The organism is Mycobacteroides sp. H001, assembly GCF_001440005.1.
GTDB classification, from domain to species: domain Bacteria; phylum Actinomycetota; class Actinomycetes; order Mycobacteriales; family Mycobacteriaceae; genus Mycobacterium; species Mycobacterium gwanakae.
The window spans coordinates 171,755-222,529 of the sequence record NZ_LJYH01000038.1 but is presented as its reverse complement, the minus strand read 5'-3'; the positions used below and the strand labels follow the sequence as shown (position 1 = coordinate 222,529).

Genomic DNA, 50,775 nt, shown 5'->3' with positions numbered 1-50,775 from the left:
AGGGAGCCCGCCGCGGCTCCACCCGCGCCCCCGGCGCCCGCACCGGCCCCAGCAGCACCGGCGGCACCCGCAGCGCCAACACCGGCGCCTGCCGCACCCGCACCGGCCGCTCCCCCCGCACCCGCAGCCCCGGCGGCACCGGCACCCGCTGCTGCCGCCGACGCGGGCGACAACCCGTACGTCACCCCGCTGGTCCGCAAGCTCGCGGCCGAGAACAACGTGGATCTGTCCGCGCTCACCGGCAGCGGTGTGGGTGGACGCATTCGCAAGCAGGACGTCCTGGCTGCCGCTGAGGCCGCCAAGGCCCCCGCACCTGCAGCAGCGGCAGCTCCCGCGGCTGCGGCGCCATCGGCTCCGGCGGCTCCTGCTGCGCTGGCCCATCTGCGCGGAACCACACAGAAGGCCAACCGGATTCGTCAGCTCACCGCCAAGAAGACACGCGAATCGCTGCAGCAGACCGCGCAGTTGACCCAGACTCACGAGGTCGACGTCACCAAGATCGCGGCGCTACGGGCTCGCGCCAAGGCGACGTTCGCCGAGCGTGAAGGCGTCAACCTGACGTTCCTGCCCTTCTTCGCCAAGGCCGCAGTGGAGGCGCTCAAGTCGCACCCGAACGTCAACGCGAGCTACAACGAGGACAGCAAGGAGATCACCTACTTCGATGCCGAGCATCTGGGCATCGCGGTAGACACCGATCAAGGTCTGCTGTCTCCTGTGATCCACAACGCCGGTGATCTGTCGCTGGCCGGGCTGGCCCGTGCCATCGCCGATATTGCCGCCCGCGCGCGCTCGGGGAACCTCAAGCCCGACGAACTCGCCGGTGGCACCTTCACCATCACCAACATCGGCAGCCAAGGAGCGTTGTTCGACACCCCGATCCTGGTACCGCCGCAGGCCGCCATGCTCGGCACCGGTGCAATCGTGAAGCGTCCCAGGGTGATCCGTGACGAAGCGGGTAACGAATCGATCGGCATCCGGTCGGTGTGCTACCTGCCACTGACCTACGATCACCGCCTGATCGACGGAGCCGACGCGGGGCGGTTCCTCACCACCATCAAACATCGCCTGGAAGAGGGGGCTTTCGAGGCGGACCTGGGTCTGTAACCCATGCGTGTCGTCATCGCCGGCTCCTCGGGGATGATCGGGTCGGCGCTCGTCGCGTCGCTGCGTGCCGCAGACCACACCGTGGTCCGGCTGGTTCGCCGCGACCCGATGGGCCCTGACGAACGGCGCTGGGATCCGGCGAGCGGGCAGATAGAGCCCGGCGCTCTCGAGGGTGCCGATGCCGTGGTCAACATGTGCGGTGTCGGTGTCGGCGACAAGCGCTGGTCGGGCGCCTACAAGCAGGAGATCTACGACAGCCGCATCATCCCCACGGAGGTGCTGGCCGGTGCCGTCGCCGATGCCGGCGTGCCGGTATTGATCAACGCCTCCGCAGTCGGCTACTACGGCGACAGCGGCGACCGCGTCATCGACGAAACCGCATCCAGCGGTACCGGTTTCCTCGCACGTGTGTGCATCGACTGGGAAGCCGCCACCGCAGAGGCCGTGCAGGCCGGAACCAGGGTGGTGATCGTGCGCACCGGCCTGGTGCTCTCCCCTGCCGGAGGGCTCTTCGGCAGATCACGCCCGCTTTTCGCCGCGGGTCTGGGAGCACGGCTGGGCAACGGACGCTGGTACATGCCGTGGATCAGCCTTGAGGACCAGATCCGGGCCCTTGAGTTCACACTGACCGAATCGACGCTCTCGGGACCGGTCAATCTCACCGGCCCGGCACCCGTGACCAACGCCGAGTTCACCGCGGCCCTCGGCAGGACTCTGCATCGCCCGACCCTGCTGGTAGCGCCACAGTTCGCGCTCCGGGCCGTCCTCGGCGAGTTCGCCGACGCCGAAATGACACGCAGTATGCGCGTCATCCCGGCGGTCCTGGAACAGCACGGATTCGAGTTCGAGCACCACACCATCGGCGAGGCGCTCGCCTACGCCAACAACAGCCGACCGATGAAGTGAGATAATGGAACCCGTGCACCGCTCTCATGGATCCATCCGATCCAGCGCAGATCCCGTCGTCGTACGGGACCTGGGCATGATCGACTATGAGGCGGCCTGGGAGCTGCAGCGTGACATCGTCGAGGCCCGCGTGGCCGGAGGACCTGACACGCTGCTGACCTTGCAGCATCCGGCGGTGTACACCGCGGGTCGGCGCACCGAAGCGCAGGAACGGCCGATCAACGGTGCACCCGTCATCGACACCGATCGCGGCGGCAAGATCACCTGGCATGGACCCGGCCAGCTGGTTGGCTACCCGATCGTGCGATTGGCCGAGCCTATCGACGTCGTGAACTACGTTCGGCGTCTTGAAGAATCGATCATCGCGGTATGCGCACAGCTGGGTGTACAGACCAAACGTGTCGACGGCCGCTCTGGTGTGTGGCTGGCCGCGGGCGGCGGGAAGCCGGAGCGCAAGATCGCCGCGATCGGGGTCCGTGTGCAGCGCGGGGTCACCATGCACGGGTTCTCGCTGAACTGCAATAACAGCCTGGACGCCTACCTGCCGATCGTGGCCTGCGGCATCACCGACGCCGGTGTGACCACCCTGTCCGCCGAACTGGGCCGGGATGTCACCATCGACGAGGTGCATGACCAGGTCGTTTCCTCGGTGATCGACGCACTCGAGGGCCGGCTGGCCGTCGGGGCGGCGGGCGGGAGTAGCGCAGGAGCGGTGGGCGCATGACCGAACCCCGCAAGCTGCTGCGACTGGAAGTTCGCAACGCCCAAACCCCCATCGAGCGCAAGCCCGACTGGATTCGCACCCGCGCCAAGATGGGCCCCGAATACAAGGAACTCAAGTCGCTGGTGCGCTCGGGTGGGCTGCACACCGTGTGCGAGGAAGCCGGATGCCCCAACATCTTCGAATGCTGGGAGGACCGCGAGGCCACCTTCCTCATCGGTGGTGAGCAGTGCACCCGCCGCTGCGATTTCTGCCAGATCGACACCGGCAAGCCCGCCGACCTGGACCGCGACGAGCCACGCCGGGTGGCCGAGAGCGTGCACACCATGGGTCTGCGGTACTCGACGGTCACCGGCGTGGCCCGTGACGACCTGCCCGACGGTGGCGCCTGGCTGTACGCCGAAACCGTGCGGTACATCAAGCAACTCAACCCGGCCACGGGTGTCGAGCTGCTCATCCCGGACTTCAACGCCGTCCCGGAGCAGCTGGAAGAGGTGTTCGCATCCCGCCCCGAGGTGCTGGCGCACAACCTGGAGACAGTGCCGCGGGTGTTCCGCCGCATCCGGCCCGCATTCAGCTATGAGCGAAGCCTGTCGGTGATCACCGCCGCCCGCGAAGCGGAGCTGGTGACCAAGAGCAACCTGATTCTCGGGATGGGTGAAACCAACGACGAGATCCGGGAAGCTCTGGTCGCGCTGCACGAAGCGGGCTGCGACATCATCACCATCACCCAGTATCTGCGGCCCTCACCGCGCCATCATCCGGTTGATCGCTGGGTCAAACCGCAGGAATTCGTGGAGCTTTCCGAGTTCGCAGAGGGTCTGGGCTTCGCAGGTGTGATGGCCGGGCCGCTGGTGCGTTCCTCGTACCGGGCCGGTCGGTTGTACGCACAGGCGATGGCCCACCATGGACGGCCCCTGCCCGCCGAGCTGGAGCACCTGACGGAGGCGGGTTCGGCCCGGCAAGAGGCCATCAACCTCATCGGATGACAGGCACGTTGCCGCCGGGCGATATTCTCTAGCCATGCCTAAATCACTGAGTCCCGCCGAGGCCAAGGCCGCCAAGGCCGAGGCAAAGGCGCGTCGCAAGGTCGAATCGAAGGCGCGCCGCGCCCAGATGTGGCAGGCCTTTCAGATTCAGCGCAAGGAAGACAAGCGGCTTCTGCCGTACATGATCGGCGCGTTCGTACTGATCGTCGCGGCATTCGCGGTCGCCGGATACTTCTCGGGCGGCATCAGCGTGTTCATGTTCCCGATTCTGGGCGTGGTGCTCGGCGTGCTGGTCGCGTTCATCATCTTCGGCCGGCGCGTGCAGAAATCGGTCTTCACCAAGGCCGAGGGCCAGAAGGGCGCCGCAGGCTGGGCGCTGGACAACATGCGCGGTAAATGGCGGGTCACCACCGGGGTCGCCGGAACCACACAGCTCGATGTCGTGCACCGCGTCATCGGCCGGCCCGGCATCATCTTCGTCGCCGAAGGTGCTCCCGGACGGCTGGGCCCACTCTTGGCGCAGGAGAAGAAGCGCACCGCACGTGTCGTCGGCGATACGCCGATCTACGACGTCATCGTCGGCAACGAGGATGGCCAGGTGCCGCTGTCCAAACTGGAGCGCCACCTCACCAAGCTTCCCGCCAACATCACCGCCAAGCAGATGGACTCCCTGGAGTCACGGCTCTCGGCGCTGGGCTCACGCGCCGCGGCCATGCCGAAGGGGCCGATGCCCGGTCAGGCGAAGTCGCGCGGCGGAATGCAGCGCACCATCAGGCGGCGTTAGATCCCAGGCTGAGCTCCAGCTCCAGTTTCTGGTGCCGCCGCACCATGATGCTCGGAACCCACTGCGCACCACCGGGTTTGATCGTGAATTCACGCGTCTGGTCAAGCAGTAGATTGATCGCGGTACGCGCCTCAAGGCGCGCCAGTGCCGCCCCGACGCAGAAGTGCAGGCCCTTGCCGAAAGTGATGTGACTGCGCGGGCTGGGCCGGTCGAGGCGCAGTTCGTCGGGGTTTTCGAAGATCTCCGGATCGCGGTTGGCCGCACCCCAGAGCAGGGTGAGGTGGCTGCCCGCGGGCAGCTGGACCCCGCCGAGCGAAGTGTCCGCCACCACGTGCCGGTGGTGTCCGCGAAACGGTGACTCCAACCGCAGCACCTCTTCTAAGAACGTGGGCAGCAGGGCACGGTCGTCCCGGATGCGCTGCTGCAGTTCGGAATTCTCTCCGAGAATGCGCACCGCGTTGCCCATCAGTCCGGCCGTGGATTCGCCGCCGGCGCCGACCAACTGCACCAGGATCATCACACCGATGTCCAGCGAGATGTCTGCCCGATTGCATGCCTGTGCCAGGTATCCGAGCAGGTCCTCGCCGGGGGCAGCCAGCTCCTTCTCCAGATGCTCACGCAGGTAGAGGACGAGGTACATGGTGTCGGTGACGACCTGAGCCTGCCGCTCGGCGGTGTTGAGCCCGCCGAGCATCTCGGTACTGGAGTATCCCCACTGCACCAGTTGCGGCACGTCCTCATCGGGCAGCCCGATAAGCCGGGCCACCATGGTCATCGGCAGCGCATCGCCCATCGCGGCCATCCAGTCGATGCTCTGACCGTCGCATCCGCGTTCCCACAATTGGGCTCCCGTCTCGGCCATCACCGGTTCCAGTGCGGTGATGCGCTTGGCGACCAATGTCGGGAGCACCAGTTTGCGATGCGCATGATGGACCGGATCGTCACCGGTGGCCAGGACGTGGGTGGGATCGGCAGGCGGTCCCATCGCCGCGACCGTCAGTCCCGTCTCGCAGTCCTGAGACTTCATCAGCGCGGCAGTGAGGTTGGAGGAGAAGTCCGCGGTGCGCTCGGTGGCCTCCACCACAAGATCCCAGCGGGAGACGAAGTAGAAGCCGGAATCCCCTGCGGGCCACACCGGCGCCGTCTCACGCAGCCGCCGGTAGAACGGATAGGGATCCTCCAGGATCTGCGGGTCGAACAATTCCACGGTGCTCATCACTCACGAGGCTGACAGACCGGAAAACCGCACGTCAAGGCATTCGGGAAACTGAGAAACACCTGTTCAGAGGCATGATCTGTGGCGTCTCACGGCGGCTGCCCTACCAGCAGAAACACTGAGAATTCTGAGTGGTTATGTCTCATCTTGAGATAGATTGAGGAACTGATGTCACCACGCTCCGACTGGCTGCACCCCGGCGACCGCCATGCCGCGGCCGCCGACCGCATCGTGTCGGTCGCGGCTCGGCAGATCGCACGGCACGGGCTGGACCGGCTGAACCTGGATGCGGTGGTCCGCGAGGCGGGATGCTCACGCGCGACGCTGTATCGGCACATCGGAGGCAAGCCTGCGATTGTCGACGCCGTGCTGGCCCGGAACATCGCAAATGTCACCACCGACATACAGCGGGCGGTCGAGTCCGTGGACGCCCAGCGGCGTACGGTCACCGCCATCACCGCCTCGCTGACCGCTATCCGCAACGATCCGATTGTCAGCGCAATGGTGGCGACGATGTCGCCGGCCTCGCTCGGCTCCTACCTGAGCCCGGCCTCCGAAATTCCACGTTCGGCGTCAATGTTTACCGGACTCGCTGACGACACTGCCGCGCAATGGATTTCGCGCGTAGTGATGGCATTTCTATTCTGGCCCGCAGCAGACCCGGCGCTGGAGGCAGAGATGATCGAACGCTTCGTCTACCCGGTCTTGAAGGACGCCACCGCGTCACGGGTCTCCGCCTCGGCGACCAGCGAATCCACGATCTCGCCAGCCCGCACCGCGACATTGGAGAGCAACGAGGACGACAGCCCGTGACTGTGCTCCACCGATCCGTTGAGGTAGACGTCTCCCGGGGCACCTGCCCGCGCCCGTAGCCGGTAGTCGCGTTCGACCACCGGCCGGCCATCGGCGTCGAATTCGTAACACGAAGCCAGCGGTCCCAGGAATGCCCGCACATCCAACGGCCGGTACCCGGTGGCGTACACCACCAAATCGCAGTCGAGCAGCTCGGTCGAGGAGCTCGGCTGATGTGTCACGGCCAGGCGTACCCGTTCGGGCGCCTCGTCCACGGCAACGATCTTCGAGGCGTTGTGCATCCACAGGCGCCGCTGCCCGCTGACCCGTTCCCGGTATTCGCGGTCGTAGAGATCGGCGATCAGCGGAGAGTCGACTGCCGCGTAGTTGGTGTCGCGGTGATAGTCGACCAGCTGGCGACGGATCTCGGGGGGCGCACCATAGAAGTCGTCCACCGCGGCCGGATCGAAAATCCTGTTCGCGTAAGGGCTGTCATCGGCCGGGCTGTATCCGTAGCGCGCAAAGATCGCGTGCACCTGGGCATCGGGGTAGCGGCTGTGCAGATACGCCACCGCCTCGGCCGCGCTCTGCCCGGCGCCCACCACCGCGACGCGGGCCGGAGCCCCGTCCCACGTACCGAGCCGGTGCAACAGCTCGCTGCTATGCCATTGCCGCGCGGTGGGATTGATGCCGGACGGCATCGCCGGGAACGTTCCGCAGCCGAGGACAAGAGCCCGCGCATGCGTCAGACGGTCCGGCGACAATCCCGACGTGTCCTGCAACCGCACCTCGAACCCGTCGGCGGCGGCGCGAACTCCGACCATCCGCGAGGAATAGACGACATCGGCCCCGAGCGCCTGCTGCGCCCAATCCAGGTAGTCGTGGAATTCCTCGCGGGTCGGGAAGAAACTCTGTTGGTTGATGAAGTCCGGCAGTCGCCCACGCTCTGTCAGATAGTTGACAAAGGTGTAGTGACTCTTGGGGTTTCGCAGGGTCACCAGGTCTTTGAGGAAGGCGACCTGCATCCGTGCACCCGGGATCAGCATGCCGCGATGCCATCCGAATTGCGATTGGGCATCAACGAACTTCGCCGACGCCCGGTGCGGATGTTCGGACAGCGCTATCGCCAGCGCCAGGTTCGATGGCCCGAATCCGATCCCGAGCACATCGTGAGAACTATGGCTATCCGAGAGCAAGGGACCGCTCCAGACGCTCCAGATAGCGTTGCCGCGCAGTGTCCTTGGTGACCAATACCAAGAAGTCCGCCATGTCGAACTCCGGGTCGAAGGACGGCGGTCCACAGATACGTCCGCCGATGCGCAGGCATCCGTGCAGCAGCGGCGGGATCTTCGCCTTCTCCTGAGGCGGGATCTCCTCCAGGGGCACGCCGTCCACAACAACGGGGTTTCTGGGCACGACACGGTATTCGTCGGGGGCGGCAAACCGCTGTGCGAAGTCATGCACCGACCGCACCAACGATCCACGGGGCCCGCCGTCCTCCATCCGCACGGACAGACAGCCGATCGCGTATTGATGCTCGGTCATCTGCTGGTACCGGAAGATCCCGGCCCACAGGATCCCCATCACCGCGCCGTTGCGGTGTTCGGGCGCGACAGTAACCCGGCCGATCTCAACCAGTTTGGGCCGCAGCGGATCGAGTGCCGAGGCATCGAACATGGAGTCGGTGAACGTCTCCCCCGCTGCCTGATACCCCTCGGGCGGCAGTAGCCGACAACAGCCGATGATGGCGCCGGTGTCCTCGTCGCGAGCCAGTAGGTGATCGCAATAGGGATCCAGCTTGTCCAGGTCGATCATCTCGCCTGTGATGGGCCCACGAACGGCATGCGGCAGTGGCGCCCCCATTTCGTCGGCGAACGCCTGATACCGAAGTCGTTGCGCGGCTTCAACTTCAGCCGGATCTGACGACAAGACAATGCTGTACCGCGGCCGCGGGTTCGCGTCCGTCCCCCGATCGGAACCGACACCGGGCGCCGCGATGAGAACCGCCGCGCTCTCCATGATCGAAAGCTACTCCCTCTGTCTACGGCGTACGACCGCTATGCACAAATCCCTGTGGGCATCCGTGCAGGCAGGCGCGATCACCGATGGCTAGATAGCTAGCGACTCCCCGGTGGCCGGATCGTGCGAGCGATTCATCGTAGCGACAGTGAGCAGAATCAGCGAAATGAACGCGGCGCAGGCCGCCCCGGCCGCCCCCAGCAACAGCACGCTGTCGATGCCCGCGGCGCCCGCGGCCCGCGCATCGGCCTTACCGGCCGCGGCATGCCCGAATGCCACGCCCATGCCTGCCACGCCCAAGAGAATGCCGATCTGGCGCCCCGTGCTCACCGACCCGGTCGCCATCCCGGCGTCATCCAATGGCACGAACTGCAGTGCGGCATCGGATGTCATCGCCGAGAGCGCTCCCAGCCCCAACCCGGCCAATGCCGAGCCGAAGATGAAATGGGTCCAGACCGTATCGGCGTGAGCGCCCGACGCAGCCCACAATCCGACGGCCACCAGCGCCACACCGCCCGGGATGGCAATCCTGGTGGGCAGTCGCCTACCCGCCAGGATCCCCAACGGGGCTCCCACGATGGTGGCGAGGGTGAGTGGTCCGGCCCGCAGACCTGTCTCAAATGCGTTGTAACCCAATGTGTTCATGAAGTACAACGCCAGATAGTTGGTGGCCGCGATGAGCGTGCCGGAGGCCGCGGCGGCGGCAACCCAGACCCCGGCGAAACCGGGTGAGGTGGCCAGTCGCAGGCTCAGCATGGGCGCGGGGGCGCGCCCCTCCCACCAGAAGAACAGCACGAGGGCTAGCACCGCGACGATGGCCAGCGCACCGGACGTGCGGCCCCCAATTCCGCCGTCGTGCAGAGAGATCACCGAGAAGACGCCGGTAACCAGCCCGAAGGTGAGCAGCACGGTGCCTACCCAGTCGACCGGCCGCAGCTCGTCGGCCCGGGTCTCGGGCAGGTGCCGCACCGCGATCACCAGCGCCAGCACCCCGACCGGAAGGTTGACCAGGAAGATCGACTGCCATCCGAAGTGTGTGACGAGAAATCCGCCCAGCAGTGGACCGGCGGCGCTGCCCGCACCCATCACCGCGCCATAGATCGCGATGGGGGCACCGCGGCGCTCCTGCGGATACGCCGCGGCGATGATCGGCAGCGATACCGCCAGCAGGATCGCTCCGCCGATGCCCTGCAGGGCCCGCACCCCGATCAGCATGGGCGCGCTGGTCGCGAGCGCACAGCCCAGCGAGGCCGCGGTGAACAGCACGATGCCCAGCAGGTAGAGCCGTCGGCGGCCCAGACGATCACCGAGAGTGGCGGCCGTGAGCAGCAGCCCTGCCATCGGCAGCGCATAGGCGTCGATGACCCATTGCAGATCGGCGAGGTCAGCCCCCAGGGACAGCTGCAGGTCGGCGAGTGCACTCGACACGATCGTCATGTCGAGCAGCAGCATGAACACCGCCATGCAGACGGCGAGCAGGATCATCTAGCGGGAACGAATCACGACGGTGCGGGTCACCCGGTCGTGCAGACCACGGCCGTCAACGTCGGTGATGAGCGGCGGCACGATAAGGGCGATCAGCAGATTCCGGATGAATGCGCGGCCGATGCCCACCGAGTTGGTCCCGTCGGCGGGCGCGACCTGCAAGCCCGCCAGGTATTGGCCCGGAGTGAACCGCCACAGCCGCACCGCGACCGTTCCGATCGCGATCCAGGTCAGCAGCTGGGCCGAGGAAAGCGTGGGCGACAACAGATTTCCCTTGACGAACAGCAGCGCGAGGCCACCGGCGATCAGCCAATCGAGCAGCAGCGCCAGTAGCCGCCGCGCCATCGGTGCCGCCGATCCGGGCCCCGTCGCGGGCAGACCGAGCTGCTCTCCCGGGTACCGAGAGTTGCCCGCGCCCTGCACCGAACCAAGCCCCGACAACCATGAACCCAGGTCTCGCGCCATACTCACAGCGTAAATGCCAACCGAACTGTGGTTACGCGTAACATCCGCGCAACATATGGTTGACCGGCAGGCAACACCGGCTCCATAGGTTCATTCGCGCGTTCATGGATCAGTGGAACAAGAGGCAATTAAGGAGAAGCATGGCGTTCAGTAGCCCCGACGAGGTATTCAAGTTCATTGCCGACGAGAAGGTCGAGTACGTGGACGTCAGGTTCTGTGACCTGCCGGGCGTCGTGCAGCACTTCTCCATCCCTGCATCTGCTTTCGATGCCAGCGTCTTCGAAGACGGCCTTGGCTTCGACGGATCCTCCGTGCGCGGATTCCAGTCGATCCACGAGTCCGACATGCTGCTGCTCCCCGATATCTCGACGGCCAAGATCGACCCGTTCCGCGCCGCCAAGACGCTGAACGTCAACTTCTTCGTCCACGACCCGTTCACCCGCGAGGCTTACTCGCGTGACCCGCGCAACGTGGCCCGCAAGGCGGAGCAGTACCTGACCAGTACCGGCATCGCCGACACCTGTTACTTCGGCGCCGAGGCAGAGTTCTACATCTTCGACTCGGTCAGCTTCGACTCGAAGATCAACGGCACCTTCTACGAGATCGACTCCGAGGCCGGCTGGTGGAACACCGGCGAGCCCTACGAGGAGGACGGCAGCCCGAACCGCGGCTACAAGGTGCGCCCCAAGGGTGGCTACTTCCCCGTCGCCCCGTACGACCACTTCGTCGACCTGCGTGACGAGATGACCACCAACCTGATCAACGCCGGATTCACCCTGGAGCGCGGTCACCACGAGGTGGGCACCGGTGGGCAGGCCGAGATCAACTACAAGTTCAACACGCTGCTGGCCGCGGCCGACGACGTGCTGTTGTTCAAATACATCATCAAGAACACCGCGTGGGCCAACGGCAAGACCGTCACCTTCATGCCCAAGCCCCTGTTCGGTGACAACGGATCGGGCATGCACGCCCACATGTCCCTGTGGAAGGACGGCAAGCCGCTGTTCCACGATGAGGCCGGATACGCCGGGCTCTCGGACGTGGCCCGTCACTACATCGGCGGCATCCTGCACCACGCCCCGTCGCTGCTCGCGTTCACGAACCCGACGGTGAACTCCTACAAGCGGCTGGTGCCGGGCTACGAGGCCCCGATCAACCTGGTCTACAGCCAGCGCAACCGCTCGGCGTGCGTGCGTATCCCGATCACCGGCAACAACCCGAAGGCCAAGCGCCTCGAGTTCCGTTGCCCGGACAGCTCGGGTAACCCGTACCTGGCGTTCGCGGCCATGCTGATGGCAGGCATCGACGGCATCAAGAACAAGATCGAGCCGCTGGCGCCCGTCGACAAGGACCTGTACGAGCTGCCTCCGGAGGAGGCCGCCAACATTCCGCAGGCCCCGACCAACCTGGCCACCGTGATCGACAACCTCGAGAAGGATCACGAATACCTCACCGAGGGTGGCGTTTTCACCTCCGATCTGATCGAGACCTGGATCGCGTTCAAGCGCGAGAACGAGATCGAGCCGATCAACATCCGTCCTCACCCGTACGAGGTAGCCCTCTACTTCGACGTGTAGAGCCGTGTAATCCGCACATCGTCAAGGCCCCCGGGATCTCCTCGGGGGCCTTGTCGTTTTCGCGGCACGGAGTACGGTGGAGCGGCGTACGTTGAAAGTAGATGTCCCGTCTAACTTTTCGAGGAGCGTGGAATCCGTGCCGAACGCAGCCGAGGAACTGAACAGGACCCCAGTCCCCGACCCCGCCGAAGACAATGCCTTCTTTCCGTCCCCGTACTCGCTGAGCCAGTACGTGCCGTCCAAGACAGACTTCGCCGGCGTGCGTTATGAGAACGCCTACACCGGTGGACGCTGGAAGATCCTGATGATCGCCACCGAAGAGCGCTACATGCTCATGCAGAACGGGACGATGTTCTCCACCGGAAACCATCCCGTTGAGATGCTGCTGCCCCTGCACCACCTGAAGGCCGCGGGCTTCGGAATCGATGTCGCCACGGTGTCCGGTAATCCAGCCAAGCTTGAGCTCTGGGCGATGCCCCACCAGGACGAGGCCGTGTTGAAGACCTACGCCGAGCTGTCCGCCCAACTGAAGAAACCGCAGAAGCTCTCCCGGATCATCGCCGAGAGCCTGGGTCCGGACTCGGACTACCTCGCCGTGTTCATTCCCGGCGGTCACGGCGTGCTTCTGGGCATCCCGGACAGCGAGGAAGTCCGGACGGTCTTGGATTGGGCGCTGGAGTACGACAAATACATCATCACCCTCTGTCATGGCCCGGGCGCGCTGCTGGCCGCCGGACTGGACCGCGATGAATCACCCTTTCAGGGCTACAGCCTGTGTGTGTTCCCGGACAGCCTGGACACCGGCGTCAACACCGAAATCGGTTACATCCCAGGGCAAATGCCGTGGCTTGTCGGCGAGAATCTGCATAAGCAGGGCGTCACGATCCTCAACACCGGGATCACCGGGCAGACACACGCCGACCGCAAACTACTCACCGGCGACAGCCCGCTGGCATCCAACAACCTCGGCCTGCTGGCGGCGGAGACCCTGGTCAACGCGGTCACCGACGGCTAGGCAGGAATAAAGCGGACTATGGTCCTATTGTTAGACGCATGGCACTCGCTGATATCGAAACCAAGCTCACCGGCCTGACGCCGGTCGCCCTGTCGGCATTCCGGATCGTGGTGGGGTTCCTGTTCTTCCTACACGGCACCTCTCACCTGTTCGGGTGGCCACTGGCCTCGTACCTGCAGCCCGTCGGCACCCTGCCCTGGTGGGCCGGCATCATCGAGTTCCTTGGCGGAGCGGCGCTCATCCTCGGGCTCGGCACCCGGATCGCCGCGTTCGTGTCATCCGGCGCGATGGCGGTCGCCTACTTCACCTACCACCAGCCCGAGGGGCTGTTGCCGATCCAGAACAACGGCGAGGGCGCCGCTCTCTACAGCTGGATCTTCCTCCTGCTGGTATTCACCGGCGGCGGGTCACTATCGCTCGACCGATTCATTACCCGCGCTAAGCGCTAAGTCCTTACGCCAGAATTGGTTTAGCATCCTGGCCATGGCCTCTTCCAGCACCTCCAGCTCAGTCGCCAAGCTCGACGGCGCCACACCCGTTGTCCTGTCGTTGTTCCGCATCGTCTTCGGATTCCTGTTCACCGTGCACGGCACTGCCATCCTGTTCCGCTGGCCCGACCTGGCCTCGATGCCCCCGGTGGAGTCGTGGTCGCTGGGCTGGTGGGCGGGCGCCATCGAGTTCCTCACCGGTGTCGCGATTCTGTTCGGCGCCGGGACCCGCATCGCGGCGTTCCTGGCCTCCGGCACGATGGCGTTCGCGTATTTCACCCAGCACCAGTCCGCTGGACTGCTTCCCATTGAGAACAACGGCGAACTGGCCGTCCTGTTCTGCTGGGCCTTCTTCCTGCTGGTGTTTACCGGTGGTGGATCGCTGTCGATCGACGCGGCGCTCAAGAAGAGCTAGGCACAACCACCGTGGCGATGAGCGCCCGGTGGTCGGTGCCGTAGATCTCCTGGGTGGTCACCGAGGTGGCGGCAGCCCCGCGGGTCAGTACGTGATCGATCCCGATCAGCCGGGTGTACCAGCGCCCCTCACGCCACGTCGGCAGCCAGCCGGCCCCGGCCTGATCCACGGCATCGGCGAAGCCGCCGGTGAGGATCTGCCGGAACACAAAGTGATCGTAGGTGGCGTTAAAGTCGCCACCGACAATGACTTTCACGTCCGGGCGTAATGCTTGCAACTGACGGCCGATGGTGTCCAGCTCGGTGAGCCAGCCCGGCGAACTCATATCCTTCTCCGGCGGGCGGGTGTGCACGGCGACGAGCATCACCGGCCCCACCCCGGGGATCTCGGCTTCCGCCCAGATCTGCCGCATGGCGAAGCTCTGGTCGTCCTGATGCACCGGGGTTAACGGATACCGACTCCAGATACCGGTGCCGGCAGCCTTCGGCTCGGCAACGGTGTACGAATACGGGAGCACTGAATCAATACCCGCGGCAACGAGTTTCACTCGGGCCTCCGGGGTGAGTTCGTCGACCGTCACCACGCCCACGTCGTGCTCGTGGATCGCGGCCACCACTGCCCCGGCGTCACCGGCACCGAAACGCAGATTGGTCTGCAGCACGGTGACGGTTGTCCCCTGCGGATGGGTGTCTGCCAGGTACAGCGGTGCGATGGCCAGCACCTGCAACGCGATCACCACGGTCGCCGTCAGCACCCCCCACCACTGCCGCACCGAAAGGAACAGCAACAGCCCCAGGATCATCAGCAGACAGGTAACCGGCCAGCCGGCGGTCAGTCCGATCAGGGGCGACCAACTGGATCGCGCCCAGCGCGACACGATCGCCAGGATGGCAACGACGGCCAGCAGCCAACCCAACGCCCCCACGGCGGTCCGTCCACGCACCTCAGGGACGGTACCTTATGGCACTCTCTTACCCATGCCGTCGTTTAGCCGCGCCGAACTCGAGGAAGCGTTCGCGCAACACCAGGCCACCGTCCATCGTTGTATCGAAACCGGCGACTGGAACCCCTACGCCGAGATGTACACCGACGACGCCCTCTACATCGAACACGTCGTGGGCCGCCTGCATGGCAAGGAGGCGATTCGGCAGTACATCACCGCGGTCATGGCGGAGTTCCCCGGCAACCACATGCCGAGCCTGCCTGCCACCTGGACGGTCTTCGACCCCGAAAAGGGTTGGGTAGTTTGCGAAATCGATAACGTGATGAGCGATCCGGGCGACGGTCAGCATTGGGGCGAACCGAACCTGACCGTGCTGCACTACGCCGGGAACGGACTGTGGTCGCAGCAGGAGGACGCCTACAACCCCGCGAACATGGTCAAGATGGTGCGGCGTTGGTGCAGGGCCGCCGAGACGTCGGGGAGACTTCCCGACGAGGCCCGCGACTGGCTCACCAAGTACGGATCGCGCAAGAACTAGTCGCCGGTTCTATTCAGCCAGAATCGTCAGCGTTGCCCGCAGCCCGCCCAGCGGACTTTCCGACAGCACCACATCTCCCCCGTGCAGCGCGGCCTGCTGCGCGACGAGCGCCAGACCCAGCCCGAGCCCGCCGGGCTTGGCACCAGGGCCACGTTCGAACCGCCCCAGCACCCGCTCCCGATCAGCCTCGGGAAGTCCGGTGCCATCGTCGTCGACCTCGATCACCAGTCGGCTATCGACCCGATTCGCGCTCAGCACAACATGTTTGGCATTGCCGTGGTTGATGGCGTTACGCACCAGGTTGTCCACCGCCAGCCGCAGCCCATCTGGCCAGCCCAGCACCACGCCCCCGTCATCAGTGTTGACGGTGATCGCCGGCATGTCGGCACGGTGCATCGACGCATCCGCTTCCACCCGGTCCAGCAGATCGGCGATGTCCACCAGTTCACGATCCTCTGCGCGGGCGAGATCACCCGACGCGAGCTGACCGAGCGCGGTGATGGTGGCTTCGACGCGGCGCTGGGCGCGCTGCAGGTCGCCGATGACCTCGGTGCGTTCCTCATTCGAAAGGTCATGCGCGCGCAGCGTGTCCAGGTCGGCGCGCATCGCGGTGAGCGGCGTGCGTAGCTCATGGGCGGCGCTGGCCGCGAAATCGCGGGCCGCCAGAAGGGATTTGGTGGTCTCTGACTGTGCTGCCGAGACGCGCCCGAGCATGGCGGCCATGGCGTCGGCAAGTTCTTCGGATTCCCGTGCGCCGCGTACCGCCGCGACATGCAGACCGTCGGTGTCGAGTTGCCGGGTCTGATCGGTGAGTTGGTGTAGTGGTCGCACCGCCCGGCCCGCGAACAGCCACGCGAAGCCTCCGGCCAACAGCATCGACAGCACACCCAGCGCGATGAAGACCGGGATTCCCCGGTGGTTGACCAACACCGTGTCCGACCGCGTCCCGAGTGAAATCACGGTCTGCTCTTCCGGATTCTCGATGGTCCGCACCCGGTAGTTCACGTCGCCGACGGTCACATTCCCCGTCCCCAACGGCAGCCTCGGCAGTTCGACGCCGCGGAAGATCACCAGGCCTCCGCTCTTGGAGTCCCGGACTGTCAACACGAAGGTGGTCTCGCCATGACGGGTGGTGGCCTGAACCGCATCCGTCAGCATGTCCAGGCGCCGGTCAAGCTGTCGGGTGTCGTTGCGCACCAGCGCGATACCGGCCACGATGCCGATGAGCGCGACCACCAGGCCCGCGGCCAGGAAGGCCGCGACCGCGACCCGGGTACGCAGAGACAGTGAGCGTTTCACGCCTCTTCCCTCATCACGTATCCCACACCTCTGACGGTATGGATGACCCGTGAGGCTCCCCCGTTTTCCAGCTTGCGGCGCAGATAGCTCACGAAGACGTCGGCCACATTGGTCTCGACGTCAAAGTCGTAGCCCCACACCAGTTCCAGCAACCGAGTGCGGCTCAGCACCACACCGGTGTTCTCGGCCAGCACCACCAGCAGATCGAACTCGCGCTTGCTCAACTCGACGCGCTCTCCGTTACTGAAAACCAGCCGGCGGGCCACGTCGACCGTCACCTGTCCCACGGTGATGGCCGAGGTGGCAAGACCGCCGCCGCCCGCGCCGCGACGGCGCAGCAGGGCGCGCAAGCGGGCCACCAACTCGCCGAGGTCGAAAGGTTTCGTCAGGTAGTCGTCGGCACCGGCCTCCAGGCCGGCGATCCGGTCGTTGACGGTGTCACGTGCGCTCAGCACGCAGATCGGAATGTCATTACCCAGGGCCCGCAGTGCGGTAACCACCGCTACTCCGTCCAGCTCGGGCATTTGCACATCGAGCACCAAGGCGTCGGGCTCATCGGCCGCGAGCTGGGTCAGTGCATCGCGGCCATCGACAGCGACCCGGACGTCGAAACCCGAGTGGCGTAGCCCACGGGCTACCGAGTTCCGGACGTCCGGGTCGTCATCGACCATCAACACCTTGTGACGGGCGGCATTTTCCTGAGTCATCGCTGCTTAAGGCTAAGCCGCCCGTCTGAGAGAGGTGTTAGGCGTCCTGCTGATCGACCACCGCGGTGACGGCGGGCGAGCCCGGCTTGGCCGGGGCGGCCGGCTGGGTGCCGGCGTTCTCCGCGACGTCCTGCGCGGGCTGCTGCTGCGGCGCGAAGGGGTTCCACGGCTGCTGCGGCTGCTCAGCGGGGGCGTTCTCGGTGGCGGGCTGTGCCGGCTGGCCAACCAGTCCGGCCGGGGCGGCCGGGGCCGCGTCATCGGTGTCCGCGCCACAGCTGCTCTTCAGGCTGGTGAGCGGCTGACGGATCTTGTCGAGCTCGGCCTTGGCGGCGGGCTGGCCATCCAGGTAGGTCTTGATGGCTTCGCGACGCTCGCCCTCGGGGGCACCCTTGGCGGCCTTGGTGATGCCGTCGTTGATGGTCGGGTTCTTGTCCAGGTAGCTCGCGACCTGGCTCGACACTGTCGAGTGGGTACGGGCGAACTCGGCGGCAGTGCACTGGCCGGGAGCCGCACCAGCGGCGCCTGCGAATGCCAGGGCGCTGGCGACCGCACCGGTACCGACGACACCGCTGAGGACAGCAGAGGTGAACTTCATGGAGTAACTCCTTGTTCAGCGTTACAGCCGACGAGGTGCCGGCCCGTCCGGGACGCTATCGAGCGTTGGTTGGACGGTCATGGCTCGAACGTTAAGAAACCATGAGAAGCGCGGCAAAAATTACATCCGTGGAGTTCGGCGGGCCCCTACTCCCCCGGCCAGCAGCGGTTCTTGAAGTCCTGCACCGGCTGACGGATCGCATCCAGGTCAGCCTTGGCCGCGGGATTGGCATTGAGATACGCCTGCACCGCCTCGTGCTTGGCGCCGCCGTCGCCGGGCGTGTTCTTGAGCGCATCGCTTATCCCGGTGTTGACGTCGGGATGGCGTTCCAGGTATTCCGCGCGTTTGGTCGCCTCCACCGCATCGAGCCGCGCTTCCTCGGAGACGGTGCAATCACCCGGCTTGGCGTAGGCGGGCGCCGCCACGCCAAGGGCACCGGCGACGACACCGAGACCCACGACAATCGATGTGTACTTCATAGCCGCTCCTTGAGGGATGTGGATCCGCGAAAAGGGACCGTGATCCGCACGAAGCTACTCCCCGAACACCCGCTGTACGACCGCTTTCGCGCGCCTGGTCACGCGCAGATAGTTGTCCAGAAACTCGCCGCCGTCGTTGTCCGGCCAGCCGGCGGCCGCGGCCACCGTGTTGAGTAGCCGGCCGGGTCCGGGCAGCTGGTCGGTGGGCTTACCCCGCGCCAGCACCAATGCGTTGCGCGCGTTGGTGGCGGTCAGCCACGCCTGACGCAGCAGCTCGGCGTCCTCGGCCTCGATGAGCCCGGCCTGCGCTGCGGCCGCCAGCGTCTGCAGCGTCGAGGTGCTGTGCAGAGACGGATGTTCGTGGGCGTGGCGCAGCTGCAGCAGCTGCACTGTCCACTCCACATCGGCCAGCCCGCCACGGCCCAGCTTGGTGTTGGTGTTCGGGTCAGCGCCGCGTGGCAGCCGCTCGGCATCCACCCGCGCCTTGATCCGGCGAATCTCGCGCACCGCATCCAGGGCGATGCCACCGGCGGGGTATCGCGTCTTGTCGATCATGTGCAGGAACCGCAGACCCAGGTCCGCATCTCCTGCGACGCTGTGCGCGCGCAGCAGCGCCTGCACTTCCCACGGCTGCGCCCATTGGGCGTAATAGGTCTCGTAGGCCGCCAGGGTGCGCACCATCGGCCCATTGCGTCCCTCGGGACGCAGACCGGTGTCAACCTGCAGCGGCGGGTCGGTGCTCGGAGCACCGAGCAGCTTGCCCAGCTTCTCGGCGATCGTGGCCGACCAGCGGACGGCCTCGTCGTCGGTGGCACCACCGCGCGCCTCGCACACATACAGGACGTCGGCATCGGAGCCATAGCCCAGCTCGCCGCCGCCCAGACGCCCCATCCCGATGACGGCGATGCTTGCCGGGGCCTCTTCACCGTCGGGAACACTGCCCTTGATCAGCGCATCCAGGGCGGCCTGCAGCACCGCGACCCACACCGAAGTCAGCGCACCGCAGACATCGACCACGTCCAGCAGGCCCAGCAGATCCGCCGAGGCCACCCGGGCCAGCTCCCGGCGCCGCAACGATCGTGCCGCCCCGATCGCACGCTCCGGATCGGTGTGCCGCGCCGAGGACGCGATCAGCGCCCCCGCTACCGAGACTGGCTCCGCCTCAAGGAGTTTGGGCCCATTGGGCCCGTCGGCGTAGAGCTGAATCACCTCGGGCGCACGCATGATGAGGTCCGGCACGTAGGCCGAGGTGCCCAGGATCAGCATGAGCCGCTTGGCCACCGCGCCCTCGTCACGCAGCGTGCGCAGGTACCAGGTCTGGTCGACCAGCGCCTCACTCACCCGGCGATAGGCCAGCAGTCCGGCATCCGGATCGGGGGTATCCGCCAGCCAATCCAAAAGCGTTGGCAGCAAAATTTTTTGGATGCGCCCGCGGCGCCCGCCCTCCTTGGTCAGCGCGGACAGGTGGCTGAGCGCATGCTGCGGCTGCTGGTAGCCCAGGGCCGCGAGCTGACGCACCGCCGCCTCGTTGGACAGCCCCAACGCCTCCTTGTCGAACTCGGTGACCGACTCCAGCAGCGGCTGGTAGAACAACTTGGTGTGCAGGCGCGACACCCGCACCGCCTGTCGCTTGATCTCGGCGCGCAGCACCCCGACCGCGTCGTTCTGCCCGTCGGGACGCACGTGGGCGGCCCGGGCCAGCCAGCGCATGGCCTCGGTGTCTTCCGGCGCGGGCAGGGTATGGGTGCGCTTGAGCCGCTGCAACTGCAACCGGTGCTCCAGTAGGCGCAAGAACTCATACGAGGCAGTCAGATTCGCACCGTCGTCACGCCCGATGTATCCCCCGGTGGACAACGCCGCCAACGCGTCCACCGTCGAGGCGACATGCAGCGACTCATCGGCCCGGCCATGCACCAACTGCAACAGCTGTACCGCGAATTCGACGTCACGCAGCCCACCGGTGCCCAGTTTGATCTCGCGCTCGCGCAGGTCTGCCGGCACCAGCGATTCCACCCGGCGGCGCATGGCCTGTACTTCCGGCACGAAATCATCACGCTCGCAGGCGGCCCACACCATCGGCATGAGGGCGTCCAGGTATGCCTGGCCCAGCTCCGGATCGCCGACGGCGGGCCGCGCCTTCAACAGGGCCTGGAACTCCCAGGTCTTGGCCCAGCGCCGGTAGTAGGCCACATGAGAATCCAGGGTGCGCACCAGCGCGCCCGCCTTGCCCTCCGGGCGCAGCGCCGCGTCTACCTCGAAGAAGGTGCTCGAGCCGATGCGCATCATCTCCCCGGCGACGCGGGTGCTCAGCGAATCGGCCTCCTGCGCCACAAAGATGACGTCGACGTCGCTGACGTAATTGAGTTCGCGCGCACCACATTTGCCCATCGCGATGACCGCGAGCCGGGGCGGGTCCTGTCCCTCCGGAACCACCAGCGATACCGAGACGGACAGTGCCGCCGTCAGCGCGGCATCGGCCAGATCCGCCAGGTGCTGGCCCACCACGGGGAAAGGCAGCACCGGTTCGTTCTCCACGGTCGCGGCCAGATCGAGTGCGGCGAGCACCAGCAGCCGGTCTCGGTACGCGTCGCGCAGCGTCGAGATCGCGGTGCCCTCGGATACCGAGGCACGCCCCCCTACAGCACCAACAGCCGTCAAGAAGCGTTCTTGCAGAGCCTCTTTGGATTCAAGCTCGATATCCCCTACCAACAGCTGCCAACGGGCGGGATGGGCGACCAGGTGATCGCCGAGCGCCAGCGAAGACCCGATCACCGACAGCAGCCGCCCGCGCAGGGCGGTGTCGGCGCTGAGCTCCCGGTCCAGCGCGGCCCAGTCGGCGCCCATCTCCTCGTGCAACCGGATCAGGGTCAGCAGCGCGGCATCCGCGTCGGGTGACCTCGACAACGACCACAACAGCGGGACGTGCGCTTCGGTGGTCCAACCCAGCTCTTCGAGCAGAGACGCAGCCCGCGCATCGACGAGCCCCAGCCGCCCGACACTGGGAACCTTCGAACGCTCGGTGGAGGCTCGAGTCACCTCAGAGACCCAAGTAGGCCCGCAGCTCGAACGGGGTCACATTGCTTCGGTAACGCGCCCACTCGGCCCGCTTGTTACGGAGGAAGAAGTCAAAGACATGCTCCCCCAAGGCTTCTGCCACCAGCTCGGAACGCTCCATGGCAATGAGCGCGTTCTCCAGGGTGCTGGGCAGTTCCTTGTAGCCCATGGCTTGACGCTCGGCCCGGGTCAGGCCCCAGACATCATCCTCGGCCTCGGGCCCCAGCGTGTAGCCCTGCTCCACGCCGCGCAGTCCGGCGGCCAGCAGCACGGCGTAGGTCAGGTACGGGTTGCAGGCCGAGTCGGGGCTGCGCACCTCGATGCGGCGTGAGGACGACTTGTTGGGCGTGTACATCGGAACCCGCACCAGCGCCGAGCGGTTGGCCGCGCCCCAGGATGCCGCCGTGGGGGCCTCTCCGCCCTGCACCAGCCGCTTGTAGGAGTTCACCCACTGATTGGTGACGGCACTGATCTCGTTGGCGTGCTCCAGGATTCCGGCGATGAACGACTTGCCTACGGTGGACAGCTGCAGCGGATCGTCGGGGTTGTGGAAGGCATTGGTATCGCCCTCGAACAGGCTCATGTGGGTGTGCATCGCACTGCCGGGGTGATCACTGAACGGCTTGGGCATGAAGGTGGCATGCACGCCGTCGATGATCGCGACTTCCTTGACCACGTTGCGGAAGGTCATCACGTTGTCGGCCATGGACAGCGCGTCGGCGTAGCGCAGGTCGATCTCCTGCTGGCCGGGCGCGCCCTCGTGGTGGCTGAATTCCACGGAGATGCCCATAGATTCGAGCGCGTCGATGGCGTGGCGGCGGAAGTTCGGTGCCGCCTCGTGCACGGCCTGGTCGAAATATCCGGCGTCATCGGCCGGAATGGGTGCCGACCCGTCATCGGGCATGTTCTTCAGCAGGAAGAACTCGATCTCCGGGTGTACGTAGCAGGAGAAGCCCAAATCGCTTGCCTTGGCGAGCTGACGGCGCAGCACATGCCGCGGGTCCGACCAGGACGGCGATCCGTCCGGCAGCTTGATATCGCAGAACATGCGCGCCGAGTGGTGCTTACCGGCGCTGGTGGTCCAGGGCAGCACCTGGAACGTCGACGGATCGGGGTGCGCAACGGTGTCCGATTCGGACACACGGGCGAAGCCCTCGATGGACGAACCGTCGAAGCCGATGCCCTCCTCGAACGCGCCCTCGAGTTCGGCGGGTGCGATCGACACGCTCTTGAGGTAACCGAGCACATCGGTGAACCACAGCCGGACGAAACGGATATCTCGTTCTTCCAGCGTGCGCAGCACGAATTCCTTCTGACGATCCATGGTCAGAGGCTATTACATCCGGCCTAGACGAGCACGGATGCTCAGCACCGCAAGTCCCTGGGGGGCACGATGTCGTCCACGAAGTAGCGCGTGACCGCTTCGTCGACGCATGCCTCGCCGTTGAACGCGACGGTGTGCTGGGTGCCCTCGTAGCTGATGAGCGATCCGTTCAATTGCTGTGCCAGTGCCACTCCCGCCTCATAGGGGGTGGCGGGGTCGTGAGTCGTGGAGATGACCACCACCGGCGGCAGTCCGGGAGTCGACGGGGTGTGGGGGGATGAGGTCGGGGCTACCGGCCAGAAGGCGCACAAATCACGCGGGGCGTAGCCGGTGAAGGTGCCGTAGCTCGAGAACGGCGCCTGCTCGCGCAGTCGTTTGTCGGCGGCCACCCAGGGTGCGGAATCCCTCGGGGTCGGCCCGTCGACGCACCGAATCGAGTTGAAGGCGTCCTGCAGGTTGTCGTAGCGCCCCTGATCGTCACGCTCCTGGTACTGGTCGGCCAGCCACAGCAGGTCATCGGGTCCGCTGCCGTCGACCAGTCCTGCCAGCCCGGAGGTGAGGTACTTCCAGTACCGCGGCGTGTACATCGCCTGGATGGTGCCGGTGATGGCGTCCTGGTAGCTCAGGCCGCGTGGATCATTGGTCTTCGCGGGCTTGGCCACCAACGGATCGATCAGCTGGTGGAAACGCTTCACGGCCTGCGAGGGGTCGGTCCCCAACGGGCACTTGGGATCCTTGGCACAGTCGGCGGCGTAGTCGTTGAACGCCACCTGGAATCCCGTCATCTGCCGCACGTTGGACTCGACGGGGTCGATGGTCGGGTCGATCGCACCGTCCAGGACCATCGTGCGCACATTCTGCGGGAAGTACTCGGCGTACTGGGTGCCCAGCTCGGTGCCGTAGGAGTAGCCCAGGTAGTTCAGCTTGCTGTCGCCGACTGCCGCCCTGATGATGTCCATATCCCTTGCCGCCGAGGCGGTTCCGGCATTGGCGAGAAAGTCCAGCCCCATCCGCTGCGCGCATTCGTTGACGTATTGGCGGTACACGTCCTCGATGTGGGCGACTCCGGCCTGGCTGTAGTCGGCCAGCGGCTCCTTGCGGAAGGCATCGAATTCGGCATCGGTGCGGCACCGCAGGGTGGGCGTCGAGCCGCCGACACCGCGCGGGTCGAATCCAACGATGTCGAAGCTCTGCCCGATCGCGGCGTCACCGAGCTTGGCGCCCATACCGGCCGCCAGGTCCACACCCGATCCACCAGGGCCGCCCGGGTTGACCAGCAGTGCGCCGATGCGCTTGCCGGAGGCGGGCACCTTGAGCACGGCCAGCTCGGCGACCGCGCCCATCAGCTTGTCGTAGCTGACGGGCACCTTCACCTTGGCGCACCGCGCTGTCGGGATGCGGCTGGTGTCGCTGACAAAGCCGTCGCAGCCGCCCCAGACCACCTTCTGGTCGTAGAACGCCTGCAGCGACGGGCTCGGCGCCGGCAACGGAACGGCGGCTGCCGGGATGACGGGGCCCGCCGAGAACGCAGCCGAGAACACCAAAAGAATCACCGGCAACGCCCGGCGCATCCGCATCATGGGCCACATCGTGCCATGTCGGACGCCAAAAGGGATCAGCAGCGGGCGCCTTCAGCCGGAGTCGTGACCTTGATGAGATATGTCTCCGCCGCTTTGTCGACGCACTGATTCCCGTCAAACACGATGGTGTGCTTGGTCCCCTCGTAGGTCAGCAGGCCTCCGCCAAGCTGTTTGGCCAGCTCAACGCCTGCCTGGTACGGGGTTGCCGGATCGAAGGTGGTGGAGACCACCAGCAGTTTGGGCAGACCGGGCACGTTGATGGGGTGCGGCTTGCTCGTCGGCGGTACCGGCCAGAACGCACACACTCCCAGCGGTGCGTTCCCGGTGAATTGGCCGTAGTCCTGGAACGGTGCCACCTCACGGATGCGGCGGTCCTTCTCGACGGCCTTGGCACGGTCGGTCTCCGGCGGTTCGTCGACACAGTTGATGGCGGTCTGCGCGTCCTGCGCGTGGCTGTAGTGGCCGTCTTCATCGCGCTTCATATACGCATCGGCGAGCAGCTGCAGGATGTCGCCGGAGCCCTCGCTGAGCTGACGCAGCGCCTTGGTGAACGCCTCCCACAATGTGGGTGAGTACATCACCATGATGGTTCCGATGATGGCGTCGCCGTGGGACAGGCCACGACCGTCCTTGGTCTTGGCCGGGTGATCGACCAACGGATCGATCATCGCCCGATAGCGCGCGGTCGCCTGAGCCGGATCGGTCCCCAGCGGGCAGCTCGGGCTCTTGGCGCAGTCTGCCGCGTAGTTGTCGAAAGCCTTTTGGAACCCAGCGATCTGGTCGATATCTGCCTGGGTGGGATCGGCGTTGGGGTCGATCACCCCGTCGAGGATGAGTGCCCGCACGTTCTGCGGGAACTGCTCGGCATACGTGGTACCGATCCGGGTGCCGTACGAGTAGCCCAGATAGGTCAGCTTCTCGTCGCCGAGAGCGGCACGGAGCCGGTCCATATCCTTGGCGACGTTCACGGTGCCGACATTGGCGAGGAACTCCAGCCCCACCTTGTCGACGCAGCGCTTCACGAAGTCCTTGGAGTCCTGCTCCATGCGTGCGACGCCCTCAGGGCTGTAGTCGGTGTCGTTCTGCGCGCGCAGGCGATCTACGTCCTGGTCGGAGTTGCACTCGACGGCCGGCGTGGACGACCCGACACCACGCGGATCGAATCCGATGAAGTCGAAGCTGTCACGGATGTCCTTGGGTACCTGCTTGACGATGGCGGTCGCGGCCTCGATGCCCGATTGGCCGGGGCCGCCCGGGTTCATCAGCAGCGATCCGATGCGCTTGCCCTTGGCCGGGTACTTGATGATCGCCAGCCGCGCCTTCGCCCCGTCCGGCTTGGCGTAGTCGACGGGCACCTCGAGTTCCGAGCACACGGTGCTCGCCGGCACCGTCGTGTTTTCCGGGGTGAAGCCGTCACAGTCCCCCCAACTGAGGGTGGTTTCCGACGGCTGAGCCGCCATGGCCTGACCTTCTACTGACCGCACACAACCAGAGACGACGGCTACTACCGAGGCAAGAGCCAATACGGCAGCAACCCGCCGACCACGAAACATCATTCAGCCATGGTGCCAGAAGAGACTAGATCCGAGCCTTCAGCTCCTGCAGCGCCACGCCGAAATCGTCGGTCAGGGTGGAAAGGTCGGGCATCAGATCGGGGCAGGAAATCAGGCCGACGTTGAGTTTCCCGTCCAGCGACATCACCGTGACGGTGAGTGCGGCACCGTGGAAGATCGGGCCCAACGGATACATACCGACCACCTGGGCACCCAAGAAGTACAGCGGCACTTGGGGTCCCGGCACGTTGGAGACCACCAGGTTGTGGATCACCGGATGGCGGTCGGCCAGCCGGATGCGCGAATAGACACGCATCGCGGTGCCGAACACGGCGGGCGCCGCGAACTGGCTCCAGTCCTGCAGCAGCGTCGCGCCCAATACCGCGGTGTGCTCCTTGGCCACCGTGTTGGCCTCGGAGATCGCGTTGAGGCGTTCGACAGGGTCGTCCACGTTGGTCTCCAGCCGGGAGAACATGCCCGACACCTGGTTGCGGCCCGGGCGGTCCGATTTCTCGTGCACCGAGACCGGAACCATGGCCACCAGCGAGCTGTCAGGAAGCTCTCCGCGGTCGTCCAGGTACTTGCGCAGAGCACCGGCGCAGATGGCCATCACGACGTCGTTGACCTTGACGCCGAAGTGGTTCTTGACCGCGCGCACGTCTTCCAGATCCAGTTGGGCGTAGCCGACGTTGCGGCGGCTGGTGATCGTGGAGTTGAACGAGGTGCGCGGCGCCGAAAACGGCGCCGTCATGGCCTCGCCGCGTTTGGAGCGCTCCAGCCAGGCCGGGATGACTCCGATGGTCGAGGGCAGCAGCTTGGCGAATTTCAGCGGCCGCGAGGCCCATTTGATGGCGCCGGTGATCGCGATCTCGAGGCTGTTGGCGCCGCCGACTCCTGGCGCGGGCTCGGGCGCCTGGGCATCGGGTTCCAGACCGCACAGCGCCGACATCAAGTTGGCTCCGGTGACGCCGTCGACGGAGGCGTGATGCATCTTGGTCATGACCACGAGCCGATTGGTGTCGCCGGTTTCTATGACCCACATTTCCCACAGCGGCCGGGCGCGATCCAAGGGCAATGACGCGATATGCCCACACATATCGGAGATCTCGGCCTTGCCGCCGGGCGCGGGCAGGCCGACGTGGTGCAGGTGCCGGTCGATGTCGAAGTCGTCATCGTCGACCCACACCGGGTGGTCCAGGTTCAGGCGGCTGTCGGCGAGCTTCTCGGTGAATGAGGAGATGCCCTCGACCCGTTCGATCAGCTTCGCTCGCAGTTTCTCGAACGAGTAGCCACCAGGAATAGTCGTGGTGTCTAGTTCCAGTACGCCGCACACGTGCATCGGCTGAGTCGGTGTTTCGAGATAGAGAAAACTGGCGTCGAGTCCGGAAAGCCGCTGCATGCGGCCGATGTTAGGCGAGCCGGTAGCCCCTCGTGCCCGAATGCCGTGACCGCAGGTGTGACCAAGTCCACCCGCTCAGTTGTTCATCTCTTCGCCGCCCGGTGGCAGACTGAACATCGTTAGAAACCCAGGGACCCGGATGGGCCTTGAGGAGACGAACGAAAGAGACACCGATGTCTGAATCTGCCTTGTATGGCGCTGCTTCCGAGACTTCCCAGAAGCCTCGTACCAAGACCCGGGTGCACCACTTGCAGAAGTGGAAGGCCGAGGGCCACAAGTGGTCGATGCTCACCGCGTACGACTACTCGACCGCACGGATTTTCAATGAGGCCGGGATTCCCGTTCTGCTGGTCGGGGATTCGGCCGCGAATGTGGTGTACGGGTACGACACCACCGTGCCGATCACCATCGACGAGCTGATTCCTTTGGTGCGCGGGGTGGTTCGCGGGGCCACCGAGGCGCTGGTGGTCGCCGACCTACCCTTCGGCTCCTATGAGGGTGGGGCCGCTCAGGCCCTGGCGAGCGCGACCAGGTTCATGAAGGAAGCCGGCGCGCATGCGGTGAAACTCGAAGGCGGAGAACGTGTTGCCGAGCAGATCGCCACGCTGACCGCTGCCGGGATTCCCGTGGTGGCACATATCGGGTTCACTCCGCAGAGTGTGAACGGCCTTGGCGGATACCGCGTTCAGGGCCGCGACGATGCCGCCGCACAGCTCATTCACGATGCCATCGCGGTACAGGAAGCCGGAGCCATTGCCGTGGTGATGGAGATGGTGCCGGCCGAGCTGGCAACGCAGATCACCGGCAAGCTCACCATCCCGACCGTCGGCATCGGCGCGGGCCGGGAATGCGACGCCCAGGTGCTGGTGTGGCAGGACATGGCCGGTATGACCAGCGGCAAGACCGCCAAGTTCGTCAAGCAGTTCGGCCAGGTCGGCGCGGAATTGCGCAAGGCCGCCGAGCAGTATGCCGACGAGGTGGCGCGCGGGGTCTTCCCCGCTCCCGAGCACAGCTACTGACAGATCACGCCAAGCTAGGCGCGCACGCCGAGTTTGTTGTCCAGGTATTCCTGGCGGCAGGCTCGGCGTGCGAGCTTTCCGCTGGTGGTACGCGGTATAGCGCCTGCCTGAACCAGCTGGATGTCCGCGATGGGCAGGTTGTGCCGCCGCGATACCGCCGCGCGGATCGCATCGACAATGGGCTCCGGTGCCGCACGGCCCGCGCCCGCCGCACGCTCGGCCACGATGACCACCCGCTCCCCCGTGCCGTTACCCTGATCGACGCCAGCGGGCAGCTCGTCCGCGGGCACCGAGAACGCCGCCACGAAACCGCGTCGCACCGCCGGTGAGGCTTCCTCGACGGTGGCCTCGATGTCCTGCGGATAGTGGTTACGGCCATCGATGATGACCAGATCCTTGACCCGTCCGGTGATGTACAGCTCACCGTCGAGGTACACACCCAGGTCGCCGGTGCGGAACCAGGTAGCGCCGGGCTCGGTGCCGGTGGCATGGCTGCCCTGGTCGAGCCGGGCCTGCAGCTTGTTACGGAAGGAGAAGTCGGTTTCCTTGGGCCTGCCCCAGTAACCGCGGCCGAGGTTATCGCCGTGCAGCCAGATCTCCCCGACTTCGCCGTCGGCCAGCTCAGTATCGGCATTGGGGTTGACGATCACGGCCCACTGGCTGCGGGAGATCTTGCCGCAGGACACCTGCGGAACCGCATGCTCATCGTCCTCGGCGACCCGGACGGCACGGCCGTTGCCCAGCTCCCTGCGATCCAGGTACACCACCGAGGCCTCGGCGTCGGAAGGAATGGTGGACACGAACAGCGTCGCCTCGGCCATGCCGTAGGAAGGCTTGATGGTCGTCGGCGGCAGTCCGTAGGGCCCGAAAGCGTCGTTGAACTTGCGGATCGAGGAGATGCTCACCGGCTCGGAACCGTTGATCAGACCCGCGACATTGCTCAGATCGAGTTCCTCGTTGTCCTTGGGCAGACCGCGCTCGGCGGCCAGCTCGAAGGCGAAGTTCGGTGCGGCGGCGAAGGTTCGGCCCAGGTGCGCCTCGGCGGCCAGTTCCTTGATCCACCGTCCGGGACGGCGCACGAACGACACCGGCGACATCAAGGTGATCCGGCCGCCGCACAGCGGGAACAGAATCATCAGCAGGCCCATGTCGTGGTACAGCGGCAGCCAGCTGACACTGCGGATGCTGTCATCCAGGCCCACCGAGATGATCATCTGCAGAACGTTGGTCATCACCGCACGGTGCGTGATCTCCACACCGGCGGGAACCCGGGTCGATCCTGAGGTGTACTGCAGGTATGCGATGTCATCGGTGTCCGGTGTGACCTTGACGTAGGTGGCGGCCACCGAATCGGGGACGCTGTCGACCGCGACCACACGGGGGCGCCGTTCCCGGGGCAGCCCGCGGACAAATCTGCTGACCGATTCCGCGGCGGCATTGTTGGTCAGCACCACGGTGGGCTGCGCATCGGTGAGTACCGCATCCAGCCGTTCGGAGTGGCCAGGAAGCTCCGGAGCAAACAGTGGAACGGCAATGTTGCCTGCCTCGATGGCAGCATAGAAACCGATCACATAGTCGATGCCCTGCGGAGCCAGGATCGCGACACGATCACCGGGCTTGGTGACTTGCTGCAGCCGTGCCGCTACGGCTTGCGAGCGCTGGCCAAGCTGTGTCCAGTTGAGATCGTTGGGTTCGCCATCGGAGTTCGCATTGAAGTCCAGGTATCGGTACGCGAATGTGTCGCCCAGCTGTTCGACGGCACGCTCAAGGTAGTAGTTGACGGTGTAACCGTCTGGCAAGGTGATGGCACCTTTGCCGTCCAAGTACTCCTCAACGCGTAACTTCATGGTGACCTCGGTCTAGCTGTGAACACGACTGGCGGCCCATAAGGGGGACAATACCGACCAGGCAACACTGACACCCGGCACCACACGCGGTGCTAGACGAATATCGCTTCCCAAATCTGATACCCCGACCTTATGAGAACCCTAAGAGAATCTTAGATTACCCCGTGACGACTCGTGACCATTGTTTACCTGAATGTGGCACCGTGTCGCATACTCGCCTCGCCCGCACACGCTGAGCATCCCGTCCCTTCGACCGTCAGGGCACACCTCTCATGCCATCTCAACACGTCGAGGTCGAGCGGAAGTTCGACGTCACGGACGCGACCATCAATCCCTCATTCGACGGAATTTCCGCCGTCGCGCAGGTCGAGCTGCAGCCCCAGCAAAATTTGGACGCCGTGTACTTTGACACCCCCGATCAGCGGCTGGCTCAGCACAAGATCACCTTGCGACGCCGCACCGGCGGCACCGACGCCGGATGGCACCTGAAGTTGCCGGCCGGCCCGGACACCCGAACAGAGCTGCGGCTGCCCCTGAATGACGGCGAGGACGCGGTCCCGGAAGAGCTGCGGGACACCGTGCTCGCGGTCGTGCGCGAGGATGCGCTGGCACCCATAGCCCGCATCAGCACCGTGCGCACCGTGTCCCGGCTGATCGGTGCCCACGGCGAGCAGCTCGCCGAATTCTGCGATGACCAGGTGACCGCCGCGCGGCTCATGGGTGCCGAGGAAGACTCTGAACAGAGCTGGCGTGAATGGGAGCTGGAGCTCTCGGAGTTCGGGGACCCCACGCTGTTCGACAGGGTCACCGCACGTCTGCTGGATGCCGGGGCGGCCCCTGCCGGCCACGGATCAAAGTTGGCTCGCGTTCTTGACGTGCCCAAACGCGAGCGGAAAGGCACGGACTCGATCCAGCGCGCACTACTCGAACAGCTAGATCAACTGCTCGGCTGGGACCGAGCGGTACGGGTGGACACCGACGATTCGGTGCACCAGATGCGGGTCACCATCCGGCGCATCCGCAGCCTCCTGCAGTCCAACCCCGAGCGCTTCGGTCTGGACGCCAATCCCGAGGCGCTCGATGAGCTCCGCCTGCTGGCCAACATTCTCGGGGTGGCACGCGACGCGGAGGTACTCGCGCAGCGGTATGACGCAGCACTCTCCGAGCTCCCCGAAACACTCATCCGTGGCCCGGTGCACGAACGACTGGTGGACGCCGCCAGGCAGAACTACGACAACGGGTTACGCCGGTCGTTGGCGGCGATGCGCAGTCATCGCTACTTCCGGCTGCTCGATTCCCTGGATGCGTTGGTCACCTCCGCCGGACCGGCATCGGACACTCACCACTCGGACGAAGGCGGAACGCTCGATGCCGCGTACCGCAAGGTGCGCCGGGCGGCGCGGGCGGCCGCGCGTGCCGAGGGCGAATACCGCGACGAGGCCCTGCATCGCATCCGCAAGTCGGCCAAGCGGTTGCGCTATGTGGCCAGCGCAGAGGGCGCCAAGCGAGTCTCCCAGGCGGCCAAGGACATTCAGGAACTACTGGGTGAGCATCAGGACAGCACCGTGAGCCGCGCTTATCTCGCCACGCAGGCCAACGAGGCGCACGCCGCCGGCGAGGACACCTTCACCTACGGGGTGCTGTACCAGCGCGAGCATGATGCCGCCGAGACCGCACGCCACCAGGTGGAGGCGACGCTCAAGGCACTCCGCAAGGCCGTGCGCCACAAAAAGTGATCAGCTGCCCTCTGCCGGGAAGCCGAACAGCACGGTCCGGGTGCCCGGATCTGCTTCACGCAGGGTGAGTTTCGCGCGCTGCCCCTCGGGCGGATCGCCCTCGCAGCGGGCAAGGATGGGCGGATCTGTCACGAAGACCTCTGCGAATCGCTTCTTTTCGGCGCCGCGTAGCACCGCCGAATCGAAGGTCTGCCCCTTCTGCGGGGCAAGCACGGTGGCCTCGGTGAGATCCACACACGCCTGTTCCACCTTGTTGGCCAACGTATTCGAGGTCAGCAGCGAGGATCTGACATCCGGTAGACCGTCGCGCGCCCACTGCGGCACCGGTGTGCCGGCCGACAGTGCCAGACAGATTTCGGTGACAAACCGGTCCCCCAGCCGTCGCAACGGCGCGGTCACGTGCGCGTAGGGAGCGGCGATGCCCGCATGCCCCGCGACCTGATCGTCCGGCCGGTTTCCGTCGAACACCAGATAGGAGGCACCCCGCAGGAGCGTTGTGGCCTGCGTCATCATCGCCAATGTTGTTGTGGCGCAGGGATCGAGTGCGGCCAGCTGAGCTCCGATCGGGGTGTCCTTTGTCCAGGGCAGCCCCAGCGCCTCGGCGGTGCGACGCATCCATCGCCGCACGTCGCCGTCCGCGGGCGGCAGCGTACGCAGCATGCCGATGCCGCCGTCGAGCATGATCTGCGCCGCGCAGATGCCGGTGAGCAGCGATATCTGCGCGTTCCAGCCATCGGTGTCGGTGCGCGCCTCGATGGCCAGCTCCCAGTCGCCGCTGGATCCGCGCACCACTTCCTGTGCGGGGAGGTTCAGTTCGATGGCACCCCGCGCGAGACCGAGATCTCTTCTCTTGCGGCCGAACTCAGGCAGCAGGGCAATCGAGGGGTGAGGATTGCCGGCCTCGGCCGCATCCTGGGCCTCCCGGTAGGTCAGCTGTCGCACGGATTTCACCAGGGCGCGCTGGACGCTCCAGCTGACCGGGTTGGCAGCGGCATCGGTTTCGATGCGCCACAACGCGGCAGGCCGAACTTCGTTCGGTAGCAGGCTCGCCGAGCCCTCGGAGAACACCAAGGGATGCAGCGGCACCGAGCCGTCGGGCAGATAGATGGTCTCGCCGCGCTGTCGCGCCTCGATATCCAGCGCGCTGCCGGGCTCGATCTGCGCGGCCACGTCCGCGATGGCGTAATGCAGGAGATATCCGTCGGCGGTGCGTTCCAGGTGCAGAGCCTGATCCAGATCGCGCGCTCCGGGTGGATCGATGGTCACCAGCTCCAGATCAGTGCGGTCGATGCGCTCGGCGTGGTGACGGTCGACGGCCTGGGCGGCGTCGCGCTGGGCGTCGGGGCCGAATTCGGCGGGGAGCGTGAACTCGGCACGAATGCCGTCGAAGCCGAGGTCGCGGGCAACCAGCCGCTTCAACGTCACCAACCCAGACTAATCCAGGCTGAGAGGCGGGCGAGTTGGCCTGTAAGCCGGATCCTGTTCCGCACAGCCGCGGGCTAGCCGCGGCCGCGCAGCGGCGACCATCCATCTGGGCACACCGTCGCCGGGTACCTCAAGCGGCCTACCCGGAAGCTCGGGCGAGCAGCCCTCAAACACTTCCGCAGCTGTGCAAGCACAACCTTTTGGCCTTGCTTCGGGTGGGGTTTACCGAGCCGAACCGGTCACCCGGCCCGCTGGTGCGCTCTTACCGCACCGTTTCACCCTTACCACCCTTGCGGGTGGCGGTCTGTTTTCTGTGGCACTGTCCCGCGAGTCACCTCGGATTGCCGTTAGCAATCACCCTGCTCTGTGAAGTCCGGACTTTCCTCGTGCCGCGGGATTTCTCCCGCCGCTCGCGGCCGCCCGGCCAACTCGTCCGCGCGGTCATCGTACTCGTGACAAGCTCATCACCATGACGACAACAGCTCGACTGGGCGCGATATCGATCGACTGCACGGACCCGGCGGCGCTGGCCCGGTTCTATCAGCAGGTCCTTGACCTGGAGATACTGTTCGAAAGCGAGGAGTTCGTCGCGGTGAAGGGTGCCGCAGTGCTGCTGACCTTTCAGCGCGTGGCAGACCATCGCGTGCCGGACTGGCCGGCAGGCGCGGTCCCGAAACAACTGCATCTCGAACTGGCGGCCACAGATCTGGATGCCGAAGAGGCGCGCATTCTGGGGCTCGGCGCGACCAAGGCCGAAACCCAGCCGAATCCGGGCGGATGGCGGGTGCTGATCGACCCGGCCGGTCACCCCTTCTGCATCACGAACCTCATTCCCGAGGGCACCTATTCGTGACCGTCTGCTGACGCGAACGGCCCTCTACATGTGACGATGAGGCATGAACAGTGACAACAGACTGTTCTTACGAGCGAGCGGGGTCATCGTCCTGGTCGCGTTATCGGTTGTCGCACTGCGCAGCTACCTGCCGCCGGACACCAAGGTGCTCCCCCGGCCCGAAGAGCCTCGCGATGAGTCACATTCAATAGCGTTGCAGCTCTTGCTATGTGGCGTCGCAGCCATCCTCATCCTGTTGAGTCTGCGCAAGCGCCGCCCCGGCATGCCGGTGCCGACGGAGAGCCCGTCGTATCTAAGGTTCCGGGGTTTGACCCGACGCGAGGCTCTCATCGCGACCACCAGCGCACTTGTCCTGATGGGTGCGGCATGGATGTCGCTCTATCTGAGCAGGCCGACCGGTAATCCACCGGTGCGGGAATCTGTTCCGGGCACGTCCGCGCCGAGCCGGCCCGCTGACGCCCCGCCGCGCAAGGCACCCGGCGACGTGCCGGAACGGGACGAGCCCGGAATGCCCATGGTGGTCCTGGGGGTGGTGTTGATCGGTATTGCCGTCATGGTTTTCGTGTTGCGGCGCAACGACCCGGACATCGTGGAGGCCGACGGAGATCCGTCCGGGGAAGCCGGGGCCGCCGATGCCGCACCAGGATCACTGGCTCACCTCGTTGAACTCGGTCTCGCCGAGGTGGCCGAACCGGGGCGTGATCCGCGCGCATCGATCATCGCCTGCTACGCGGCCATGGAGCAGGGGCTTACTGCGGCACCCGAGGCAGCGCCGCTTGCCTCCGATACCCCGTCGGAAGTGTTGCAGCGAGCGGTCCATCTCGGCGCCCTGCAATCGCAGGCGGGTACTCAGCTTGTCTCGCTCTTCTCGGAGGCCCGATTCAGCCCGCACCGGATGACCCAGACCGATCGTGAGTCCGCGGTGCGATGGCTCCAGACCGTGCTGGATGACCTGCGGAGTAGGCCATGAAGTGGCTCGTGGCGGCCGTACTGCTGATGGTGATCGTGGCCGAGGCCTGTGTGGCTGCCAGCCCGCTGCGCGCGCACACTCTTGCGATCACCGGCGCGGTAGTCGCCGTCGCTCTCTATCTGCTGTGGAGGCAGCTGCGGAGCGCGCCCGGGCCCAAGCCGTTACCGCCGGCCAGCCTTGCGGCCGATGAGACCTTGTATCGATGGCTCGCACGGGCCGAGGCGAGGATCAGCTGGGCGGAGCGGACCCGCGGCGACTGGGATAGGCACCTTCGCCCGTTGATCGCGGCCGACTTCGAGACGGCGGCGGGTCATCGACAGTCGAAAGATCGCGCCGCACTTGCCGAGACCGGCCGCGTGACGTTTGGCCCGGAGTTGTGGCGTTGGGTCGATCCGGACGGCGCGTCGCATACGGACCGCGCCGAGCCCGCCCCGGGCCGGGCGGTACTGCAGTCGATACTCGAACGCTTGGAGCAGATGTGACGACACTTCCGGTTTCCGTCGCGACCCAGCACGCGGACGCGGTGCTGACCGAGATCGAGCGGGTGGTGGTCGGGAAACGCGATGCGTTGCAACTGATTCTGCTGACGATCCTCGCGCGTGGGCATGTCCTCATCGAGGATCTGCCGGGCCTGGGCAAGACCCTGATCGCCCGGTCGTTCGCGGCCGCGCTGGGGCTCGAGTTCGCCCGGGTGCAATTCACTCCCGATCTGCTGCCTGCGGATCTGCTGGGCTCCACGATCTACGACATGTCGTCCGGGCGGTTCGAGTTTCGGACCGGGCCGATCTTCACGAATCTCCTGCTGGCAGACGAGATCAACCGGACCCCACCGAAGACGCAATCGGCACTGCTGGAGGCCATGGCGGAGGGTCAGGTCAGCATCGACGGTGAAACTCGCCGACTGCCATCACCTTTCGTGGTCCTGGCAACGGATAACCCCATCGAGTATGAGGGAACCTATCCGCTGCCGGAAGCACAGCTGGACCGATTCGCGATCCGCCTGCAATTGGGATACCTCAGCGAGGGCCTGGAGATCGAGATGCTGCAGCGCCGGCTGAGCCGGGGATCGGCACAGCCATCGGTCTCACAGGTGATCGCCGCCGAAGACCTCGTCATGATGCGGGAAGCCGTGGAACACGTTTCGGTGCATCCGGATGTGCTTCGCTACATTGTCGCGCTGGCCGCCGCGACGCGTACGCACTCACATGTCGAGGTGGGTGCCAGCCCGCGCGCCGAGCTGGACCTGGTGCAGATGTCGCGGGCGCGCGCCATGCTGCTGGGCCGCGACTTTGTGATTCCCGAAGACGTCAAGGCGCTTGCGGTGCCCGCGGTGGCGCACCGGATCAGTCTGCGCCCCGAGATGTGGGTGCGTCGCATCACCGGTGCGCATGTGGTCGACGAGCTGCTGCACCGGCTACCGGTACCGCGAGCGTCCGGATGATCAGTTGGCGCGCATCTCCGTTGGTATCGGCGCTGGCCGCATGCGCAGGCATCGCGTTGACGCTGGCGATGGCGACGGGCAGGTGGCAGCTGGCCGTTTTCGCGGCGCCGATCATCGGTGTGCTGGTCGGGGCGGCCAAACGACCTGCACCCGCGCGGGTGTGGGTCTGTGGCGAGTCAGAAGCGTTACGGTGCTTGGAGTCTGAGTCGGTGACGATCACCGCCTCGGTGGCGGCGGCCGAACCGGCGGTGGTGCGCCGGCTGCGCGCGGTGCCGGTCGACGGTCTGCAGATCGTCGTGGATAAGGCGACGGCGCCCAACCAGGTGACGATGCGTGCGTCGGCGCAACGCTGGGGCCGGTACACCCTTGCCGTTGAGGTTCAGACGCTCTCCGCATCCGGGTTGTGGGTTGGGGCTCCGGTGAGCCTGCCCGTGGCCGAGCTGCGGGTGTACCCGTTGGCCGATCCACAGGACGTCACGCTGCCGCCCGCCGATCTTCCGGACCGCATCGGCACCCATCTCACGCGGCATCACGGTCCCGGCGTCGAGTACGCCGATATCCGCGAGTACGTCCCGGGTGACTCACTGCGCACGGTCAATTGGCGGGTCAGTGCGCGCCGGGGACGGTTGCATGTCACCGACCGGCTCACCGATCGCGCCGCCGACGTTGTCGTTCTGATCGACACTTACCCGCAACCGTCGGGCCCGGCGACGATAGCGACAGAGCGGTCCGCACGCGGCGCCGCCCAGCTGGTGCAGTCGGTGTTGCAGCGTGGCGACCGGGCGGGCGTGGTCTTGCTGGGCAGTGCCCCGCGATGGCTTACCCCCGATATCGGTCGCCATCAGTTCTATCGCCTGCTTGACGCCATTCTCGATGCCGGAGAGTGGCATTCGCACAGCACCAGTGCACTTGCCCCGCGCGCCGCCATGCCACCCAACGCGATCGTGGTGGCATTTTCCACCCTGCTGAACGCCGATTTCGGGCTGGCACTGACCGACCTTCGACGGCGCGGGCACCCGGTCCTGGTCGTCGACGTGCTCGACCATTCCCCCTTTCGTGAAGAACCTGATCCGATCGTCGCCCGCTGGTGGCGGTTGGAACGCTCACGGATGTACCGCAATATCGCCGTCACGGGAGTCGACGTGGTCAGGTGGAGCCACGACTCCGGACTGAACCACGCCATGCACTTGCTGCCGCGGCGCCCGCGAGTGGGACGACGCCGGTGAAAGCGGGTGCGGTCGTGGCCGTGCTGCTGGTCATCGTCGTCTTGGCGCGCACTGATGTCTCCCCGGTAGTCGCGATGCTCTGCGGCCTGGCCGCCGTGATATGCCTGTCGGTCGCGTATACCCGGCGATGGCCGTCTCAGATCCTTCCCGCACTACTCTTCGGCTGCGTGGCATTGCTCGCAGCAGCCATACCGGCGGGACACTCCTCCTGGCTGCCGTTCATTGCGCCGGTCGCCGTAGTCGGCATCTTTGTTCTCGCCTTGTGGCCGTTTACTCACGGCAGCGGCGGGGCGGTCGAGTGATAGACCGATCCCGTCGGAGTCGTGATCGCGACAGTATGTCTCCATCCCGGGGACTCCTTCACGTAATTGCAACGCTCGCAGAGGCCTTGACCGTTCACGAATGAGGTAGCCCCACCCCGAGCACTGCCCACAACATGGTCGTGGTGACGAATCGGGGCATCGCAGTACGGCGTCCGGCAGGTCTGATCGCGCAGGTCAATCAGCTCCGCCAGCGCCTTGGGGAACAAACGGCTTCGCGACTCGGCACCAACCAGCGCGCCTGTGCCGCAATGCCGGTACAGCCGTCGTGCGCGAACCTTCACACCGGCGCTGACGGCATCCGATATGAGCCGGCGCGCTACAGCGGCCGGGATGGGCCCATGACCCGCGATCGTCGCGGGCTCGGCACCGCCGCCCAGTAGCGCCTCATCGGAGATCGTGATGTTCACACCCACGGGAACCGCCTCGGCCGACGGCACACCAGTCACTCGTTCCACCAAAGTGTCTGCCATGATCTGCCCTTGGCCGCGGACAGGATCCATCGATGCGTCAGCGGCACGTTTGAGAGCCGCATAGACCGCCACACCCTGTTTCACCGGGAGCAGCGCCGTCAGGTACGTCATGGTGTCGGGAGCCGGTCGGATGGATACCCGGCGTTCGTTCTCGGCCCGGCGCGCGCGGCGCACCACGGCCTCCGCATCGAGTCGGTACGCCAGACGTTTCGCCTCCGCGGTCAGGCGGGCATCGCCCATCCCCCGTAGCCGGGACGAGTCCGCGCACATCTCGACGTCGATCTTCTGCCGATCTTCGACGGCAAGGTACGCGGTCTCGCGCACCAGAATGGTCGCGCGCCATTCATTCAGCGCTCCGCACTCCAACGCCGCAAGCGTGTGGGGCATTTCGTTCACCAGCGCCTTCGCGAAGCCGAGATGACGACCGCCGCGGGCCGGTGAATCTTGACGCGCCAAGGCGATTTCGGTGGCGACACCCACGCCTTGGCGTCGCCGTGGCACCCCGGTAGCGGCCTCGTCCTCGCGCCGAGCTCGGTCGAGCAGCACTGCCGCGTAGGCCTGTTCCGCGGCAGCGGCGGCTTTCACCCGCTCTAGCTCGGCGATTCGTTCGACGAGCCACGCCGCGCGCACGGCCGGATCACTCTGAGGCACATCAACAACGGTAGTCGAACATCAGTTCGATACACGTCGGCTTCTGTTGTTATCCACAGTCATTCGACCGCACCGCGAGTTATCCACAATCTTGCCGATTCGTGGACATCGAAACCTCCGCGCGCTATGTACCCGGGGCCGAGAGCCGCGCCAGTTGCACGGTCGCACCCCGGAGTTCGTCAAGCGAGTCAATGGGGTTGACGTAGCCGACTCGGGTCACGGACCAACCGCGTGGTGTGTTCACCCGAATGTCCAACCCGTACCGGTCCGCTCCCTCACAACGCGCCTCCGTGGCATCGGGGTAGCCACCCAGTCGTTGTGCCATCGCGAGCAACGCCTGCCCGTGGTCGTCGTTGAGGTGACTAACCGCACCGGCGGCCTTCGTCGACACGGGATCGGGTGCGGCCGAGTCGTAATCGGCGCCGGTGGCCGAGTCCATGCGGCCATAGCCGCCCACCCAGCGCACGCGTTCGACATCCAGAATCCAGACGGCGAAATCGCTGTAGTCGATGTAGTACCGCGCGGCGGGCACTGCCGCGATATGCGCCTCGCGCGCCGCGGACAACTCCTCGGCGCTAGGCCGCCGCACCTTCCCGGCGAGGGTGATCCGGGTGTTGGCCAACGGATCCTCGGGCGCGTTGGGCGCCACGATGGACAGGCTGGCTCTGGCATCACGTATCAGGTTGCGTCCGTGTTCGGCCATCTTCGATACGCAGAGCACGGGGGCTCCGCCCAGCAGCCCATAGGTGACCAATGAAGCCCACGGGTCACCGTCGGCTGACAAACTGGCCAGCGTCGCGGTGTTCGTAGACGCCGCGACCGTTCTGGCCTCCTCGGCGGCCGAGGGCCGGGCCGGGTTGGCGACGTCTTCCAGGGGCGGGGCAATGGTGGGCGCATCGCCCGGATCACCGTGATCGCGAGAAGCCATGGCGACAGCCTAAGTCAGGTATGAGGTCTCGTTGACGAGTCGCACCGATGCCGGCCCGTCTGAATAGAACTCGGCGATGCTCAGCGATGCCAGATCGAGGTGCAGCCGATACAGCAGGCTTGGTCCGGCGTCAAGCGCCAGACGGAGCAGCGTCTTGATCGGCGTGACATGTGAGACCACCAAAACCGTTGCGCCGCCGTACTCGGCGATGATCCGATTGCGCGCGCGCCGCACCCGGTGATGCACGGCGTCGAAGCTCTCCCCTTCCGGCGGAGTCACCGACGTGTCGCTGAGCCACTGGGCGTGCAGCTGCGGATCGCGCTCGGAGGCCTCCGAGAACGTCAAACCCTCCCATTTGCCGAAGTCGGTTTCGATCAGATCGTCATCGACGGTCAACGGAACTCCCAGCGCGTCGGCAGCCGCGGCAGCGGTCTGCTTGGCGCGACCCAACGGGGAGCTGATGACGGCGGCGATGCCGCCGCGGCTCGCGAGATAGCGCGCCGCATTCGCGGCCTGCTCACGTCCCAGGGCGGTCAACTCGGGATTTCCACGCCCCGAGTAGCGGCGCTGCACCGACAGTTCGGTCTGGCCGTGGCGCAGCAGCAGCATTCGGGTGGGCTTGCCGCGCGCACCCGTCCAGCCCGGCGCGGTATCGGCGGCCTTGGGTTCGTTGGACTCCTTGGTTTCCTTCGACTTCTTTGGCGCCTTGGGTTCGATGCCGCTCGCGCGGTCCATCGCCTCATTGGCCAGCCGGTCGGCATGTTTGTTGCGTTCCCGGGGTATCCACCGATAGCTGACAGATTCGAACTGCATCGCGGCGGTGACGGCCTGCTGGTACAGCGTGATCAGGTCGGGGTGCTTGACCTTCCAGCGGCCGGACATCTGCTCGACGACGAGTTTGGAGTCCATCGAGACGCTGACTTCGGTGGCGCCCAGGCGCGCTGCCTCCGCCAATCCCGCTATCAGACCGCGATATTCGGCCACGTTGTTGGTGGCGTGCCCGATCGCCTCGCAGGCCTCCCCCAACACCGTCTCGTGATCGGGGGCGAACACCACTGCGCCATATCCGGCCAATCCGGGGTTGCCGCGCGAACCACCGTCAGCTTCGACGAGAACTCTCACGGGCGCACCAAGATCGCACTGCATTCGGAGCACCGCAGCACCTCGTCGACATCGGCGGCGGAGATTCGGGCCAGCTCACCTCGGTCCAACTCGATACGGCACGCGCCGCACTTGTTGCCCTGCAACAGACCCGCTCCTGCACCCCCCGAACGGCGCTGCCGTTCATAGGTTTCCAGCAGCGGTCCGTCAATAGAGGACGATAGGCCATCACGACGCTGCCTAATCTGGTTCTCCTCGGCGTCGGTGTCGATGGCAACCGCACGCTGGATCCGTTCGATCTCCGCCACCCTCTCCGCGAGCTTGTCGGCATTGGCCTGCGCCGAGTTCTGTTGGGCCTGCAGCTCCTCACGGCGCTCCATCAATTCCAGCTCCGAGTCCTCCAGGCTGGATTGACGACGCTCAAGAGTGTCGAGTTCGTGCTGAATATCGTTGAGTTCCTTCGGGTTCACACTGCCCGAAGCCAACAGGGAGCGGTCGCGGTCTTCCCGCTGACGGACGGCGGTAACTTCGGCGTCCAGCTTGGCCACCTGTACGTCCAGATCCTCCAAGGCGATGCCGAGCGCACCCACCTCGTCGAGGATTGTCCGCTGTTGCGCCTGCAACTCCCCGTGTTCCTGCCGTTCCGGTGGATTCGCCCGCCGGTGCGCGATGCGCGTCAACTCGGCATCTACCGATGCCAGGTCTACCAGCAGACGTTGTTGTGCCGGATTGGCTTTCATGCCTTGACTCCTAATGTCCACGGGTCGGTACGTATCGGTGAGATCTTGGTCGTCAACTTCTTGCCGAACTCCGTGTCGAGCACCCGCGCCGCCTGGGCGCACCACGGAAATTCACTGGCCCAATGCGCCACGTCAACGAGTGCAACGCTACTTGCCCGTGCGTGCTCATCTGCGGGATGGTGCCGCAGGTCCGCGGTGACGTAGGCGTCGACCCCGGCTCCGATGGCTGCGCTCAGTAACGAGTCGCCAGCGCCACCACAGACGGCGACGGTCTTGATCAACGCGTCCGGATTGCCGGCGGCACGGGTGCCCCACACGGTTTCCGGCAAGGCGGAACCCACTCGGGATACAAAGTCGCGTAAGGGTTCTGGTTCATCAAGTACACCCACGCGCCCCAAACCGGTGCCCGCCGGGACCGGCGCCATGGGCAACACGTCGATGGCCGGCACCTCGTAGGGGTGTGCGGCATGGATCGCCGCGTAGAGGGCACAGCGCAGCCGCGACGGGGCCACCATTTCCACTCGGTCCTCAACGACCTGCTCCACGACGCCATGGGCACCGATAGTGGGGTCCGAACCGTCCAGCGGCCGGAACTGGCCGGTGCCGGTGACGCGCCAGGAGCAGTCGGAGTAGGCGCCGATATGCCCGGCACCCGCGTCGAACATGGCACGGCGCACCGTGTCGACCGACTCGGTGGGCACGAACACCACCCATTTGTCATAGTCGGCGAACTGCGGCGCCAACACCGCGGTCACTGTCAGCCCCAGGGCTTCGGCCAGCGCGTCGGACACGCCGGGGCTCGCCGAGTCGGCGTTGGTGTGCGCGGTGAACAAGGCACCGCCGGATCGGATGAGGCGATGTATCAACGCGCCCTTGGGGGTGCTGGCTGCCACCGTGTCCACACCGCGCAGTAGCAGCGGATGGTGCGCCAACAGCAGATGTGAACCGGTGTTGTCCATCTCGTCGAGCACCGTGGCCGTCGCATCGACGGCCACGGTTACCGCGTCGATCTGCTGGTCTGGATCACCACAGACCAAACCCACCGAGTCCCACGATTCGGCGAGCCCAGGCGGATACGCCGCATCGAGCACGTCGATGATGTCCGCGAGCCGCACACCCACTACAGAATCTCCTTCATCGCTTGCACCAGCTCCGGCCATTCGGATCGCACCGCCACCCGCAGATAGTCTCCGTCGAGCCCCACAAAGGTGTCGCAGCGGCGGACAGCGATGTTGTTGACCGCCAGCCCTTTTCGCATCAATTCCGCATCGGGCACAGCCACCAGCAGGAACGGTGCGGATCCATCGGTGACCGTCAACCCCAGACCGCGCAGCGCGTCGGCCTGCTCACGACGCGTCTCGACAAGACGCTGCGCGTCCTGCACGGCGTGTGCGATCGCTTCCGGGGTATTGCAGGCGAAGAGAGCTTCGAGTTGCATTGTGCCCAAGGGCCAATGCGCACGACCATGCGCGAGCCTGCCCAGCACCTCGGGATCACCGACGGCGTAGCCCGCGCGCAATCCCGCCAGCGCCCACGTTTTGGTGAGGCTGCGCAGCACAACAAGCCCGGGCAGTCGCTGCCCGGCCAGCGACTCCGGCTCACCGGGCACCGCATCCATGAAGGCCTCGTCGACCATCAGGATTCGGCCGGGACCACCCAGCGCGAGCAGGTCCGCGCGGCGGTGCAGCACCGAGGTCGGGTTGGTGGGGTTCCCGATGACCACCAGGTCGGCCTCCCCGGGGACATGTTGAGAGCCGAGAGTGAACGGTGGCGGCAACACCACGTGGTCGATGGGGACACCCGCCTCGGCAAGGATTGCTTCCGGTTCGGTGAAGCCCGGCGCGAACACCGCGGCCCGTCGCGGGTTCAGCCGAGGCAGCATCGCGAAGCCCTCGGCGGCGCCGGCCAGCAGCAACACCTCGTCGGCCGTTCGGCCATGTCGTTCGGCGATCGCCGCGATGGCGCGCTCCTCATCGGCCCGGCGCGGGTAACCGCCCAGGTCATCGAGCCGGGATGCCAGACGGTCGCGCAGCCACTGCGGCGGCGCGGCAGCGCGCACGTTCACAGCGAAATCCAGGACGCCGGGTGTCAGCGCCTGGTCGCCGTGGTAGCGCACTCCCTTTCGCGGCCCAGTCATGTCTCGACACTAATGTAGGGGGGTGGCTCCTCCGATGCTGGTGATCTTCGATCTCGACGGCACCTTGACTGACTCTGCACCGGGGATCGTCTCCAGTTTCCGTCACGCGCTCAGCCATGTCGGCGCCCCCGAACCCACCGGCGATATCGCGTCGCGGGTGGTGGGACCGCCCATGCACATCACCCTCGGCTCGATGGGCCTCGGCGACCGTGCGGACGACGCGATTGCGGCCTACCGCGCCGACTATGGCGAACGTGGATGGGCCGTCAATGCGATGTTCGAGGGCATCCACGACGTGCTGACCGGGCTGCACGAGGCAGGGGTGCCCATGGTGGTGGCCACATCCAAGTCCGAGCCCATCGCGGCGCGCATCCTCGAGCATTTCGGGCTTGCCGAGTTTTTCCAGGTGATCGCGGGCGCAAGCCCGGACGGCGTGCGGTCCAGCAAGGCCGATGTGATCGCGCACGCGCTGTCCCAGCTGGACGAGGTTCCGGCGACCGGTGTGGTGATGGTCGGTGACCGGGTGCACGATGTGGAGGGCGCCGCCGCCCACGGTATCGGCACCGTCATCGTCGACTGGGGTTATGGAGCAACGGATTTCGACGGCGATCCCGGTGAACTTGCCGAATGGATCATCGGGCGCGTCAGAACCCCGCAGGAACTGCGCGAGGAGCTTCATGTCTGAGCTGCACGTCACCTTCGTGTGCACCGGCAACATCTGCCGCTCCCCCATCGCCGAAAAGATGCTGGCGCACCAGCTGGCCGAACGCGGTCTGGGCGATCGGGTCCGCGTCAGCAGTGCCGGTACCGGAGACTGGCATGCCGGACAGCCCGCCGACGAACGCGCCACCAGCGTGCTGGCCGAATACGGCTATCCGACGGATCACCGCGCGGCCCAGGTAGACGACGATCATTTGAGCGCCGATCTCATCATCGCCCTGGCACGCAACCACTCCCGGATGCTGCTGCATCTGGGAGCCGACCCCGAGCGCGTGCGGCTGCTTCGGTCCTTCGATCCGCGGGCCAGCCGGGCGGCCATGGATGTCGAGGACCCGTATTACGGCGGCCGCGACGATTTCGTGGATGTGCTGACGGTCATCGAGGCCGCGATGCCCGGCCTGCACGAGTGGGTCGACAAGACACTCGCGGAGCGAGAGAGCAGCTGATGCGACGGCTCGCGTTTCTGCTGCGCCCGGGATGGATCGCCCTGGCGCTGGTGGTCGTCGCCTTCGCATACCTGTGCTTCACGGTGTTGGCTCCCTGGCAGCTGGGCAAGAACACCAAGACTTCGCGGGAGAACAACCGCATCGCCCATTCGGTGAGCGCCGACCCGGTGCCACTGAAAGATGAGCTCCGGCCTGACCATTCGATGCCCGAGGATTCCGAATGGCGCCGCGTGACGGCCACGGGCCACTATCTGCCGGATCGCCAGGTGCTGGCCCGGCTGCGGGTAATCGATGCCAAGCCGGCCTACGAAGCGCTGACGGTGTTCCAGGTCGACGATGGTCCCGCGATTCTGGTGGACCGCGGCTATGTGCGCCCCGAGCAGGGCACCAGCGCGCCGCCGGTACCCGCCGCGCCCACCGGGCAGGTGACGATCAACGCGCGGCTGCGGGAATCCGAACAGCAGTCGGAGAAGGCACCGTTCCTGGAAAACGGTGAATACCAGGTGTATTCGATCGTTCCCGGGCAGGTCGCGACGCTGCTGAAGACTCCGCTTGTCGGGCCATATCTACAGCTCTCGGAGGATCAGCCGGGCGGCTTGGGGGCCATCCCGCTGCCGCAGCTGGACGCCGGACCGTTCCTGTCGTACGGGATCCAGTGGATCGCGTTCGGGATACTGGCACCAATCGGGTTGGGGTACTTCGTGTTCTCCGAAATCAGGCAGCGCCGCGCCGCGGCCGCCGCCGTGAAAGCGGTGAAACCCGGGGTACCGAAGACTGCCGAGGAGCGGTTGGCCGACCGTTACGGACGGCGCTGACGCAGCGCGGCGAGCACCGCGATAGCGGCCGTCACGTGCTGCACGGCGCGCGAAAGCCGAGCTGCCTCATACACATCCCCGACCCTAGGCGCGGCGCCACGGCCCAAGGTGGGACGGACCTCTTCGCCATACGGATACCGAACCGGGCCACCCAGATGCACACCGAGGGCACCGGCGAATGCCGCCTCGGCCACGCCGGCGTTGGGACTGGGGTGGTGATGCCCGTCGCGCAGGCAGACCCGCAGCGACGCGACGGCTGAGCCCCCGAGAAAGGGGGCCGCGATCGCCGTGGCCAGCGCGGTGACCCTGGCCGGGAGCAAGTTGAGCACGTCGTCCAACTGTGCTGCCGCCCAGCCGAATCGCAGGTATCGGGCCGATTTGTGGCCGATCATCGCGTCCAGGGTGTTGGCCGCGCGATAGGCCAGCACACCGGGCACTCCGGCGAGCGCCGCCCATACCAGTGGGCCGGTGTGGGCGTCGGAGGTGTTCTCGGCCAGGGATTCCACGGTGGCGCGGGCGATGCCGTCGACGTCGAGCAGACTCGGGTCCCGGCCGCACAGGGAGGGCAGCAGCGCGCGTGCGTCGTCGATGTCGTTGTCATACAGGTGGTCCGACATCCGGGCGCCGACTCCAACCAGGGAGGTTCCGCCGAGCGTGGCCCAGGTCGCGACGGCCGTCACGACGACGGTGGCCGTCGCGGAGCGGCGTGCCGCGCGTTCGGCGGCCCACCCGGCGACGGTAACAGCGGTCAGCAGCGCGATGGTGTGGGCCGCGCCGGCGGGCTTGGTGTCCCGATAGGTGTACGACTCCAGCGCCGCGGCGGCCTGCCCGAAACCGGCGACCGGATGAAACCGCTGTGGGTCGCCAAAGCGCAGGTCCAGGGCGTAGCCGAGGGCTATGCCCGCGGCGCGAAATCCTCGGCGCGACACGCAAACACCCTATAGAATTTGCTGTGCAATGAAGCACTCGCCTGCCAGGCTTGTGGACCTGGTGAATCCCGCGTCGCTGCTGTTGCCTGCCTCGAACGTGATCATGCAGCTCGCACATCCCGGTGTCGGATACGGGGTGCTGGAGAGCCCCGTGGACAGCGGCAACGTCTACAAGCATCCGTTCAAACGGGCCCGGACCACCGGGATGTTTCTGGCGGTCGCGACGATGGGCAGCGGCCATGACCGCGAGGTGATGAAGCGCGGTGTCGACGCGGTGCACCGGCAGGTGCGTTCGACATCTAACAGCCCGGTGAAATACAACGCCTTCGATCCTGATCTGCAGCTGTGGGTGGCGGCGTGTCTGTATCAGTACTACGTGCAGGCCTATGAGTCACTGCACGGTCCACTCGATGACGAAACGGCCGACGAGATCTATCGCGACGGCGCACGAATCGGCACGGCCTTGCAGGTGCGGCCCGAGCAGTGGCCGCCGGATCGGGATGCGTTCAACGACTACTGGAAACGTTCCCTCGACGGGCTGCGCATCGATGCGCCGGTTCGCGAGCATCTGTTGGGTGTCGCGTCGTTCAAGATGCTGCCCTGGCCGCTGCGGGCCGCCGGACGGTTCAATCTCTTTGCCACCAAAGGGTTTCTGCCGCCGCAGTTCCGGGACCTGTTGCAGGTTCCGTGGTCGGGTCGCGACCAGCGGCGCTTCGACGCGCTGCTGAGCGCGCTGCGGATCGCCGATCGCATGCTGCCCGCGCGGTTGTGGACCTTGTCCTACTCCGTGCTCATCTGGGACATGCGATTGCGCGAGCGGATGGGTAAGCCGGTCGTCTAGGCTCGCAGACGTGCAGATTCTCACCGCGTGGCGTCGTTTGGACGAGGGTCAACGGCGCAGCGTCATCGGAATGAGCGTTGCGGTGGGCGCACTGCACGTCCTGGGCTGGGGCATGCTGCTCTTCCTCGTTACGCCCGCGCATTTCACGGTGCAGGGCAGCGTGTTCGGGGTTGGGCTGGGAGTCACGGCATACACGCTGGGCATGCGGCACGCTTTTGACGCCGACCACATCGCGGCGATCGACAACACCACCCGCAAGCTGGTGGCCGATGGCAGGCGCCCGATGTCGGTGGGTTTCTGGTTCTCACTGGGGCATTCGTCGATCGTGTTCGTCATGGTCGGGCTACTGGCGCTCGGCGTTAAGACGTTGGCGGCCAATGTTTCCGACGAAAACTCGTCACTGCAGCAGTGGACGGGCCTATTCGGGACGGCGGTGTCCGGGACGTTCCTGTTGCTGATCGGGTTGCTCAACCTGGTGTCACTGATCGGCATCTACCGGATCGCCAAGCGGATGCGCGGCGGCGAGGTCGATGAGGCGGCGCTGGAGCGTGAGCTGTCTAATCGCGGCGGGCTGAACCGGCTTTTCGGGCCATTGATGGCGGCGATCCGTAAGCCCTGGCAGATGTACCCGGTGGGCCTGTTGTTCGGGTTGGGGTTCGACACGGTGACCGAGGTGTCACTGCTGGTGATCGCCGGCGGGGCCGCGGCGACCGGGCTGCCCTGGTACGCGATCTTGGTGCTGCCCATTCTGTTCAGTGCCGGGATGTCACTGTTCGATTCGCTCGACGGATCGTTGATGAACTTCGCCTACGACTGGGCGTTCCAAGAGCCCGCGCGCAAGATCTACTACAACCTGGTCATCACCGGGTTGTCGGTGGCGGTGGCCGTGCTGATCGGGTCGCAGGAGATCATTTCGATTCTCACCGAGAAGCTGAACATCACGACGGGTCCGCTGGCTGCGGTGGGCGGGCTGGATCTGGCCGCGATGGGTTACGTGATCGTGGCGTTGTTCATCGTGACGTGGGCATTGGCGGCGCTGGGCTGGCGATACACCGGAGTGCGCAGACGCTGGGGTGGATAGCCGAGTCGGCGTGCCCGTCGAAATTCGATGGAACCGATCCGGGACGATCGACGTCCTATACACATACGATGAACCTGACCTGGCCAAATCCGGCCATGACCTGAGGGGGCTCGATGTCTGTAGAAAACCTCAAACAGAGTGCCGCGAACGGGAGTCTCGTCCTGCACCTTGAGGACGGCGCGATCGACAACATCCTGGCCGCATGTGTCGCCTACAAGCAAGCGTTAAAGGATCTGACGCAGGATGCTGAGATCCTGAGCACGTACCCACTTGGGTTCTCTGAGGGACACCTCGGATCAGGCGCCGCACTCGCCAAAGCTTTTCAACTAAAGGCGTCTGGTGACGGTTCGAGTGCAACTAAAGCCTTCCAGTCACATATCGATCAGGTCGATGAGATGATGGACCTGTTTACTGCGCTACGTCGCGGATACAAGGCAACTGATGCCAAAAACGCCAATAGTTTTGGATCACACGGCGGATAACCAGGTATAGACACGTGTCTCGGTTCGCGATCTTCGCATCGCTGCTTCTCATCCTCGCTGGTTGTGCGGATCCAGTTCCTGGAGCACCCGTCACGTCACCGGTTTCAACCAATACGGCCGGACGCATTCACATCACCGTCGATCCCTGCACCATTGTCCCTGCAAGTGTTATCGAGAGGCAACAGCTCAACAAAGGGACACCTCGGTCTGACAGCCAAACCAATGGCGACATAGAAAATGTCTTCTGCAAGTACCGCTCACAGAACGAGTACTACCTCACCGTCTCTGCATCGAACTACACACTCGAGATGCTCAAGAAAACTGCAAATCACTGGGATCAAAGCGAGTTCGAACTCAATGGACGCCGCGTACTTAGCGCCTACACGTCGCCGCAACCGGAGAAACACGCATGCTCGATGGACGTAGCCGCTTCGACCGGCGTGTACGGGGTTGTATTGGGGACGATTCACGACGACTTCAGTCCCTACCCGGACTGCCTTACCGCCGCACGCGCGAACCTGGAGGCCTTCCTCCCATACTTTCCGTCATAAGAATCCTCGAAATGATGGAACCGGATCACCACACGCCACGTCTGTACCTGAAGAGCTAGTTGCACGCCACCACACGAAGGAGGGGCCATGACTGGAGAAGAAGATGGCTGGACCAGGGGTAATCGCGAACGCGACGTGGTCTACGCAAGACAGCGCCAGCATGGGGCCAACATCGATGGTGGAACCGAGTCGGTCAGTGTCCCGGCTGAGGAATTCGGTGGTTGGTCGCATGCTGCAATCAAGGCGGCATCCGACGACTTCAAACCTGGAGACGCTCTAGCGGTCTCTGCCGACTGGGAGAAGCTGGCCACCGGCTTCAGCAAAGCATTGGACGACTTCAAGCAGACGTTTGACGTCGCAGTAGGCGCGCAGTGGACCGGTCAGGGCGCGGAGGCCGCCAAACAGGGCGTCTCTGATTACAAAACTCACGCCGAAAAGGTCAGTGACGGACTGTCACTCATGGCTACCAAGCCAGCCGAGGTCGAAACGGCGATGACGCAGATCAAGAGCCTCATGCCCGATGTCGTCCAAGTGCAAGAGCTCAAAGGCAACACACGGGCCGACTACGAGCAACACTACGCGCAACAAGCGCTCGC

General features: G+C 65.6%; 51 protein-coding genes, 1 other RNA gene and 1 pseudogene (1 of these 53 running past the window's edge). 27 read left to right on the top strand and 26 right to left on the bottom strand.

Going from position 1 to position 50,775, the window contains the following annotated elements; all coding sequences use genetic code 11:
- The 5 genes from sucB to AOT83_RS19520 form a co-directional block, all read left to right on the top strand.
- Positions 1-1,104, top strand: a 1,104-nt coding sequence (sucB, locus tag AOT83_RS19540; RefSeq protein ID WP_082628295.1) for a 2-oxoglutarate dehydrogenase, E2 component, dihydrolipoamide succinyltransferase, incomplete at its 5' end; no start/stop codon positions are given.
- 3 nt (positions 1,105-1,107) lie between these two features.
- Positions 1,108-2,010 (top strand): TIGR01777 family oxidoreductase, encoded by a 903-nt coding sequence (locus AOT83_RS19535; RefSeq protein ID WP_030095439.1) that lies wholly within the window; start codon positions 1,108-1,110, stop codon positions 2,008-2,010.
- Between the two features lie 4 nt (positions 2,011-2,014).
- A complete protein-coding gene (gene lipB, locus AOT83_RS19530; RefSeq protein ID WP_044104420.1) occupies positions 2,015-2,734 on the top strand; it encodes a lipoyl(octanoyl) transferase LipB in 720 nt (239 codons plus the stop codon).
- The gene (lipA, locus tag AOT83_RS19525; protein WP_030095437.1) at positions 2,731-3,720 is read left to right on the top strand and encodes a lipoyl synthase; all 990 of its coding nucleotides are present in this window, start codon (positions 2,731-2,733) and stop codon (positions 3,718-3,720) included. Before lipB ends, lipA begins: the two co-directional genes overlap by 4 nt.
- A 34-nt stretch (positions 3,721-3,754) precedes the next feature.
- On the top strand, positions 3,755-4,504 hold the full coding sequence (locus AOT83_RS19520) for a DUF4191 domain-containing protein (protein ID WP_030095436.1): 750 nt from the start codon (positions 3,755-3,757) through the stop codon (positions 4,502-4,504).
- Here AOT83_RS19520 and AOT83_RS19515 read toward each other — a convergent pair.
- Positions 4,491-5,720, bottom strand: a complete 1,230-nt coding sequence (locus AOT83_RS19515; RefSeq protein ID WP_057966263.1) for a cytochrome P450 — start codon at positions 5,718-5,720, stop codon at positions 4,491-4,493. The genes AOT83_RS19520 and AOT83_RS19515 overlap by 14 nt on opposite strands.
- Positions 5,721-5,809: 89 nt before the next feature.
- Positions 5,810-6,058, bottom strand: a complete 249-nt coding sequence (locus tag AOT83_RS28450) for a hypothetical protein (RefSeq protein ID WP_324610501.1) — start codon at positions 6,056-6,058, stop codon at positions 5,810-5,812.
- Between AOT83_RS28450 and AOT83_RS27000 the strand changes: the two genes are divergently transcribed.
- Complete coding sequence (locus tag AOT83_RS27000) at positions 5,949-6,533, top strand: TetR/AcrR family transcriptional regulator (protein ID WP_324610502.1); 585 nt, start codon at positions 5,949-5,951, stop codon at positions 6,531-6,533. The two genes, AOT83_RS28450 and AOT83_RS27000, sit on opposite strands and share 110 nt — an antisense overlap.
- Here AOT83_RS27000 and AOT83_RS19505 read toward each other — a convergent pair.
- The 4 genes from AOT83_RS19505 to AOT83_RS19490 form a co-directional block, all read right to left on the bottom strand.
- Complete coding sequence (locus AOT83_RS19505; RefSeq protein WP_057966262.1) at positions 6,416-7,678, bottom strand: SidA/IucD/PvdA family monooxygenase; 1,263 nt, start codon at positions 7,676-7,678, stop codon at positions 6,416-6,418. The genes AOT83_RS27000 and AOT83_RS19505 overlap by 118 nt on opposite strands.
- Positions 7,679-7,694: 16 nt before the next feature.
- The gene (locus tag AOT83_RS19500; RefSeq protein WP_030095432.1) at positions 7,695-8,531 is read right to left on the bottom strand and encodes a GNAT family N-acyltransferase; all 837 of its coding nucleotides are present in this window, start codon (positions 8,529-8,531) and stop codon (positions 7,695-7,697) included.
- A gap of 90 nt (positions 8,532-8,621) precedes the next feature.
- On the bottom strand, positions 8,622-10,016 hold the full coding sequence (locus AOT83_RS19495; protein ID WP_030095431.1) for an MFS transporter: 1,395 nt from the start codon (positions 10,014-10,016) through the stop codon (positions 8,622-8,624).
- Positions 10,017-10,481 (bottom strand): RDD family protein, encoded by a 465-nt coding sequence (locus AOT83_RS19490; protein ID WP_030095430.1) that lies wholly within the window; start codon positions 10,479-10,481, stop codon positions 10,017-10,019. It lies immediately after the preceding gene.
- A 140-nt stretch (positions 10,482-10,621) separates the two neighbouring features.
- Here AOT83_RS19490 and glnA (AOT83_RS19485) point away from each other — a divergent pair, with 140 nt between their 5' ends.
- The 4 genes from glnA (AOT83_RS19485) to AOT83_RS19470 all read left to right on the top strand — a co-directional run bounded on the left by glnA (AOT83_RS19485) (position 10,622) and on the right by AOT83_RS19470 (position 13,976).
- Positions 10,622-12,058, top strand: coding sequence for a type I glutamate--ammonia ligase (glnA, locus tag AOT83_RS19485; protein WP_030095429.1), 1,437 nt, complete (start codon positions 10,622-10,624; stop codon positions 12,056-12,058).
- A gap of 136 nt (positions 12,059-12,194) precedes the next feature.
- Positions 12,195-13,073, top strand: coding sequence for a glyoxalase III HchA (hchA, locus tag AOT83_RS19480; RefSeq protein ID WP_057966282.1), 879 nt, complete (start codon positions 12,195-12,197; stop codon positions 13,071-13,073).
- A gap of 38 nt (positions 13,074-13,111) precedes the next feature.
- Complete coding sequence (locus AOT83_RS19475; RefSeq protein WP_057966261.1) at positions 13,112-13,522, top strand: DoxX family protein; 411 nt, start codon at positions 13,112-13,114, stop codon at positions 13,520-13,522.
- A gap of 34 nt (positions 13,523-13,556) precedes the next feature.
- Positions 13,557-13,976 (top strand): DoxX family protein, encoded by a 420-nt coding sequence (locus AOT83_RS19470; RefSeq protein ID WP_030095426.1) that lies wholly within the window; start codon positions 13,557-13,559, stop codon positions 13,974-13,976.
- Here the strand turns inward: AOT83_RS19470 and AOT83_RS19465 are convergent.
- A complete protein-coding gene (locus AOT83_RS19465) occupies positions 13,963-14,901 on the bottom strand; it encodes an endonuclease/exonuclease/phosphatase family protein (protein ID WP_030095425.1) in 939 nt (312 codons plus the stop codon). The two genes, AOT83_RS19470 and AOT83_RS19465, sit on opposite strands and share 14 nt — an antisense overlap.
- Positions 14,902-14,953: 52 nt before the next feature.
- Here AOT83_RS19465 and AOT83_RS19460 point away from each other — a divergent pair, with 52 nt between their 5' ends.
- Positions 14,954-15,457 (top strand): nuclear transport factor 2 family protein, encoded by a 504-nt coding sequence (locus tag AOT83_RS19460; RefSeq protein ID WP_057966260.1) that lies wholly within the window; start codon positions 14,954-14,956, stop codon positions 15,455-15,457.
- A gap of 9 nt (positions 15,458-15,466) precedes the next feature.
- On the opposite strand, the gene AOT83_RS19455 is transcribed toward AOT83_RS19460, so the two are convergent.
- From AOT83_RS19455 to AOT83_RS19415, 9 genes are all read right to left on the bottom strand, one after another.
- The gene (locus tag AOT83_RS19455) at positions 15,467-16,756 is read right to left on the bottom strand and encodes a HAMP domain-containing sensor histidine kinase (RefSeq protein WP_057966259.1); all 1,290 of its coding nucleotides are present in this window, start codon (positions 16,754-16,756) and stop codon (positions 15,467-15,469) included.
- Positions 16,753-17,463, bottom strand: coding sequence for a response regulator transcription factor (locus AOT83_RS19450; RefSeq protein WP_044104419.1), 711 nt, complete (start codon positions 17,461-17,463; stop codon positions 16,753-16,755). Before AOT83_RS19450 ends, AOT83_RS19455 begins: the two co-directional genes overlap by 4 nt.
- A 37-nt stretch (positions 17,464-17,500) precedes the next feature.
- Positions 17,501-18,058 (bottom strand): hemophore-related protein, encoded by a 558-nt coding sequence (locus AOT83_RS19445; protein ID WP_030095421.1) that lies wholly within the window; start codon positions 18,056-18,058, stop codon positions 17,501-17,503.
- 146 nt (positions 18,059-18,204) lie between these two features.
- Positions 18,205-18,537 (bottom strand): hemophore-related protein, encoded by a 333-nt coding sequence (locus AOT83_RS19440; RefSeq protein ID WP_030095420.1) that lies wholly within the window; start codon positions 18,535-18,537, stop codon positions 18,205-18,207.
- A 54-nt stretch (positions 18,538-18,591) separates the two neighbouring features.
- The gene (locus AOT83_RS19435; protein WP_057966258.1) at positions 18,592-21,573 is read right to left on the bottom strand and encodes a bifunctional [glutamine synthetase] adenylyltransferase/[glutamine synthetase]-adenylyl-L-tyrosine phosphorylase; all 2,982 of its coding nucleotides are present in this window, start codon (positions 21,571-21,573) and stop codon (positions 18,592-18,594) included.
- 1 nt (position 21,574) lies between these two features.
- Complete coding sequence (gene glnA, locus AOT83_RS19430; protein WP_030095418.1) at positions 21,575-22,915, bottom strand: type I glutamate--ammonia ligase; 1,341 nt, start codon at positions 22,913-22,915, stop codon at positions 21,575-21,577.
- A gap of 41 nt (positions 22,916-22,956) precedes the next feature.
- Positions 22,957-24,495 carry an alpha/beta hydrolase gene (locus tag AOT83_RS19425; RefSeq protein WP_057966257.1) on the bottom strand — a complete coding sequence of 513 codons (1,539 nt, stop codon included), beginning with the start codon at positions 24,493-24,495 and terminating at the stop codon, positions 22,957-22,959.
- A gap of 35 nt (positions 24,496-24,530) precedes the next feature.
- The gene (locus AOT83_RS19420) at positions 24,531-26,048 is read right to left on the bottom strand and encodes an alpha/beta hydrolase (RefSeq protein WP_044104654.1); all 1,518 of its coding nucleotides are present in this window, start codon (positions 26,046-26,048) and stop codon (positions 24,531-24,533) included.
- 25 nt (positions 26,049-26,073) lie between these two features.
- Positions 26,074-27,447 (bottom strand): wax ester/triacylglycerol synthase family O-acyltransferase, encoded by a 1,374-nt coding sequence (locus AOT83_RS19415; protein WP_030095415.1) that lies wholly within the window; start codon positions 27,445-27,447, stop codon positions 26,074-26,076.
- 173 nt (positions 27,448-27,620) lie between these two features.
- On the opposite strand from AOT83_RS19415, the gene panB reads away from it, so the two are divergent.
- Positions 27,621-28,466 carry a 3-methyl-2-oxobutanoate hydroxymethyltransferase gene (panB, locus tag AOT83_RS19410; RefSeq protein WP_030095414.1) on the top strand — a complete coding sequence of 282 codons (846 nt, stop codon included), beginning with the start codon at positions 27,621-27,623 and terminating at the stop codon, positions 28,464-28,466.
- A 14-nt stretch (positions 28,467-28,480) separates the two neighbouring features.
- On the opposite strand, the gene AOT83_RS19405 is transcribed toward panB, so the two are convergent.
- Complete coding sequence (locus tag AOT83_RS19405) at positions 28,481-30,313, bottom strand: fatty acyl-AMP ligase (protein WP_030095413.1); 1,833 nt, start codon at positions 30,311-30,313, stop codon at positions 28,481-28,483.
- 272 nt (positions 30,314-30,585) lie between these two features.
- On the opposite strand from AOT83_RS19405, the gene AOT83_RS19400 reads away from it, so the two are divergent.
- Positions 30,586-32,049 (top strand): CYTH and CHAD domain-containing protein, encoded by a 1,464-nt coding sequence (locus tag AOT83_RS19400; RefSeq protein ID WP_057966256.1) that lies wholly within the window; start codon positions 30,586-30,588, stop codon positions 32,047-32,049.
- On the opposite strand, the gene AOT83_RS19395 is transcribed toward AOT83_RS19400, so the two are convergent.
- Both AOT83_RS19395 and rnpB read right to left on the bottom strand, forming a co-directional pair.
- Positions 32,050-33,474, bottom strand: coding sequence for an RNB domain-containing ribonuclease (locus AOT83_RS19395; protein WP_030095411.1), 1,425 nt, complete (start codon positions 33,472-33,474; stop codon positions 32,050-32,052).
- 27 nt (positions 33,475-33,501) lie between these two features.
- Positions 33,502-33,906, bottom strand: an RNA gene (rnpB, locus tag AOT83_RS19545) — RNase P RNA component class A.
- Positions 33,907-33,943: 37 nt separating this feature from the next.
- On the opposite strand from rnpB, the gene AOT83_RS19390 reads away from it, so the two are divergent.
- The 6 genes and pseudogenes from AOT83_RS19390 to AOT83_RS19365 all read left to right on the top strand — a co-directional run.
- The gene (locus AOT83_RS19390; RefSeq protein WP_057966255.1) at positions 33,944-34,327 is read left to right on the top strand and encodes a VOC family protein; all 384 of its coding nucleotides are present in this window, start codon (positions 33,944-33,946) and stop codon (positions 34,325-34,327) included.
- A 43-nt stretch (positions 34,328-34,370) separates the two neighbouring features.
- On the top strand, positions 34,371-35,297 hold the full coding sequence (locus AOT83_RS19385; RefSeq protein WP_057966254.1) for a DUF4129 domain-containing protein: 927 nt from the start codon (positions 34,371-34,373) through the stop codon (positions 35,295-35,297).
- Entirely contained in the window at positions 35,294-35,779 is a 486-nt protein-coding gene (locus AOT83_RS19380; protein WP_030095408.1) for a hypothetical protein, read from the top strand. Before AOT83_RS19385 ends, AOT83_RS19380 begins: the two co-directional genes overlap by 4 nt.
- On the top strand, positions 35,776-36,738 hold the full coding sequence (locus AOT83_RS19375) for a MoxR family ATPase (protein WP_057966253.1): 963 nt from the start codon (positions 35,776-35,778) through the stop codon (positions 36,736-36,738). The genes AOT83_RS19380 and AOT83_RS19375 overlap by 4 nt, the downstream gene beginning before the upstream one ends.
- Positions 36,735-37,964: a DUF58 domain-containing protein gene (locus AOT83_RS19370; protein WP_057966252.1), complete on the top strand. Its 1,230-nt coding sequence runs from the start codon at positions 36,735-36,737 to the stop codon at positions 37,962-37,964. The genes AOT83_RS19375 and AOT83_RS19370 overlap by 4 nt, the downstream gene beginning before the upstream one ends.
- A gap of 8 nt (positions 37,965-37,972) precedes the next feature.
- A pseudogene (locus tag AOT83_RS19365) lies at positions 37,973-38,266 on the top strand (hypothetical protein); the annotation flags it as partial.
- Here the strand turns inward: AOT83_RS19365 and AOT83_RS19360 are convergent.
- From AOT83_RS19360 to cobC, 6 genes are all read right to left on the bottom strand, one after another.
- Positions 38,239-39,408 carry a DUF222 domain-containing protein gene (locus AOT83_RS19360; RefSeq protein WP_057966251.1) on the bottom strand — a complete coding sequence of 390 codons (1,170 nt, stop codon included), beginning with the start codon at positions 39,406-39,408 and terminating at the stop codon, positions 38,239-38,241. The pseudogene AOT83_RS19365 and the gene AOT83_RS19360 sit on opposite strands and share 28 nt — an antisense overlap.
- A gap of 124 nt (positions 39,409-39,532) precedes the next feature.
- The gene (locus tag AOT83_RS19355) at positions 39,533-40,336 is read right to left on the bottom strand and encodes a DUF2470 domain-containing protein (protein ID WP_057966250.1); all 804 of its coding nucleotides are present in this window, start codon (positions 40,334-40,336) and stop codon (positions 39,533-39,535) included.
- 9 nt (positions 40,337-40,345) lie between these two features.
- Positions 40,346-41,458: a bifunctional RNase H/acid phosphatase gene (locus AOT83_RS19350; RefSeq protein ID WP_057966249.1), complete on the bottom strand. Its 1,113-nt coding sequence runs from the start codon at positions 41,456-41,458 to the stop codon at positions 40,346-40,348.
- Entirely contained in the window at positions 41,455-42,177 is a 723-nt protein-coding gene (locus tag AOT83_RS19345; RefSeq protein ID WP_057966248.1) for a C4-type zinc ribbon domain-containing protein, read from the bottom strand. Before AOT83_RS19345 ends, AOT83_RS19350 begins: the two co-directional genes overlap by 4 nt.
- Complete coding sequence (locus tag AOT83_RS19340; RefSeq protein WP_057966247.1) at positions 42,174-43,298, bottom strand: Nif3-like dinuclear metal center hexameric protein; 1,125 nt, start codon at positions 43,296-43,298, stop codon at positions 42,174-42,176. The genes AOT83_RS19345 and AOT83_RS19340 overlap by 4 nt, the downstream gene beginning before the upstream one ends.
- On the bottom strand, positions 43,298-44,314 hold the full coding sequence (gene cobC / locus AOT83_RS19335) for an Rv2231c family pyridoxal phosphate-dependent protein CobC (RefSeq protein WP_057966246.1): 1,017 nt from the start codon (positions 44,312-44,314) through the stop codon (positions 43,298-43,300). The genes AOT83_RS19340 and cobC overlap by 1 nt, the downstream gene beginning before the upstream one ends.
- Positions 44,315-44,348: 34 nt before the next feature.
- On the opposite strand from cobC, the gene AOT83_RS19330 reads away from it, so the two are divergent.
- From AOT83_RS19330 to AOT83_RS19320, 3 genes are read left to right on the top strand one after another with little or no spacing between them, the layout of a single operon-like run.
- The gene (locus tag AOT83_RS19330; RefSeq protein ID WP_081343684.1) at positions 44,349-44,999 is read left to right on the top strand and encodes an HAD-IA family hydrolase; all 651 of its coding nucleotides are present in this window, start codon (positions 44,349-44,351) and stop codon (positions 44,997-44,999) included.
- On the top strand, positions 44,992-45,480 hold the full coding sequence (locus tag AOT83_RS19325; protein ID WP_030095397.1) for a low molecular weight protein-tyrosine-phosphatase: 489 nt from the start codon (positions 44,992-44,994) through the stop codon (positions 45,478-45,480). Before AOT83_RS19330 ends, AOT83_RS19325 begins: the two co-directional genes overlap by 8 nt.
- Positions 45,480-46,295 carry an SURF1 family protein gene (locus AOT83_RS19320; protein ID WP_057966245.1) on the top strand — a complete coding sequence of 272 codons (816 nt, stop codon included), beginning with the start codon at positions 45,480-45,482 and terminating at the stop codon, positions 46,293-46,295. The genes AOT83_RS19325 and AOT83_RS19320 overlap by 1 nt, the downstream gene beginning before the upstream one ends.
- Here the strand turns inward: AOT83_RS19320 and AOT83_RS19315 are convergent.
- Complete coding sequence (locus AOT83_RS19315; RefSeq protein WP_057966244.1) at positions 46,280-47,224, bottom strand: cobalamin biosynthesis protein; 945 nt, start codon at positions 47,222-47,224, stop codon at positions 46,280-46,282. The two genes, AOT83_RS19320 and AOT83_RS19315, sit on opposite strands and share 16 nt — an antisense overlap.
- 28 nt (positions 47,225-47,252) lie before the next feature.
- Here AOT83_RS19315 and AOT83_RS19310 point away from each other — a divergent pair, with 28 nt between their 5' ends.
- The 5 genes from AOT83_RS19310 to AOT83_RS19290 form a co-directional block, all read left to right on the top strand.
- Positions 47,253-48,065 carry an oxygenase MpaB family protein gene (locus tag AOT83_RS19310; protein ID WP_057966243.1) on the top strand — a complete coding sequence of 271 codons (813 nt, stop codon included), beginning with the start codon at positions 47,253-47,255 and terminating at the stop codon, positions 48,063-48,065.
- Between the two features lie 37 nt (positions 48,066-48,102).
- Entirely contained in the window at positions 48,103-49,146 is a 1,044-nt protein-coding gene (locus AOT83_RS19305) for a HoxN/HupN/NixA family nickel/cobalt transporter (RefSeq protein ID WP_198530394.1), read from the top strand.
- Positions 49,147-49,259: 113 nt separating this feature from the next.
- Positions 49,260-49,628 carry a hypothetical protein gene (locus tag AOT83_RS19300; protein ID WP_057966242.1) on the top strand — a complete coding sequence of 123 codons (369 nt, stop codon included), beginning with the start codon at positions 49,260-49,262 and terminating at the stop codon, positions 49,626-49,628.
- A gap of 14 nt (positions 49,629-49,642) precedes the next feature.
- Positions 49,643-50,179, top strand: coding sequence for a DUF3558 family protein (locus AOT83_RS19295; RefSeq protein ID WP_078354275.1), 537 nt, complete (start codon positions 49,643-49,645; stop codon positions 50,177-50,179).
- Between the two features lie 87 nt (positions 50,180-50,266).
- On the top strand, positions 50,267-50,775 hold the beginning of the coding sequence (locus tag AOT83_RS19290; protein ID WP_057966241.1) for a hypothetical protein. Its footprint extends 865 nt past the window's final position; only the first 509 of its 1,374 coding nucleotides appear in the window; its start codon is at positions 50,267-50,269; the stop codon falls past the right edge of the window.

Excerpts from the sequence above, each read along its gene's own strand:
- AOT83_RS19445 (WP_030095421.1), bottom strand. The coding sequence starts at position 18,058 with ATGAAGTTCACCTCTGCTGTCCTCAGCGGTGTCGTCGGTACCGGTGCG.
- AOT83_RS19520 (WP_030095436.1), top strand. The coding sequence starts at position 3,755 with ATGCCTAAATCACTGAGTCCCGCCGAGGCCAAGGCCGCCAAGGCCGAG.
- AOT83_RS19415 (WP_030095415.1), bottom strand. The coding sequence starts at position 27,447 with ATGCAGCGGCTTTCCGGACTCGACGCCAGTTTTCTCTATCTCGAAACA.
- AOT83_RS19500 (WP_030095432.1), bottom strand. The coding sequence starts at position 8,531 with ATGGAGAGCGCGGCGGTTCTCATCGCGGCGCCCGGTGTCGGTTCCGAT.
- AOT83_RS19460 (WP_057966260.1), top strand. The coding sequence starts at position 14,954 with ATGCCGTCGTTTAGCCGCGCCGAACTCGAGGAAGCGTTCGCGCAACAC.
- AOT83_RS19325 (WP_030095397.1), top strand. The coding sequence starts at position 44,992 with ATGTCTGAGCTGCACGTCACCTTCGTGTGCACCGGCAACATCTGCCGC.
- AOT83_RS19370 (WP_057966252.1), top strand. The coding sequence starts at position 36,735 with ATGATCAGTTGGCGCGCATCTCCGTTGGTATCGGCGCTGGCCGCATGC.
- AOT83_RS19535 (WP_030095439.1), top strand. The coding sequence starts at position 1,108 with ATGCGTGTCGTCATCGCCGGCTCCTCGGGGATGATCGGGTCGGCGCTC.
- glnA (WP_030095418.1), bottom strand. The coding sequence starts at position 22,915 with ATGGATCGTCAGAAGGAATTCGTGCTGCGCACGCTGGAAGAACGAGAT.
- AOT83_RS19470 (WP_030095426.1), top strand. The coding sequence starts at position 13,557 with ATGGCCTCTTCCAGCACCTCCAGCTCAGTCGCCAAGCTCGACGGCGCC.
- AOT83_RS19405 (WP_030095413.1), bottom strand. The coding sequence starts at position 30,313 with ATGAAGTTACGCGTTGAGGAGTACTTGGACGGCAAAGGTGCCATCACC.
- AOT83_RS19515 (WP_057966263.1), bottom strand. The coding sequence starts at position 5,720 with ATGAGCACCGTGGAATTGTTCGACCCGCAGATCCTGGAGGATCCCTAT.
- AOT83_RS19380 (WP_030095408.1), top strand. The coding sequence starts at position 35,294 with ATGAAGTGGCTCGTGGCGGCCGTACTGCTGATGGTGATCGTGGCCGAG.
- AOT83_RS19385 (WP_057966254.1), top strand. The coding sequence starts at position 34,371 with ATGAACAGTGACAACAGACTGTTCTTACGAGCGAGCGGGGTCATCGTC.
- AOT83_RS19450 (WP_044104419.1), bottom strand. The coding sequence starts at position 17,463 with ATGACTCAGGAAAATGCCGCCCGTCACAAGGTGTTGATGGTCGATGAC.
- AOT83_RS19490 (WP_030095430.1), bottom strand. The coding sequence starts at position 10,481 with ATGGCGCGAGACCTGGGTTCATGGTTGTCGGGGCTTGGTTCGGTGCAG.
- AOT83_RS19425 (WP_057966257.1), bottom strand. The coding sequence starts at position 24,495 with ATGATGCGGATGCGCCGGGCGTTGCCGGTGATTCTTTTGGTGTTCTCG.
- AOT83_RS19400 (WP_057966256.1), top strand. The coding sequence starts at position 30,586 with ATGCCATCTCAACACGTCGAGGTCGAGCGGAAGTTCGACGTCACGGAC.
- AOT83_RS19420 (WP_044104654.1), bottom strand. The coding sequence starts at position 26,048 with ATGTTTCGTGGTCGGCGGGTTGCTGCCGTATTGGCTCTTGCCTCGGTA.
- AOT83_RS19300 (WP_057966242.1), top strand. The coding sequence starts at position 49,260 with ATGTCTGTAGAAAACCTCAAACAGAGTGCCGCGAACGGGAGTCTCGTC.
- glnA (WP_030095429.1), top strand. The coding sequence starts at position 10,622 with ATGGCGTTCAGTAGCCCCGACGAGGTATTCAAGTTCATTGCCGACGAG.
- lipA (WP_030095437.1), top strand. The coding sequence starts at position 2,731 with ATGACCGAACCCCGCAAGCTGCTGCGACTGGAAGTTCGCAACGCCCAA.
- lipB (WP_044104420.1), top strand. The coding sequence starts at position 2,015 with ATGGAACCCGTGCACCGCTCTCATGGATCCATCCGATCCAGCGCAGAT.
- AOT83_RS19330 (WP_081343684.1), top strand. The coding sequence starts at position 44,349 with ATGCTGGTGATCTTCGATCTCGACGGCACCTTGACTGACTCTGCACCG.
- AOT83_RS19310 (WP_057966243.1), top strand. The coding sequence starts at position 47,253 with ATGAAGCACTCGCCTGCCAGGCTTGTGGACCTGGTGAATCCCGCGTCG.
- AOT83_RS28450 (WP_324610501.1), bottom strand. The coding sequence starts at position 6,058 with ATGTGCCGATACAGCGTCGCGCGTGAGCATCCCGCCTCGCGGACCACC.
- AOT83_RS19495 (WP_030095431.1), bottom strand. The coding sequence starts at position 10,016 with ATGATCCTGCTCGCCGTCTGCATGGCGGTGTTCATGCTGCTGCTCGAC.
- AOT83_RS19320 (WP_057966245.1), top strand. The coding sequence starts at position 45,480 with ATGCGACGGCTCGCGTTTCTGCTGCGCCCGGGATGGATCGCCCTGGCG.
- AOT83_RS19475 (WP_057966261.1), top strand. The coding sequence starts at position 13,112 with ATGGCACTCGCTGATATCGAAACCAAGCTCACCGGCCTGACGCCGGTC.
- AOT83_RS19355 (WP_057966250.1), bottom strand. The coding sequence starts at position 40,336 with ATGGCTTCTCGCGATCACGGTGATCCGGGCGATGCGCCCACCATTGCC.
- AOT83_RS19440 (WP_030095420.1), bottom strand. The coding sequence starts at position 18,537 with ATGAAGTACACATCGATTGTCGTGGGTCTCGGTGTCGTCGCCGGTGCC.
- AOT83_RS19390 (WP_057966255.1), top strand. The coding sequence starts at position 33,944 with ATGACGACAACAGCTCGACTGGGCGCGATATCGATCGACTGCACGGAC.
- panB (WP_030095414.1), top strand. The coding sequence starts at position 27,621 with ATGTCTGAATCTGCCTTGTATGGCGCTGCTTCCGAGACTTCCCAGAAG.
- AOT83_RS19345 (WP_057966248.1), bottom strand. The coding sequence starts at position 42,177 with ATGAAAGCCAATCCGGCACAACAACGTCTGCTGGTAGACCTGGCATCG.
- cobC (WP_057966246.1), bottom strand. The coding sequence starts at position 44,314 with ATGACTGGGCCGCGAAAGGGAGTGCGCTACCACGGCGACCAGGCGCTG.